The sequence below is a fragment of the Nocardia grenadensis NBRC 108939 genome, from assembly GCF_001613445.1.
GTDB lineage: Bacteria > Actinomycetota > Actinomycetes > Mycobacteriales > Mycobacteriaceae > Nocardia > Nocardia grenadensis.
On sequence record NZ_BDCJ01000006.1, the window covers coordinates 400,169 to 457,839 of the forward strand.

Consider the following 57,671-nt stretch of genomic DNA (forward strand, 5'->3'; position numbering starts at 1 on the left):
AAAAACCGCGGTGGAGAAGAATTTCGTCGCCCTGCACGACACCTTGGCACAGCTCGGTGACCTCGAACGGTTCCGCCGGCACACCGAGCAGATCCTGTTGTTGCACGAGACACTGCGCGACGCCCGGAAACGGTACGAACAGCAGTTGGATACCCGCGATTCGTTCGACTGGTTCGCTCAGCAGGCGCGTAACCTCGCCGATGCGGCGACAGCAGTTCTCCGGGAAGCCCCGGCCGCGGTTCTCGGGACAGTGCGCGCCGGGGGCCGGGTCGTGGAGAACATGCACGGTCTGCAGCCCGGTGCGCGGTTTCAGCCCCAGGCCGCCGTACAGCAGTTGCGGGCGAGCGAGGCGGAGATCCGACTCTGGGCGGATGCCCTCGTCGAATCGGGTGCCGAGCCGGAGAATCTGACCGCCGCGCAATGGGCCGCGCTCTCGCCCGATATCGCGGTGCTCGTGCGGGAGCTGCTGGAGATCCGGGCACTACTGGCCGAGACCGAGCGTGTCGAGGCGCACGCTACGGCGCTCGACGAACAGCGGGAGCTGCTGGACCTCGGGCTGACGGAGGCGACCGAAGCCGCGCAGGGTCGCGCGCCCGCGCCGCGTGTCGGACTGGGGCACAATCTGACGCAGCTCCGGTCCGACTACCGGGCGGTCGGGCGGAAGCGGGACTCGACGACGGAGGAGCGCGATACCGCGCGCAAGCTCGGCGACCTCATCGACTCCGCCGAACTCTCCTTGTCGAACGCGCATAAATACAGGTACAGCGCTCTCATCCGGTTCGCCGATTTGAAACGCGAGCTGGGCGTGCGGGTGCGGGGGCCGGAAGCGATACAGGAGCTGCGGGAGCAGCGTGCGGATGTGGCGGGTACCGATCCCGGCCGGGCCGCCGGATTGGCGGAGCTCATCGCGATCGCCGAGACCCATGAACGGCGACAGCGAGCTTTCGGGTGGCTGGATCTGCACGTCCTCGGCCTCGAAGAGCCGGCAGCCGAGCTTCGTGCCGCGCGCAACGAGCTCGCGCATTACCGCGGCCGTCTCGAAGAACTGTCCGCCGACGCCGGAGTCCGGCGCCCGGCGCAGGATCTCGATCCCCAGCTGCCGTGCGCGGCCCGGCAACTGCCGGACCGGACACCGGGACCGGGGAAAGGCGAGGCGGCCGCGCGAGCCGAGCAAATGGCTGTCGGCGCCGCGGCGGTCGGCGCTTTATCCGGCCGAGTCCGCGAGCTCGAACAACGACTGAGCGACGGATTGGCGCAGACGTCCGGGATCGAGCGGACCGGCGCCGAGCGGTTCAGCGCAGCCGCAGGTCGCACCGACGGTGTCCAGGCGGCACCCGTCGTTCCGCGGCGGCGGGAGATCGCGATCGCGGATGCCGAGGGTATGGGCGGGTACGAGCGTCCGCACAAGCTGCGAACCCTCGACGATCAGTGTGGTCGCGCGATGATGGCCGCCAACGCCGCCCGCACCGGACGAGACCCTGCGGCCGTCGAGCCCGCTGTTCCGGGCCAAGGCACGCTGACCAGCTATGTCGAGGCGAACAAAGCTCGCCCCGGACAACGGGTCAGAGCGCATCGGCTGCGCAATATGCGTGCGGCCTACGAGGGGCTGCTCACCTGGGTGTCCGAAACGGAAGGCCGGCAAGCCGGGAGCGGTAACGGCCTGTCGATGTTCGTGTTCATGGCGGCGACCGAGGGGCTCGGGCACGCTGTCGAATTGGTGGCGGTCGTGGCGAACGGCTCGATCCGAGTCGATCTCTGGGACGCGGGTCGCGACCGTATCATCCGGGATTTCGTACCCACCGACGAACCGGCCGCGCAGAAGATGACCGGTCTGTGGATGGATGCGCAGGGCTTCGCGGTCGCGGAGCCGGCGGGTGTGCGGCCGCGCCCGGAGCGCGACACCGATATCGCCGTCGCCACCTCCGATCCCGCAGCAGCGGCGCGCCGGGAGCTGGTGGCGCTGGCGCTGGACCGCGCGGGAATCGACGACGTCGAACACATGGTGCACCGCGACGGCGAGGTGCTGTCCCTGGAAGCCGCACGAGACCTGGGCGCCCGGAACGCACGGCTGTGGTACGGGGCCAACACCGACGAGCGTGCCGCGCTGGAGCAGGAGCATCCCGCGATCCTCGGCGAAGCCCCGGGCATCCCGCGCGCCACCCGGCACCAGCTGAACGAACTCGAATGGCAGCGCGAAGTCGATGAGCTGGAAAGCCGGGAAGGCACCCTCTCCGAGACCGACTACCAGCGGCTGCTGGAGCTGGAGAAGGTTGGTGATCTGCGAGACGAGGGCAGGAAACGCGCAGAGCAGATGGGCGTCCCTTTCCATCTGCTCTCGTTCCCCCGCGGCACGGGACTCGGCGGGGCCGCAGGCCGCCTGCTGTTCGAATACGGCGACGAGACCGCGCCCGAGAGCGAGATCTGGTACCCGGTGGTGCGCAGCAGCGTTCCCGCCGAGTTCGTCGAGGTGGTACGCGACGGTGCGAACTTCGCCGCGCTCGAACACCGCCCCAGCCGGCCGGTGACCGTACTCGTCATGCACTCCTACGGGGATGCCGAGACACGCAATGCCCGTGAGGCACTCGCCGGTGAAGATCTTGCGGCGCGTATCGCCGCGAATGCCGGGGCGCGTGAAGTGTGGTCTCCCCACGGCGGACAGCCACGTATCGAACTGGTCAGTCGTAGCAATACCAACCGTGGAACACAGATCTGGCAGGACGTGGCCGAACGCCTGCGCGCCAACGGACTGGACCTGATCCGGGTAACCCGCGACGAGTCCACCGAAGACGTCATCGGCCGGGCCCGGGATTGGGTGGCGGATCTGCCCGGCGCGCCCAGGCTGCACACCCGCTCGCTCACGCCCACGCAGTACTTCGGGATCGGCGCCGACCCGCACACGGCGCAACGGGTGGTCATGCTCGTGCGAGCGGAGGGGACGACTGAATCCCTACGCATCGGTCTGCGCGACGCGGTGGAGAAATACGCCGCCGAACACAGCGACACTCGATCGACCGCGGTGCTCTTGTGGCAGGGCGGCGACGCCCGGCAGTTGGCCGCGGCTCTTACGGAACTGGCCGCGAATCGCGAGGACGCCACCGCCGCGGCACGTAAGATCCCGGTCCTCGGCGATCGACCCGGCGACCGGATCCTGCGAGCCGCTGTGCAAGAAGGCCGACTCGAGCAAATTCGCGGCGCTTTCACGAACCTACCGCGCCGACCGTCCGAACCACCCGGCCAGTTGTCCACATTCGTAGGGCGCTTGAAGGATCCGCTGATCGCGAAGGCCAGCGCCCCCGCGCTGATCAGAAAGGCCGGAGCATGGTTGTACGGAAACCCGATGCAGACTCCGGCCGCTGGCTCCGAGACCGCTGTCGATCTTCGGGTAGTCGAACCCCGGTTGGGCGAGTTGGATACGTTGCGGCGGTTGTCTCGTGAGCAGCTGGCCGACACCCTCGCCGAACTGGAGTGGCGCTTCGCCGACCAGGCCACGACCGCCGCCGAGCTCGTGGCCGAAGATTCGGACAGCAGACGCGCGGTCGTCGAAGAGTTGATTCGGGCGAGGGAGAGCCTGGTCGAGGCGATCCGAGCCGACGACGAGCGATTTCGCCCCGATGACAATAGTTCGCTGCGGAGACACGCCCAGGAATTGGCGAGGGGGGCCGATGTTCCGGCGGACCACCGCGATGCGGCGGAGCTGTTCGTCTGGCTCTTCGACACCGTCATGTTCATCGACAGTGCAGTCCTGCTCGAATCCCGGATCCAGCAGATCGATGTGGTGGAAGCCACCGCCTTCTACGCTCGAGCGCTGGCCGCGCACGGGGAATTGTCGGCCGGGGCATACCAGCGATTGCGCGACCGGCTATCGGAACTCGAGACCAGCGCTGAGGCGATATACCTCAACGACGCCGAAAGGAGGCAGCGTCAGAACGGAAAAGACTCTGTTGCCGAGATACTGGCCGATCCCGGGAAACAATCGGTCGAGGAGGTTTTCGACGAACAGCTGAAGCGCGCGCGGGAGATCATCGCCGAGTTCGGTATCCTCGCCGGAGCGAATGTACCGGTGTTCGGTGGCGGGGCGCTGCATGAGCTGGGCGACGCCGACGCGGTGCGACGCAGGGAATTGCACGGAATGCCGGCCCTACGAGGTAGCGCGGCCGAACCGGACGAGCGCACCGCCCAGGCTCTAGGACTGCTTCGCGACCGGCGTGCCCTGCTGACGAAGAAGATGTCGTCCCTCTTCGGAGTTGCCCCGGCCCTACTCGACCAGGCTCGGGTGCGCGGGATCGACGAGGTGTTGACGCGTCGAGGTGTCCGTGACGATGAGCAGAGCCGGGCCGCATCGAGATGCCGCACGCTGGACATCGATATCGCCAGGGCGGAAGAGACGATTCGGGTCTCCACGCGCATGCGCGGTATCGACCGTCTGCGCGCGGCGCTGTATGAAGCGCAAACACACCTCCCCGTGGTGGAACGCCGCCTGGTCGGCCTACAGGCGGAGCACCGGGAACTGCTCGAGGACAACGGGTTCGGGTACGGAATGGGTATCGCCGAGCCCGAGGAAGTTCGGCGACAACTCCAGCGCGCGGAGCAGCGCAACGTGCATCGATACGAACAGCTGGCGTCGCGGCGTATCGAGAACGCGTTGCGTGAGCTGCTCGATCTCGCCGGTCAGCGGAAGCTGTGGCAATGGCGGATACAACGCCTGCGGGAGCTCGAGCATCGGCTCGACACGCTCGCTGCGGAGCGGGTGCGGGTGCTGGACGAACGTGAGGCCGTCGATGTGCGCATCGACGAACTGGCCGCCCCGGACATCGACTGGTTGGGCACCGGTGCACAGCGCTCCCCGCGGCTCCGACGCTTCCACGCCGCCGAGCGGGCCGAACTGGCATCGAGGGTCGGCGCGGAAGCGCTTGCCGACTACGGCGCCACCGCGACGGATCTGACCGCCGCGCAGATCACATTGCTCACCGGGGCGCGACCGGATCTCGTCGCCGATGTGTGGTTCCACGAAAGGGTCGCCCGCTTCCGGCGTCTGGAACAATTGATCGGCTTTGTCGCCGAGTCCAGCCGTCTCACAACACAACTCACGCGTATCGATGACGCCCTGGCGAAGGGCCTCGCCACCGGCGTCGAAGCCGTCATCACCGAAGAAGCTCTGCCGAGTCGCGCCGATTTCAGCGAAATCACCACCGGTACCGACGAGCATCTCTGGGGCGCACAGCAGAACTACTGCCTGGTGCAGGCGGGGACCGCAGTCTACGAGGCGGTGGGTGGCGCCGCATCGGAGAAGCTGCGCGGCCACGTGACAGGGGCCCAAGGGGTCCGCGCCCCGGAGGCGCCGGAACTGCTCGACGCCGACTTCCGCGAAGGCGGATACCGCGATATCCACGAGGCCGCCCGCCATGTGGAGGAGACCGGCGACGCAGTGGTGCTGGTGGTGTCCTACCGGGGCTTCACCGACGCCGCCCGACCGGGATCACACGCAGTAGGCCTGGTTTGGGAAGGCCGAACCGAGCCCCGGGCGGATGGCGGGACGGTTCCCGTGAAGGGTGCTGGTGAGGTTGTCGCGCTGGATGGGGGCAAGCGCATCCCATTCCCGACGTGGGCACTCGGGCAGAGAGGAATTCGCAGCGCGTCCGGGGTCGAGATCGAGCAGGGCGGCACGGCCCGACGCGCACTCGTCGACGGCAGGTCCCAGGCCATCGCCGGACTCGATTACGACAATGTCGCCATCGCAGGCCGACCGGCAGAGCCGGCCGAACGGGATGCCTTGGCAGCTGCGGGACGAGCAGAGGCCGAAGTGGCCCAGCCACCGGACCAGCAGCACGAGAACATCGGCGCCGAGCTGTCCGAGCGATTTCGCTCCGCCGATGTCGACGAGCCCGGGTGGCGGCTGCGGCGTGCGCAGGACGAGGTGGAGCTGGCGCGATCCCTCTATCACAGACCGGAGAGCAGGCAGGCCGCGGTCGCGAATCTGGTCGATCCGCGGCTGGGTCCGGAGGCGTGGGCGGTGCGGGGTACCGCCGCGCGGCCGGGGGATCCGGCGGGAGTCGCGGATGTACTGGACACTCTCGGCGGCAGCCGCAACGGATTCGCCGGCTATGCACGGCCGGTGCAGGGAGCCCTGCCCTTCGTCGATTTCACACGTCCACTCAAGGACGGACGGCGGCCATTGCCCGACGACGGGGTGTTGTTCGCCTCCGGCGGCGGCCCACCTCGGAAGAAGAAGCCCGCATCCGGGGAGCCCGACGAGCCCTCGAAATCCTTCCTGCGGTGGATCCGCCGGAAGAACCGACCCAAGAAATCGCCGCTCTTCAAGCGGTGGGCCGGTAGCACCACGGCGACGATCAGCGGTGAATCCTTGGCCGCCGTCATCCCGGTGTCGATGCTGCAGATGGGCGCATCGATCGATCTGGTCGGCGCGACATCGGCGGGAGTCTTCACGGCTGCGGCGGCAGGTTATTTCGTGGGTGGACCGGTCGCGGACAGGTTCGAGCCCCGCCGGATTCTGATGTCCACGTCGACAGGCACGGTCGCCGTCGGACTCAGCACCGGCATCTGGGTCGCGTCCGGTCAGCCCGGGACCGTGGAAGCCATGATGGCAGCGGCTGTGATCATCCCGTTCTTCAATTCCATAAGCAAGACGGTCAATGTCAAGTATTACAAGGCGTTGGATCCCCGGCCAGATTTCAAGGATGCGAATAGGTACATTCTGCTCGAGCGCTCGATGGCCGCCTCGACAGGTAAATCGGCCGGCCCCATACTCGGACGGGCTTCCATCGCTCTCCCGTTCGCGAATCTCGTTGTATCGCATCTTGTGAATCTGGGAATAATGCGAAAACTTCCCTCTATACCGATCGAGAAGAAGAATACGCCGAAGTGGTATGAGGGAGCGGTTGAACTATATCAAGACAAGTTCATGCGCAATTTCACTTTTGTGAGCTTCTTCGCAGTTGCCGTCGACGCGGCAGGCCGTCTGCAACTCAATAAGATCGCGAGCGAGGTACCTTCGCCGATCGCGGCAGGCCTGATGCTATCCGGGATGAGCCTCGGGATCGTGGCGTCGACATGGCCGCCGAAATGGGCCAACAGAATTCCGCTCAAAGTCACCTACCCTGCTTCGTTCATGTCGATGGCCGGCCTGATGTCGGTGTATGCGAGTACTTCGGACCCGGTGCTGGTCGGTTCGGCTGCTTTTGCGGCCGGCATCGTTCAGAATATGAACAACAAGAGGTTCGGTGAATATTGGAACAAGGCGATATCCCGCAGGGTCGAGGGCGGCGCGACATCGGTTTTCGAGCTCACCGGCGCGGCGGGTGGTGCGGTCGGTGCCCTGGGCGGTGCCGCTCTGCTGGGAGGTCTTGGTGACGCAGCAGGGCTGGTGAACGCCGCCGGATTCGGAGCACTCGCGGTCACCGGTTCGATACTCGGGTATCTATATCTGCACCGCAAGAATCGACACCCGGCCGTAGGTGACGGTTCGTCCGAACCTGCCGAAATCAGTACCCCCGACCTCGAACCCGCTGTGGTCAAGAATTGCGCCATCCAGCTCGCCCGCACGTTCCGTTCTCTCGGCCACCACACTTCTCCGGAACCAGATGAAACCGATCCGCGCTGGGATGCCGAGGACAACTGGAAAATTCTCGAATCCTATCTCGGCGCCCGGCTTCGGCCGTACCCGGCGAAGGGTGATGATGCCCTCGCCACCATCGTCGAAACGGTCCGGAATCCGAAGAGCGGGGTCGATACCGCCGCTGTCGTCGTGCAGAAGGGCGACCGGGCCCACGGGTTCCTGATCAGAAATGTGACCAAACAACCCGGCAAGCGACCCGAAGACCAACCCGAAGAACAAGTAGTCCTGGTATACGACACTCTCATCGAAGTCGATCCCGATAATCCCCTCCCCAGGGTGCGCGACTACGACGGCGACGAAAACGGTGAGAACAAATGGGAACCGGTCTATAAGGACCCCGACCGAGTTTTCTACGCCTACTACACCAGCAATAAGGGCGACCCCGTCTCGACCGAGCGTGGACGGCGTGCCCGCGCGCACACCCAGCACCCGCCGAAGATCCAGGGCCCACCCGCCGAGCAAGTCCCGGCGCACAAGTACCGGAAACCCACTACTGGGGTATCCGGCGAATCCACGGCAGCGCCCGCCGCGCCGGCTCCGGCCGACCGGGCGCCCGCCGGCCCCGTGGAGCCGGCCGCACCGAAGAGCGATCCGGGAAAACTGGACGAGGCGCTGGACACACCCGGCGGGAAGCTGGGCCGCTCAGAAGGTATCGCGCCCCAGTCGAATACATCTCGCCTCAGTCCCGAGTTGGCCTTCCATACCCCGCCCGGTGGCAATCCGAGCCCGAGACGGCTCCATGCCGTACCGAACGTCGCAGCCGAGACGAACGGCGACCGGCCGAGCTTCGGTTCCGACCTGAGCAGGATGCGGGCCGCGGCCGTGCAGCGGCGGGGCGAGCTCGCGGCGAGGCTGAAAGCGTCGGATATTCTGCACGCCGGTGGCCGCGCCCGGTGGGAGCAGCGGCGCCTCGAATTCGCGGAAACCGCCGCCGAAGAACTGGGCCTGCCGGTGGAGCACCTGACCCCGGAGTGGGTCGTCCGGCAGGACCGGAGATCGGATCTCGTAGTCGCTTCGGTGGCGATGATCGACCGGATGCTCGCCCGCGAGAACAGCTTCCGGCGGCTGGATTCCCAGGTCGAAGGCATCGAGGCGCTGGAGCGTGAACAGCGCGACGCGTACCGGCGGCGTGCGGAGGCCGCCCGGCGTTACGCGGAACTGCGCGAGGCGCATCTGGAGCGATTCGAGGGGGATCGCGAACAGCTGCCGGCCGAACCGCGGGAGTTGAGCGTGGTAGCTGCTTTGCGCGAGAAGGCATACCGGCCGGGAGCAGGTATCCAGACGCCCCGTTACCTCGGATTGCATGACCTTGTCACCGCTGCCCAGGACTTCCGGCGGGCCGACGACCAGGCGCGGATTCTCGACGCTATCGCGGCCCGGCTCGATGCCCGCGCGCGAGAGCACCACGCGATCCGTGCCGATATCGAGCAGACCAGGCAGGAGCTCGATCGGCTGGCCGCTCAGTGCGAAGTGGACCTGTCGGACGTGGGAATCACAGGTCGTTTCCGGGAAGGGCCCGACAGTCTGCGCAACAGACTCGATCGCCTGAAGGACAGCGGTCCGGTCTCGACGGATCGACTGCGGCGATTCGAGAAGATGATCGACGCCGCCATAAAGTTCAAGAACCTGATGCTGGCGGACGAACACGCTGATTTCGCCTGGGATCGCGTACGCGCGGAAGTCTCGGTCGCGGTCCGTGAATCGCTACCCTTCGCGCCGCCGCCCGGCGCCAGGGAACGGTCGGCCGGGCTCTGGGAAGGCCGGCACGAATTCGCGGACACCGCAGCATTTTTCGCCTCCAAGACCTCCGCCGAGCGGTGGGAGCTGGCCGAGGGGGGCCGTCCGGCCGCGGAGATCGATCTCGCCGGCATCCCTGCCCGCTGGCTCAACCGCATGAACCGCTACGAGATCGTGCACCGATTGGCCGCGCTGGAGCGGGTCGGCGATGCCGGGCGCACCGTCGCGCAGAAACGGCAGTGGCGGGAACTGTGGGAGCTCCGGGACGCATTGGTGCAGGCAGAGCGGGCGGCGGCCACAGTTCCCGGCGACCCGGTGCCCGTGCACCTACTGGACATCGACGGGCCCGTGGTCGCCTTCGAGGACCTGGATACCTCCGCCGTGTGGAAGGTACACGTCCTGGACCGGGACGAGTCGGCTTCGGCGCGGGGGATCACCGCCGTCACGCAGGGCCTCATCACCGGGGCGGGAAACCAGCGCACGCCCGAAGCGCAAGTGATGTGGGTCAGTACCGCGCACAGCCACCAGCAGGCCGCGAAACACCTTGTCGACGCCGTCAACGCCCGGGCCTCGACCCGGGACCACCTGCCGCGGGGCGGCTCGTTGCCGGCGGTGCATTTCATCCAGCACGGCGACACCACCGATATAGTGAATGCCGCGACCGCACCCGGTACAGCACTGCGGCGCGAACGAGTCGCCGCCGATGATCCGGACCGAGTACCAGCCCGCGACGGGGCCGGATACCGGCCCCCGAGCTTGTCCCGGGCGCCTTCGCCGTTGGCCGAGCACGACCTCGAGGGACTTCTGCCGCCGGACTGCACGAAGTACGTCATCGCCGAGTGGACCGACCAGGACCCGCGCTTGCTGGCCGGTATCAGCCGCACACCCGATCAACTCAGCGAGGCGCTGCAGGCGAGCTGGGGCGGCCCGGTCGCCGATGGCGCGCCCAGGAGCTACCGTCCGGACGACGAACTCTCTTCGTTCCTGGAGGTAAGGCCGAAGACAGCGACCGACAGAATCGCTCACGACCTGATGGAAATGGGTCGGGGCGCGCACGCGGCGGTGGTGGTCGAGTACGAGTCGGGCGGGCACGTCGACGAGTTGATCTACGTCGGCGGACTGAACTCGCGCGGTCGGCCGCGGCTCATCGAGCGCCGTTGGGTCCCGGGTGAGAGCACGGCGGCGACGCTGGAACGTCCCACCACACGGATGGTCGAGACCGAATACGAATGGGGGCAGCAGAAGCCGGGTGTGCTGCGCACTTACGCGATCCTCCGTAACCGCTTCCGAGCTCCGCTGGTCGAATACACGCCAGGCAATGGCACACCGGGCGATACGAAACCTCCGGTAGACCTCGAGATCGGCCGCGAGCAGCCCGGGAACGAATCGGTCGAGGGCGCTGCCGGACCACGTGGGGAGCTGGATCCGGATCGGGGTGGTGGGGAGGTGGATCCCGGTGGGTCCGAGGTTGTTCCCCGCCCGGATCCGGTCGCCAGTGCCGTGCAGCGTGCGCTGGACGAGGAGCTTGCCCGCGACCCGGAAGGCGAGCAGCTCACCGGTGAGGTCGCCTGGTTCCCGGAGCGGAACCTGCTGTTCGTGGTGGCGCGTCGTGACCAGCATGTGGCGGCACTGAATGAATTGCTCACCGAGCACGAGGAGTTCGCCGATGCACTGTGGCGGCCCGGGTTGGCGATTCGGTATGTGCGGGTCACTCCATGGCCGAACGGCGGCGTGGAGCTGAACCCCATCACCCGAGACGAGGCCGAGGGACCGTACCGCCGCGCGACGCCCGAGGAGGCCTTCGCGGCGTTGATCGGCGGGTATGTGGAGGCCCGGAAGAAGGGGACCACCGCGGATCCCCTGGACGAATGGTTGCTGCTGTTCGGTAACGATGCCTTCTACCAGAAGAAGGACATTGCGACCCGGTTCCGTAAAGGGGTGTACGACGCGCGTAAGCCGGAATTCGAAGCACTCCGCCACGATCCGAACGCGATCAATCATCGCAATGACGAGTCGGAGACCGACCTTCCGGATCAGGGCGACCTTGTCGTCGGTCGGCTTCGCGGCAACATCATGGGAATCGGTTACCGGATGGCGGAGGCAAATCCGATGGTGGGGCCGGGTCATCCCGCGGAGATCATGCAGCGGCTCTATCTGCGGCAGATACCACTACCCGAGGTGACGTCGCCGAGATTCCGGCACGACAAGGAGTACTCGCTCGACGTACCTGCCCTCGGTAGACCTACGGTCGCGATCAGTCACGCCTTCGGCGGCTACAACCTGCGTATTTCCAGAAGACATAATGCTCTGTCTGCGTTCCTGTCCCGTGAACTCGATATCGCCGACGACTGGCCCTTCGAGGTGATAGACAGGATCAGTGCGGCGCTTCGGGGCGGTACCAAGGACCTACCTGCGCGCCTCCGGGCGACCGAACCGCCACCGCGCGAGGTGCCCGCGCTGCCCGCGGCAGCGAGGCCGTCGCCGCTCGCCCCGACCGAATCAATCGGGAAAAACGCCTGTAGTCAGGTGATCGATCAGGAGATGAGGCGTTACCGCGACGGGTGGAATCAGGGCCGCAAGCTCAGTCACCATGTCGCTTCCTACTCCGGTATGGGGCATCTGCTGATCGTCGCCGCCGAGAAGGGCAAGCATCTGGCGGCACTCACCGAGCTGGCCCTGGACAGCGATCACTACCGTGACATGTTGTGGCGCAACGGGACCCACATCCAGTATCTGGAAGTGACCGTGCACCCGGACGGCACGACGGCTATCCGGTCGATCACCCGGGACGAGGCGGAGGGCCCGTATCGCCGGCCGACCTCGGACGAGGCCGTCGCCATGCTCAGAACGCAGTACCTGACGCTGAGCTGGACAGCACTGCAGAACGATGAGCCGCTGCCGCTCGAGTGGAAGAAGTGGCTGGGTCTGCTCGGTCCGGACGCGTTCTACACCCGAGCGGACGAGGTGAAGCGCAAGCAGAGCAGTGAGACGGAGTTCAACGAGAAGAAAGAGCGGCAGGAGGCGCTTCGCCAGGATCGGTGGGCGCTCAACCATCAGAACGCATCCTACGAGTCCGACCTGCCCTATTGGGACCAGGTCGTCGCGGGCGGGCTACGCGCCGATGTCCTCGAAATCGGGTACCGGATGGCACACGACAACCCCGAGCTGCGGCGGCCCGACCATCCCGCGGGCGTGCTCTACAGCATGGCGATTCGAGAACAGCCGTTGCCGTCGTGGTGGAACCGCTCGATCCCGCCGGAGGGGGTGGACGAGGGCGCAGGCCACGGAGCTCTGGGATATCTGGTCCCCGGCCTGGGTGCGGTGATCAAGATGGAGTTCGACACCGACCAGGAGTTGTTCCGGGTGGCGCGTCATCAGCCGTGGTCGCCACGGGGTGCCGCGGTGTCCAGCGCGGTGGCGCCGTGGTTCTCGGGCATGTACGACCCGAGCCCGGAGCATTTGGCGTACAGGATCGGGAAGGCACTGAAGAAGCCGCGAAAACGCGATCTGTCCTATGAGGGGTTCGGCGACATCGGTGCCGCGGAGGCGGTCGCGCGTCTGGTCGGCGTACCCATCACGTTCGACTATGCCGCGCTGGAGGAACGTCGCGACGTCACCGACCAGGAGTACGGGGAGCTGGTCGAGTGGTCGAACAGCGAATTCTCCGGTGTCGAGCGAGGCATCGAAAGTCTGCGGACACTACTGGGACGAGCCGCGATCGAGCTGGACGCGCACCGTTCCGGCGTGGCCTTCCCGGTCGCGGAAATGGTTCACACCGGACGGCAGCTCAACGCCATTGTGTGGCGGACGACCCATGAACTGTGGCATCAGTACGCAACCGGCTCAGATCCCCAGGACCCGCGGAAGCGGCCGCTGTTGGAGCTCGTGCCGGAGCTGGCCGCGGCGGCGAACGCCGTCCTGGAGCTCCTCGAAGCGCTGTCGGCGTATGTACCCGGAGCGAACCCGCCGGAGTGGCCGGAAAGCGAGCGACAGAGTTTCGTCACCGATCTCCAGCAGGTCGCCGAGCCGGTGGCCGAGATCTTTGCCCTGCCTGATCCCGTCGAGGTGGACCTCGCGTGGCGGGACCGCGCGCGTCCATGGGTGGAGGCGTTGTTCACGACGTTCGGCGGGCAGGGCGTCACGGGTCGGACCTGGGCGCGGGATGCGGATGCACAGTTTGTCGCCTACTGGAAACGCTCCACCGGGACCGATGAGATCGGCACGCTGCGTATGGAAGCGCGAGACTGCTTGGCGCGGGCGAGCAGCACAATCGGCCACCTGTCCCGAAACGGGACTCCGTCGCCGACGGATCCCAGATGGGCAATGCTGGCCGATGCCGTCACCGAACAGCCACCCTCCACGTGGAAAAAGGTGGTCGAAGACCTGCGCTTCTCCGATACCGCCGACGCCGCGCTGGTTTTGATTCAAGGGGCGAGCCGCCGCCACGCGATCCAACTCACCCGCGTCGACCGTGCTTCCGCGGGCGCCGTGATCGTCGTGTCCGACAGTCGAGTGCACGGCGTCTACGAGTTGGGTGCCTGGGAAGACCTGAAACTGGAGGACGGCGCACATCGGCGCGCACCCGCGCGCGCCGTGCTGTTCGATCTGAACGCCGAAGATCCGATGGCTCCGCACTTCGACGGGCTCACTCCATCGGATTCGCCGGGTGAGGCCAATCCTGTCGAAGGCCCGCTGACCGACGATCCGGTCGACCCGCCGGACGATGCGCAGGCCGGCGATCCGCCGAGTGCGGCACCGGACGCCCCCGGCCACGGACCGGCCCAGGGCTCCACCGGGCCACGCGAGGAGCTCGATCCGGCACGCCCCGGGGTGAATGTTCACGAGTCCCCGGAAATTGCATCGATCGGGCAGGCCGGTGCGTTCCGCCGTCCCGGACGGATGCTGCCCGCGTTCGGATTCGACGACGGCGCCCCCCACAAGCCGGCGCGGACGGTGCCGTTGGCCGGTGCGAGGTTTGTCGCCGATATCGCCCGTCGGCGGATGCATGACGAGCGTGCGGAGCTGTTCGCCACGAACCAGACGGTGGAGGCGCAAGGCCGACCTCGGGAGATCGACTCTGTCGAACAATTCTTCGAAGAGTTGGCCGCCGCGAGCCGGGAACATACCGCCGCGTTGCTGTGGTTCGGGTACTGGGACACACAGACCATGGACCTGAGCGGGTGGCGGGACCGCGATACCGCGGACAACGACCCATTCGCTCTTTCCCACCGGCGGCCCGATCCCGCGACCCAGGCGCAGCAGCGGGAATCGGCCCGGCGGTACCGGGAGGCGCGGGACCGATTGGCCGATGCCGACCGCGAGCTGACGCGTCTGCTGGAGGCAGGAGGAATCGACCCGCGGCAGAGCGACCTCGGCCGGCACGCGGACCTGGTCGGGGCACTGGAAACCTTGGCGGACCTGGTCGGTCCGGAATGGGTGCACAGACCCGACCGCCCGGACCTGGGCGCCGCCCCCGACGACCTGGCCGGCAGTGTGCGCGCACCGGTGCTGCGTTACCCGGGGCAAGCGTATCTGGCGTGGGAGTTGCGTCACCTCGGCCCGGGCGCGAGCGCACTGGTGTCGGAATCGTGGCGCGGGGGTGCGCAACGGTTTGTGTTGTCCAATATCGACGGCACGATCATGGAGATCGAAGGCAGCACGGGCAGGCTACGACAATTCGATCCGGAAGACGATTCCTGGTCGAAGGTGGAGGCTGTCTTCTTCGGGCCGGACAAACGTCCGGCGCATCCGATCGACGGGCAGGCGGAACGGGTCCCGCAATTCGATGCGGACGCAGCGCGGCAGCGCGGCGAGGAGTTCGCTCGGCTCTTCACCACTGCCGCCGCGCTGCGGCAGGAGGGACTGCCCGGCCTGGCCGCGCGCCGGTCGGCGGTGGTATTGGAGCAGTTCGTCGTCACCGCCGAATACCGGAAGGTGGCAGCAAAACTCGGTTTGGAGCCGGAAACGCTGAGCCGGCGGCAGCTGGACCGGATGGCACAGACCCCGCTGCCGCCCCCGGAAGAGCCGGATAGGTTCTACCTGCCGCGGCCGCCGGCTCGCGCCGAGGGGCTACCGGAGTTGCGCCGGCTCGCCGTTGACCTCGACCGGCTCGGCGGTCAGGTGCGGGAACTGGATGAGCAGATCGCGACCGGGTTCGCGGGATCGCCACAGTCCGACCGCGGCCACACCGACCCGGCCTGGTACCGCGGCCCGGCCGTGGTGGCGCTCGCCACCGCACTGACCGGCAATGCGGATATCCGTCCGCTCGAGATGGACAGTGGCGAACAGCCCAGCCCAGATTTCGCGGTCGCGGCCGCGCTCGGTTCCTTCCCGCGCACATTCACCGGCGGTACCGAGCAGATAACCCGGGTACTGAAGGCGTCTGGTGACGGTGCGGTGGTCGTGCTGTCCGGCGCCGAGCGCGAGCTGGGTGCGCTGGTCAATGTCCGTGGCCGGATAGTGGCAGTTGATTACAACGGCGTCGTGCTGAAAGAGATATTGCCTGCTATACCAGGCGATACCTCGGATGTAGCAGGTTTCGTCTTCACCGGGGCCGAAACCCCGCTGCACCCGATGGACGTGGACGTTCGTGCGCAGCTGGCGGACCTGACCACCGACTATGCCGCGGCACTGCGGGCGAACGATTCAACCTCGGTGGAGCGGGCCCGCCGCATCGCGAGCGCGTTGTGTTACGGCCCTGACCGCGTCGAGCCCGTGCAGTATTCCACCGGCTATCACCGGAACGACCACTCGCCGTTCGGGAACCTCGATATCACTGTGCTGCCGGAAGCGCTGGGGCGGCTGTCGGAACTGCTGCGAATCGTCGAGATCGATGGGTTCCGCAAAGTCTCCTTGGACGTCGACGGTATGCCCTGGGGGCGGATCGACGAGGTGCGTGAGCAGTTGCGGGCACTCGATCCGGCCCTGGCGCGGGTCGGCTGGAGTGGCTGGCGCCGGTCCGAGCTCGACGAGCTCGACCGGGCTGCGGGCGAGGCCGTACTGGTCCACGCCGATCTCGAAGTCGTGCGACGGACTGTGCGATGGACCGCCCAGGGCTGGGCGGAAGTCGACGACAGGGCGGGCGCCGTGACCGGTGATGTCGAGGCGGGCGATGATCCGGACCCGATCGGCAGGCTGGAGCGCGAACGCGATGAACTGATGAAACGACACGAGCTGACGCGCGCGGGATCACGGACGAGCCGCACCGATTCGCGGCAGCTGCTCGAACAGCTCACGCGTCGAGCAGAATTGATCGACGGACACCTGGACAGGCTGATCGTCGCCGTGGGGACCGACGCGGCACACCTGGACCAAGTGACATTGCCAGAGGGCGCCGCACAGAAACGTTTCGAACTCCGGCGTCATCAGGCCGAGCTGGCGCGGTTGGCGGAGGTGCTGCGGCAACTGCGGACGCTACGGCACGAACCGGAGCCGGAACCGGTCGAACCGCCGCGGCCGCTGGGCGCTGACGGGCCGTCCGTCCTGGACTTCGGGCTCATGGAGAAGCGCATCTCGCTGTTGCGCGCGCAGGCCCGCGAGCTGGCCGAAGAAGGGATGGACTACTATCGGCTGCGCCCGGATTCGGTGGAGCTGCGGGATGCGCGCCGGGAAGTGAATGAGCATTGGCGTGCCCTGGCCACGGGGTCGGAGCTGGATCCGGCGCAGTTGGCGGACGTGCCGCTGTCCGTCCTCGACGACCCCGCGGGGCTCTCGGCCGACGACCCGAGGAAGCCGCTGGTCGACCGGTTGGGTCCCGCGGACCGGGAGCGCGCGGTGTCGATCCGGAAGCGGGCGGCCGCGATCGTCCGGCTCACCGCTGCGATTACCGAAATCGACGACGCGTTAGGGGTTCTCGATGACGAGGCGACCCGCCGTCACCAGCAGCACCGGTGTCGCAGGCATGAACAGGGAACCTGGCTCACTGAACACGCCAAGCTCGTGCCCGGCCGGTCCGGCGAGAAGTCCACGCTGCTGATCGTGGCCACCGCCGGCCGGCACAAGCGGGCGCGACGTGAATTGATCGCCGAGCATCCGGAATTCCGCGGCGCCTTGGCGCGTTCGTCGCCCTACAAGGTCGGATACATCACTCTCCGTCCGCGCTCGAACGGAGAGGTCGACTTCGAGTTCGAAAGCCGGGAGTATCGGCCGCGCAACGCCGAGATAGGCGCTCGGTTGTTGATGGCGTATCCACAGGCTCTAACCGCGAGCCGGTCGGGTGGGCCGGTCGGTTTCGACACCTGGATGGAGTCGCTCGGCGGGTTCGACTCATCGACCGAGATCGAGCATCTGGAAGCGCGGATCGATATCACCGAGGACGTGGACGAGACCAGCGCGCGCGCCGTCGTGATCCGGATGCTCACCGAAGAGCACCATCCCCGGCCTCGATGGTGGGACAAGCCGCCGAATATCGGGGGCGCTACCACCTCGCACGAGATCGAAGTCGCGGGCGTCGTGATAGCGGTCCAGATGCGGGAGAATTACGAGGCCAACTGGCTGAACCGGTTCGAACTGGCCCATACCCACGGCGAGGCGGATACCGGTAACGCGGTGTCGTGGCTGTTCCCCGGAGGTCTGCGGGCCCGTTCGAAGGAGGCGCTGGCCAAGAAGGTCGCCCGAGCACTGACGGGCGGTCGGATCGACCCGGCCGATGCTTCTACGGGGCCGGGCACGCAGTCACGCGGGGCTGTGGGCGGAGGATCGGTGAATCCGCTACCACCCGGGATCGAACTGTTCTACCAGATCGACCCGAATCCGCTCGATCCTCACTTCCCTTACCGCCGGGGTGCGAGAGGGCGTGTCGGGCCGTCGCACCTGCAGTTCCACCACCATGATTCGGGTCGGCTGTGGGATGACCCCGCAGCGCAGTCGGTAGGGTCTACCGGGGTGCCGGCGGTGGAAACGGCGTCGTCGCCCACGCGGCCGTCGAGTAACGCGAACCGGGGTTCGGCAGCGGACCCGGTGGTGGTGGTCGCGCTCGATCCGAGCCGCCCGCTCACCGAGCGTATCGCCGAAGCCCGAGACAGGGTTCGCGGTGTGCTCGAGGGCTGGCCCGTCGCCGGCCACCCGGGCGCCGCGGAAAACATGGTCGAGGCGATGCTGCGTACGGCCCAGGGGCCCGCGGTCGTCGAGTCGACGCAGGGCGGCGTCGGTGACCAGCGCTGGATCGCGATCGCGGTGGTGGACGAGAGCCGGGTCCTGCCTGCTCGGGACGAACCCGGCGAAACCGGCCGGGTCACCGCCACCGATTCGGGCCGGATTATCGAACTGTGGGACGAGACCCCGCTGTCGAAGGGCGATTTCGAGCTGCTGAAGAGTGGGCGGCGCACCAGGCGGACCACTTTCTTCGCCGGCGAACAGCCCGGCGATCCTCCGCCGTCGGCGGACCGGCCCGAGTTCGAGTTCCCCTTCGCTCCGGGTGATATCGAGGCCACCGACGGCGTCGATACGGTCCGTAATGCCACGCGCGTACTGTTGACCGGCGCCGGATGGGATCCGGATCAGATCGCCGATCTCTTGTGGCCGGTGTCGGAGGTGGTCACCAACGCAGGTCTGCACACTGACGGAGAGGTCGTCGTCCGCGGCTACCTCGCGGAGGACCAGTTCGTACTGTCGGTGGAAGATCGATCCCGCGGGCTGCCCACGTGGCGGCTGGAAAGCAACGTGGACCCCGGAGAGGACGCGCCGCGTACAGCGGTCGACCCGGCCGGGGTAGATCGCTGGCTGGCGACTTTCCAGGGGCAGGGTTCGGTTGAGAACGACGATTCGATGCGCCACCGCGAGACCGGGGAGCATGGCCGCGGTGCGGTCATAATCGCCGAATATGTGACCGCTCTGCGCATCGCGCTCGCCCGCGACGCAGCGCCGGGCAAAACCGTCTCCATCATGGTCCAGCGTGAGACTGCCGAGGCTGTGCCGGTGCCCGTCCAGCGCTCCGGAGGGGAGCCGCGCGACCCGGATCCGACGAGTAATAGCAGTGCGGTACCGGCGGCGGAGCGGCGAGCGCGGCTCGAGCGTGACCGTGAACAGGCGCGGCAATTCCGTGATGAATTCGCCGAGGCCCGAGGAGTGCGCCCCGCCGAGCTGGAGAATGATCCCGCTCGGCCTGAGCTCCGTGTGCTGCGGCTGGAGGAATTGCGGCAAGAGCGAAACGCGGCGCGCGAACTTCTGGCGGGCCCGGCGAGGGATCCGGAGAGTCTTGACGCGGATCAGCTGGATGCTCTGGCCTTCGGGTCGGATTCCGATACGGCCGATCTCGCCGCCGATGTCCTGGAGCTCGACACGCTGGTGCGCTACGCCGACGAGGTCAACCGGTTGAATGCCGAGCTCGGGAAGATCGACGTGCCGGCTCCGGTCCTGGAGGGCCGGATCGTGACCGATCAGGCGGCGGATGTCGTCCCGGTGGTGGCGCAGGATACGAACCAGGGTGGCACGCTCGCCGACCGGATGCCCGACAGCGAGTTCGATGCCCTCCCGGTCGAACGCAAGCACGAAGTCGCTCTCGCCGAATTGGCCGGTTCGGCAGTGATGTTCGAAACCCGTGCGGAGGCTGTCGACTTCGCCCGGCAGTATTGGAGCGAGCCTTTCCCGGAACCGGTACGTAGATCCCTGGCCTGGATCAAGGACGAAGTCTCGGCGAGCCCGCTGGGGTATGTGGCGGCCGATGCCTACCTGACGGGCGCCGAAGAGCCGGGAGACGCGCCGACCGAAGTGGCAGAGCATGTTCGCCGGGCCGATGAGACGATGCACCACCACCGCTCCGATCGCGCTTTCTTCGTGACGATCCCGTACTTAGCGGACGGCAGCGACAGAACGGGAACGATCTTCAACCCGGGCTACTCGACCGCCGATATCGGCCATATACCTTCGCATCGGTTCGATTTCGTCGACCTGGGTGTCTTCCTGTCGCCCCCCCGAACCCGGATGTTGTGGGTCGAATCGGTCACCGGAATCCCCGAGCTCGCGCTCGGCCGGGCATTCGGCCGCGTGGTCACTCGTACCTTCACCGACGAAGACGGGGACCAGACCTTCGAGTACGGCTACCTACTCCCACAGACAGCGGAGATCGAACGGCCGGAGGGACTGCCGGCCCCGGGCACGCGGCCCCGATTGGACAGCGGTGATGCCCCGCCCATCACCGGCGACGGCACTACCCCGCGACTTACCGTTCGCGATCGGAATGCCCCCACCCCGACGCCGACCCGGCCGGCGGCAGATGAGAACGGAACGTCGCAACCGGTCGCCGCACGTGACCCTGGGACCGAGTCGGCGCGTGTTCACGACGACGGACATCCCTCGTCCGATACCGCAGTGCGCCGGGCCTCGTACCGCCCCCGGCCCGCTCCCGGCCACGCGGTCGATATCGAGGAGGCCCTCGATAAGCCTCGGCGTAGCCCCCACGACCCGCTGGCCTGGGCTCCATACATGGGCCGGGGTGTTCCGGATCAGGCACAGGCATTCCACCACGGCGACCGCCACGGTGACGATCCTCGACACGATGAGCAGGGCGGTTCTCGTGGCCATGACGGACGCGACAACGCGGGCAGGAAGCGGATGCCGGGGGCCGTTCCGAGGCCGGGCTTCCTATCCCGTGCTGCTGGGAAGTCCGAGCGCCCGCCGCGAGGAGGCGAGGCGGCGGCGTCGCCCCGCGGTGACGAGGCAGCGCTGGGATCCGAAGCCGGAGCGGTCGGGCAGCCCCGCCCATCCGAGCCGCAAATCGTGTCCACCCGGGAGCTGTTCAGCTCCAACAAGCCCTATCGGCGTTTGTTCATTTCGAACGGCATCACCGGGCTCGGTGACAGCATCCAGCAGTCCGCGCTGCCATTGCTGATTCTCCAGGAGACCGGTTCGCCGATGGCCGCCGGTGCCACCACCTTCGCGACCTTCCTCCCGAAAATTCTCTTCGAAGTCCCCGCGGGCTACCTCGCCGATTTCACCGACCGGCTGAAGATGATGCAGTGGGCGCAGGCCGTCGGTGCGGGCGGCGCGTTCCTCGCCATGGGCGGTGTCCTCTCCGGCGCAGTGGATCTGGCCCCGCTGCTCACGGCGACGACTTTGGTCGAGGGCACTGCCACGGTCTTCTATCTGCGCGCGCTCGGCGGTTCCGTGCTGGATCTCGTCACGCCCGAGCAGCGCCCCCGGGCGAACCGGATGTCCGCGGTGGAGGGGTACTTGGCCGGGACCGGTGGGCGGGCGTTGGGGCCGGTGCTGTTGAGCATCGACAAATCGGTGCCCGTGGGCGCGAACCTGTTGTCCTACCTGTTGAATATCGGGGCCCTCACCGGGATGCGGGAGCACTTCCCCGTGCACACGCCGCGGAAGCACCAGCCGCGGGAGGTTGCCCGCGAACTCAAAGCCGGCGGGCAGGCGGTGTGGCGGGATTCCTTCCTCCGCCCGTATACAGGCACGATCGTGTTCACCAACGCGGCCGTAGCGGCACTCAATCTGCGGGCGGCCACAGTCGTCGACGCGGCGGAGCTGCCCGGCTGGGCTGCCGGGCCGGTGCTCGCCGCGGGCGCACTGGGCGCGGTGGCCGGCGGGCTCCTACCGTCCCGGCTGATCGACAAGACCAAGGTGGACAACCTGTTCCTGGCAGGGCTCGCCGGATTCACCGCAGCAGCCGGGATACAGGCAGCCACCACCAATCCGTTCGTGGTGGCCGTCGGCACCTTCGGCTTCGGCATGGCCGGTGTGGCGATGAACGCCAGGGTGGTCGGTCATCAGCAGGAGTTCCTGCCGCGGGAACTGTACGGCCGCGCGGTCAGTGTGGGTAGCGCGATCACCTTGGCCGGTTCCGCCGGCGGTGCGCTGCTCGGTGGTGCGGTGCTGGACGCGCACGGCATCGATATCGCCGGCTGGATGCCCGCCGCAGTGGTGGGCGCGGCCGCCGGCGGTATGGCGGTGCGTGCCCTGGTCAAACGCTGGCGCACCATGTTCGGATTCGGCTGGCTGCGAGCGCTTGCCCGCGATGCCCTGGTGATCGAGCCGCCGTCGACCACGACCGGCCAGGTCGTGCCCACCACCCGTCCCGCCGTCGCCTGGCCCGCGCCCGACCCCGTCGGTGAGGTACTCTTCCGCACGATCCGTCTCGGTCGGGTGACCGGTAGCGACGATCTGGTCCTGCGCGCCGACCGCGCCGAAAGCGAGCTTCTCGAACGAATCGGCACAGAGACCGCGGTCCCGTTGCGGCTGCGCAGCGTCCAGCACACGATGTGGGCGTCCACCGACGGTCTCGCGTACCGCCTTTACTGGGGTGGCAGTTATTCTCCGCTCGCCGGCAGTTCTCCCATGGAAATGAACAGCGCGCGGCGATCCGAGGATGCCGACGCTGCCATCGAGGCGAGCCCGCGGGCGGGTGCCGCATCCGGCCCGGTGGCAGATCCTGTTCGTGAGTGGAAAGAGCGGACCGATGCCGACGGCCCGAACGACGGCGACCGGGTGCTGGCCGCGGGCCGGATCGTGCCCGAACTCGGCGAAGAAGTCTGCGACCTGGTAGCGAAATCGGCGACTCTTACCACCCGTATCACCGGCCTGCGTGCGGCCGGGTGGACGTTCGAATACGCCACGGCCGGAGCGGGCAGCTACGCGGACCGCGACGAGCGGAAGATCGCCGTGGACGGAAAGTACCGGAACGCGTACTTCGCCGAGAAGACGACCGCCACGATCGCCGAAGAGGTAGCCCTGGCGACCGCCGCCAGTCCGTTCCGGGACGCGGGATACCAGGGTGGTCCCGTGGAGGACTGGGTCGGAGGACTCGTCGTCGAACGTTTACGGGCCGAGTGCGAGGCGAAACTGTTCGCTGTGGAATGCATGTGGGAAGTCGAACGCAGCGGCGGTCCCTACATTCCGGCCGGCGGTAATTACTTCTCGAGGTACGAGGCGATCTACGAGGAGTACGCGGCGGGCAGCATCACCCGAGACGAGGCGCGCAACAAAGTCGCCCTCATGCGTGACTGGACTGATATCGGGCAGGGGACGACACAGTCCTATGAGGACTATTGGCGAACTCATTACACCCGGCGCCATCCCGAGGCAGCTCCGCCGCCGGCGCAGTTGATCGAGATCGCCCGGCACATTCTCGTCGAGAACAACAAGGCGTTCGAGCACGGCGCACGGCGATCCGGTACTCCTGCGGGCGGGCTATCGGAAAACGAGGCATCCCCCGTGGGAGGTCTGTTCGCGCCCGACGGTGGGTCCCGGCACACGTCTACCGCGCCTACCGGATCTGGTGTAGGAAGTGGGCCCGTCGATACGCTGCCTGGCCTAGAACTGTTCCACCACGTCGACTCGAACCCGCTCGACCCTCACTTCCCCTACCGGCGTGGAGGTCGCCGTATCCAGCCGCCGCACCTACAGTTCCACCATCACGGTGAGCGGGCGGACGAAAGCCGATTGTGGGACGACCCCCGGCAGCAGACCACCGGCACGGCGCGGAGTCGACCTCCGGCGAGCGGAAGCACCGATCCGAGAGGCGACGGCCCGAAGGACGACAAGCACCTGCCGGAAGCGGCGAAAGGGCCGCAATCCGGAGTCGGAGCCCGAGTCGGCGCGGGTGATGCGTCGCCCGCTGCCCAGCAGCCCTACCCGGGCGCCGAACCCCCCAGGCCAGGACCGGCCGGAGGTGCCACCGCGGGGCCCGGTCCGGTGGCCTTCCATCCCGGTGACGAGACCACCGGAGCCGGCCCGGCCGCCGGGCGGGCTCGGAACATCTTTGCCGGTGGACCCGGTTTCGCGGGGCTGGGCGGCCCGGCGATCTGGTTTCACCATTCCCCGGGCGATTCACATGCGGCGAGTGAGGGTGTGGAATCAGCGGACAGCCGTCCGAAATTGACCGGCAACGAAAACGGGGGCGATCCGTATATATGGCTGGAAGAAGTTCATGGCGCGCGCCAGGATGCCTGGGTCCGCGAACATAGCGACCGAACGGTCGCCGAGTTTGCATCCGGTCCGGAGTTCGCCGAAATGGAGCAGAGAATCCTCGATGTGGCGAGCGAGGGTCATGTCAATTCCAGGCCCGACCGTGGTGGTCAGGATTTCTGGCCGGAACGCCGCGGTGATCAGCTCTACAGGTTCCATGCCGATGCCGATTTCCCGAAGGGGCAGTGGCGACGCACCCGCTTCGCGGACTATATCGGCGGTGCCGCGACCTGGGAGGTGCTGATCGATGTGGCCACGCTCGGCCAGGACGAGAACGGAGCACCGTCTACGCCGGGTTCTCCGGGCTATCGTCCCAGTGATGTCAATTGGGTCTGGGGTCGTTCCAAGGTGCAGGACCTCGATCTTTCCGAGGGGCAGAGGCGGGGGCCGCGTCGAGCGTTGATCGCGCTGTCGATCGGCGGTGGCGACACCCATGAGTTGCACGAGTTCGACCTCGTGACGAAACAATTCGTTCGCCCCGAAGAAGGCGGTTTCCGCCTACCGAACGCGAAGACCCGGTTCGAATGGTTCGGCCCCGATCACATCGATGTGGCAACGGATTTCGGTCCGGGGACCATGAGCGGGTCCGGGAGTCCGATCGTCGTGAAACGCTGGTGGCGAGGGACCGCGCTACACGAAGCGGATACTTTGTTCGAAGGTTCCCCGGACGATGGGATCGTGAATGCGTCGGACAATATCCCCCGAGGTACGAATCCTCGTCAGGTGCAGCGGTTCATCGGGTTCTTCGATCGTGAAACCTACGTGGTGCACTCGGACGGATCGACTCAACGGCTCGATGTTCCCCACGATGCGGTCGTCAAATGGTTCGATAATCAGATGCTGGTGGAACTCACCAGGGACTGGTCTGTAGGTGGTCGCGAGTATCCGGCGGGGTCACTGCTGGCGACTGCTCTGGACGATTTCTTGGCCGGTGGGCGAGAGTTCGAGCCGTTGTTCACCCCCGAGGACACCGCACTGCTCGAATACGGGTGGACAGCCGGGCATCTGCTGGTGACCTCGCTGCACAACGTCCAAACCAAAATCGAGATTCTCACCCTGGGCTCCGACGGCCGCTGGACTCGCCGCCCGGTGGAGAACCTTCCCGAGAATGCCACTTCCAAGGTGATCGGATTGGACCCGCAGTCCGGTGACGATAATTTCTTGGTGTGGTCCACCGGTTTCACCACACCTCCCGTTGTGCACAGCGGATCGGCCGACGGAGTGCTGCGACTGATCGAACAGGAGCCGCCGGCTTTCGACGCCTCCGGTATCGTCACCGAACAGTTCTTCGCCGTGTCGGACGACGGGACTCGTATTCCGTACTCCGTGGTCCGCAAAGAGGGTGCAACCGGTCCTGCGATCATGCGCGTCTATGGCGGGTTCCAGATCTCACAGCTTCCCGAATACGACCCCGTTATGGGCAGGACGTGGCTCGAGGAGGGGAATATCCTCGTGCTGGCCAATACTCGCGGCGGCAGCGAGCTCGGCCCGAAACACCACAGCAGTTCCATCAAGGAAAATCGAGTAAAGGTTTATCAAGATGTCGCGGCGATAGCGGACGACCTTGTGCGGAACGGCGTCACCACCTACAAACAGTTGGGCGCTATCGGAAACAGTAACGGCGGCTTGGTTGTCGCTATGATGCTTGCCCGCTATCCGGAGAAGTTCGGCGCTCTGGTGGCCCAGATGCCCCTGGTGGATATGCTGCGATACATCTTCCTGGGCTCGGGCTTGAGTTGGATCTCCGAGTACGGCGACCCCAGAGATCCCGTTGAACGGGCGAACATCATCTCCGCGTATCACGAGATCGTTTTCGGCCCATGGCGTCCACCGATCTTGATCCGGTCCTCCGCCAAGGATCTCCGCACTCACCCCGGCCACGGTCGCAAACTGGCGGCACGCCTCGAGGAACTGGGTTATGAGGTGTGGTTCTACGAGAGCGAGGAAGGCGGGCACGAATTCGCGGGTGACACCAGGCAGACCGCATTCGAGATGGCGCTCACGATCCGATTCCTCAAAATGATGTTGGACCCCGGGAACTCCGGCGATACATCGCCTTTCCGGCGGTTCGAACCCGGCCGTGACGACGACACCGAAGAGGATGACAACCCGGGCGGCGGTACCGGGCCCCGACCTGATGTCGGACCCCGCACAGACGGCCCCACCGGCGCAGCGAAGGCCGACAGACCCGATGCCGACCCTCCCCGGCCCGCGAACGAACCCCCGGCCCCGACGGAGTCCTCCACATCCGTCGAGGAGCGACCAGCGCGGGAAGTGCTCGACGCCGGGGTGCAGAAGCAGCGTGGACGGTCCGGTCGGCTCGGGGCGCTGGAACGCGGTGCCCGCACTCGACCGTGGGGGCAACGTACGGGGAACCCGCAGCAGCTCGACCAGGCAGTTGCGCAGCTGTCGTCGCTTCTGGGGATCACGCCGGAGACCCTGGACAGGGAGCACCTGGAACAGGCCCTGTCGTTGGTGCGGCAGGAAACCGACCGCCTCGACGACGCCGGCTGGAGCCGTGTGGCGGCCGGACGGGCACCAGGGCTGTTGCCGGGTGTGCTCGGCCGATTCCTGACCGCTCTCCACGTCATGAAGACAACTGTTTCCGATGAGGCGCGCAGGCAGTTCGAAACGCGTTTGCTGATCGAAGATTTCGAAGATCAGGTAGCCGGTATCCTCGGCCGACCCGACGGCTCCCCGGTGTCGTGGCCCGCACCGGAGCAGCAGGCAGGCTTGATGCGGCTGGCGCAGCAGTCGGCGGATCCGACTCTCGGTGAACTGGTCGAGGCGACCGCTTTGTATCGGAATCTCGCGGACGGTCGGCCGGTATCCACGGGAGATCAGCTGCTGCGGCGGCACGGAACCGTCGTCGAAGGCTCCGGCAAGCTGACCGAATCGGCCGGCCGGGCGATGGTGGAGACGGTTCACGACCTGCTGACGCGATTCCCGATCGCGGTGGACGAACTCGTCGTCGCACATTACGACGACGAGAATTCACCGGACCCGGAATCCGTGTCGGCTGTCGCGAACGCGAATATTTTCGGTTCCGCGATCACCGGGACGCGGCTGATGCTGACAGTACCCGCCCAGCGGGGTGTGTCCGATGACGAGATTCGCCGAGCCGCCGTCGCCGGAATCGGCAAGGCACTGGTCATCGCCGGTCGCTGGCGCGCCGAGCGGCAGGCCCTGCCCGCATTGCGAGAGCACTACCGGAACGAGCACGGTAACCCGGATAGTGCGGAGTTCACGACCTGGTTGTACCGGCAGTTTCCCGAGCCGTGCTTCTACAAGGGTGTGTTCCTGCCGAATCCGGCCCTCGTCCGGTCGTTCGTCGGTGCGCGCAACGAAACGGCCGAACAGGGGATCGAATCCGGCGATCAGGCGACCGAGGGGAAGTCGGTTCTCTACGAGCTTCTGGTGAGACTGGCCGAGGAAACGAGCTCGGCCGACGGCAACACCGATCGGGCCCCGGCGAGCGAGCAGGAGCGGGCAGACCGTCGGTCGAAGCTCGAGGCGCTGCACCGGCTGGAAGCGCGAATCGGGCACCCGCTCCGTTTCGAGAGCCTCTTGATGGTCGAGGTCGATCTCGAGACCGTGCTGGAACTCGTCGACGAGGTCGTAGACCATTACGAAGAGATCGGCGGTACCGACCTCGTCGAACTGCGAGTGGCGCCGTACCGGGATCCGGCCTACGCGCTCGTATCCCCCGCGCGGGACGGATTGGTAATGACACTCGGCGAGCAGTGGGCGATCAACAGGGAGTATCTCGAAGTATCGTATCGAATCGCGGTCGACGACGGCTTCCATCCCCCGCTGCGCGGTTCGGCCTGGCGCGCCATCTTCGCCCATGAACTGGCCCATGCGGCACAGCGGTACTCGGCGAGAGCGCAGACACCGGACACCACCGCGCCGGTCGGCATCGAGGACCTGGGACGGTACCAGGAGAAAGAGTGGCAGGAGGTAGCCCCTCTGCTGGCCGAACTCTTCACCGGTACCGGCCCTCCCTGCGACGTTTCCCAGGTTCTGAAGCGGTTGCGGACGGTGCTGTGCGGGTACTGCTTCAACGCGGACGGCACGCTGAACTTCGGTGAAACGTTCGCCGAAGCCCGCGCGGCGGTACGGCACAGTCCGCACCCCCATCAAGCCGAGCGGATCATCCATGCACAACAGGTGAAATCGGCACTCGCGGAGACAGACCGCCGATATCGGCTCGCCGAGCGGAAGCCGACGATCACCCAGAGCCAGCGAGCCGTGGAACCACGGCAGGCCTTGTCCTCGCCGCAGCATGTCGAACGCCGGCGTATCGCCGAAACCCGCGAGAAACTCCGATCGGTACCCTCCGATGCGGTTCGCGCGGCAATCGACGGCGAAGTCGACGAGGGACCGATCCGGGCTACGCCACGAGACGAGTCCCTAGGCGGACCGGCGAACGGCGGCGCACCGGGGCCTGAAGTGCGGTTCGCCGGTGCCGTCGATTCAGCCGAACTTCTCGACGCGGGCCGACCACGCCGAGTTCGATCACTGACACACATCCCCTCCGACGCTCCGTTCGAGGTCCTGGCGTTCAACACGAATCCCTGGAACGGCCGGGGCTGGGGTTACCCGGAAGATTCGAATCGGCCACGCGACACGAGCGATTCGAGCGGACTCGACCCGAGTTCCCGGCCACCGGCTGAGCAGCGGGCACGGTTGTCGTCCGGTTCGGCGGACGCCGACGATGCCGGCGCCACGCGTGAGGGTGACCTCGCGGAGCAGTACGAATACCAGGGACCGCCCGCTGGGGATGGGGCGGCGGCATACTGGAACCGGATACCGGACATTCCGACTCCGTGGCGCCGGGGGCAGGATCACGGCCGGTCGACGCGCGCGTGACACCGCGAGCCGAGGGCCATCCGCTGCCGGGCGGGTCCGAGTACTGGGCGCCGGTGGATGCCGCGATCGATGAACTCATCGCGATCGATCCCGTGGCATTCGCCTATATGAAGAAGGTGAAGAAGCTTCGCAGACCCGAACCAGGGGAACGCTTCGGCGCCGATTGGGTCAGCGCCCGGGGGGTATGGTTCGAAAGCCTGCGTAAGGCGGCGGCCGAGAAAATCGAAGCGTTGGAAATCCCGGACAGGGACTTCCGCAAGATGAGCCGGCGCCAGTTCGCCACGATCGTCTCCGAGCTTTACTCCGTAATTGTCGACAAGGTACGCGAATCGGATTTCCGGGAGGAATTCACCGAGAAGGACTTTCTCGAGTTGGGTCGGGTTGTCAAACGGGCGCCGATCTACTCGGCGTTCGCACTGTTCGCCGTGACCGGATTGGCGGTCGACCAGCTGGTACACAACGGGAAGGTCAGCTGGCGCTCGCTGTTCTTCCGACAGCAGAAGTTGGCGGCCGACGGGACGACCGTCACCGTCTGGAAATTGCGAACGCTGCCGGAGAACGAGCCGCAGCGATCCACCGATCGCGAGGACATCAAGCGGCGGGCTTCGCGCTGGGCGAACATGCTGCGTGCGACATCGATGGACGAGATGCCACAGCTGCTGCTGATCCTGCTCGGTAGAATGCAGTACTTCTCGGGTCGTCCGCTGCTCGACGACGACTACGCCGAAATGCGCAACGTGCTGTCCGGCGAGGAGTACGCATTCTGGGCAGAGCATATGAAGGACGATCTGTGGTCGGCGCTCCATTTCCCCGGGTGCCGGGCCCTGTCGGGTTACGAGTATCTGCGGGCGCGGTACCTGGCCGCCTTCATCTGGTCGCGGATGGGCAGCCGGACGGTCGAGAAGTACATGATGAGGGTGGTCGACCGCTACATGTTCGCCACGTTCCTGCGGGCGGGCACGGAACTGGTATTGGGTACCGGCGTCGATACCGCAGACTGGGTCGCCCGCCTCCTTCCCGCCGGTATCGAAGCGCGGGTGCGCGATATCGCCTCCCCGATTCTCGGGCCGGCGGCGGGTCGCCTGGGGAGGCTGGTGCGCGGCTCTGCCGATCGGGTCGCGGAGTTCGTGTATCCGTCGGCCGGACAGAAACCCCAGGCCGGGGGGAGCGGGCGGCAGCATGCTGCGGAGATCGGCCGGGAACAGCCGGCTCAGGAAGGGGATGCCGCGTATACGCCGCCGGCGACGGAGTGGTCCGAGCATCCGGACAGCCAGTCCTGGCCGCGAGCAGTCCGGTGGGTGGCCAGGTATCACCGTCGCGGTGATATCCAGCTGCGGGTCACCGCCGGTTCGGGCGACGTATCGGTCGGTGCGGTCGCGGAGGGGCTGGGGGGCCGGGCGCAGCAGATCGAGGGGCTGGCGGATGCGGTGGCACGGTTGCGGGCGCACGGGCAAGCAGCCGACGCCGAGAGCTGGAGGCGGGGTGACCGCATTGCGGCGGTGGTGTTCGGGCCGGTGGATCCAGGGGCGCCCGCGGGTCCGGTTCGTGCCCGGCTGCTGGTTCGCTGGGTGCATCACGGGGAAAGGGTCGAGCTGCGAGATCTGGACGAAGGTCGCTACCTTCCGGATTTCGTCCCGTCGGAGGATGCCGAATGTGCCGGCATGTACGCGGTGTTCCTGGACAATCGCGGGTACCCGGTCGAAGGCGGGGTGCCGGATTCCGCCGGCCGGATAGCGTGGCAGCGAGAAGAGGCCCACGATCCGCCGGTCGGCTGCCTCCCCGGCGCGACCCCCCTGCGCGCCTGGCCCCGAATCGGCGCCGATTCCGGACAGCCACGAGGTGATCTCGCGTCGGAACCCGGTGGGGCGGTCCGTCCCGAGGAACCCGATGACTCGGATGAGGAGTCCGAGTTCTATATCGCCGGCGACGCACCACTGCGCGCACATCCGCTGCTCGCGAATCTGCTGCCCGCGGGCGAGTATCGGATCCGCGGGGGTGGTAGCGGTGTCGAGTTGCCGCGTGCGCAGGCGCTGGCGCTGCGGGAGGTCGTGACCCGGTTCGGTGAGGTCTTCGAGGGTGCCGGTAACAGGGTGCATGTACTCGGTGAATTCGCGTTGCGTGAGCCGAAACGCAACTCGACCTCCGCGGCGACCTCCGGCCTGAACTACCGGCTGTGGCCCCAGGAGCACCGAACTGTCCAGGCGATCACCGAAACGGCTATCCGGCTCGGCCGAAATGATCTGTTGCCCATGTTGCCGCAGATCTTGTATGTCGAATCAGCCGAGGACGATACTGTGCTGTTCGAGATCCACCGGAGCATACCGGGTGGTACGGTATCCGCCTTGTCCGGCGACCCCGCTGCCATGGTCGATGAATTGCGTGCCGTTCTGGCCGAGGTCCCGATCACTCGAACTCTGTTCCCCCTGCCGGAACAGTATCCCGAGTCGGGCGACTCGGCGGGCTTCTTCCGTATGCTCGTCGAGCATACGGAGGAGAAGTACCAGGAGCTCCGGCGGAATCCGTTGTACCGGAGGGTGTTCGATCACCTGGAGTTCCCGGCTTCGTTGACGGCCGCTCTCGCGGGCTCGGAATCAATGCTGATAGCTCAGCGATTCCAGCTTCTGCACGGTGACATCACCACCGGAAACGTCATCCGTCGCGACGGCGGCACGGTTGTCCTCATCGATTACGGTCTCGCTCTCTACGGCCCGCCGGACTACGAAGTGGCCGTCGCGCTGCAGCGCAACGCGGGCACCGACCCCGACACGCAACTGATCCCCACGCGACTGCGACCGTATGTGGACTTGCTCCAATTGCAACGAGTCATGGGCGATACGGTCCGCCTGGTGGATCTCCTCGACTCGGATGCACCCGACTCGGGCCAGGCACGGACACTTGCGGCCTTTGTTCAGCGCGCGCTTCCCACGGCTGCTGTTTCCTGGTACCCGGATTATCCGGCCCGATGGGTAGCGCGCTTCCTCAGCAAACTCTCAGCGCTGATAGGCGACAGGTTTGCCCCACCTCTCGGTGGCCCGCTCCCCGGTCGCACTATCGGCTCGGACGATTCCGCCGCCGGACCGGCATGATCGCCGGCGCGTTGGTTCGCGTACACGAGCATGACAAATGGGGACGGGGTCGAACCTGATCGCGTGCCGGCCCTCGCCGTCGAGATCCTTTCGGTGCAATCGGATCTCGTTCGCGCCGGGCGCCCGAATGGAAGATGCTCCGGCCGATCGTGATCATGCCCTGGTCGGCGGCCGGTGTATCGGGGAACCCGGCGGACGGCAACGCCGAGTTCGATGGGGGCGGGTTCGGTCGCTGACGGGCAGGTATGCGATTGGAGGACAGCGCCATCGAGGAATGCATCGTTGCCTGCGACGCCGTCGTCGGCGGCTCCACGTATTACGAGGACAGGTCGAGTTCCTCCGTCGTCGGCTTCCTACCACTGGTTTGCCCGGGGCCGAACGCATGGGTGACGATGAACAGGGCAACCTGTCCGGTTTTCCGATGTTGCCGAGATAGTCGAGGAGTCAGGACGTATGGAAGACAACACCCCTTCCGGGCCGCCGACACCGGACCCACTGCCCATGCCCGGTAACCCTTGGCCGGAGCTCAAACGGCGGGCCACCCGGTCGAAGGACCCGTTGATGTTCGAGCAGCAGGCTGCCTACGAACTGGCGAAAGCGGCGGCGGAGACCATCACACAGCTGCGAACGCTGCAGTGGGGAACCCGTAGTCTCATGAATCTGTCCCCGTTCTCCGATCTTCCCTCGGGTGAGGCTCTCGCCGCCAAGCTGTCCGACCGTGGTACGGAGATGTATCGAATAATTGATGCGCATCTGAGCATTCTGCAGGACATGATGGACACCTTCATCGCCGCCGGGAAGCATTACGACGCGGGCGAGCAGGAGAACGAGGCGCTTTTCGACAAGGTCGAGACACGCTTCATCGAAACCGATTATCCGACCTTCGATACCAAAGTGCCCGAGATAAAGGTCGACAAGGGCAAGATCTTCGGGGAAGTGGGGGACGTGTCGAAGCGGCTGCGGGAGAGTAACGATTTTCTACCATCGACTGTCTGGGGGGAGAGCAAGAGGCAGGAATGGAATCGGCTGTATCGGCTCGGCGATTATCTGAAGAGAAATTATTCCGCCAAGCTGGCTGCCGAAGCTTCCGGCATATGGAAGTGGATGGGGGATCGTATTCAGCCGACGTTCACCGAACTGCTCAACCGGGTGGATTCGGTGACCGCGGACCAGTGGTCGGGGCCGGGATCGGAAACTGCTGTCGCGGCGATCAAGCAGTACGCGGACGGAATAAAACCACTTCGTAAGAGTATGTATCTGGTCCAGGACAATTTGATCTATACAGCTGGCTGGCTGGGTAAGACCGCGGAGAACACGCCGCCGCAAGCAAAAAACCCGGCCGATAGCGACCCGAAACAGACGGATTGGCTTCCGCTCTATCAGGACCTTTTCGGAAACTACTACACCAAAGGCGTCGAGCGGTCGGCCGCTCGGGTACCACCTCTTGTCTATCCGGATGCGTCGTTCAAGGCCCTACCGCCGCTGGGGAAAGTCACGAAGAAGGGAAAAAAGGTCGACCATACGTCCACCACGGGTCGGAATACGCCCCAATTGGCGACCGGCGCTCCCGATTCCGGGGGTGCCGTTCCGGATCTCGCTTCCAGCTCGGCCCCCTATTCCGGTGGGGGTGCGCCGGGACAGCCGGGACCCATGCCGGGCTATCCGGGACCGGATCAGGCCGCGTCGCAGCGTGCCATAGATGCCGCCGCCGGTCGGCGGGATGCGGACTTGGCGGCCTACCAGCGAGACCAGCAGGCGGCAATGCGGCAGCAGGCAGCACTGCAGCGGCAAGCCGCCGACCGAGCCGAACAACAGGCCCTGCAGCAGGCGGCGCAGCAGCAGGCCGCACAGGCCGCACAGGCCGCTCAGCAGGCATTGCAGGCCGGGCAACAAGCTGCGCAACAGCAGGCGGCCGCCGAGCGCCTCGCGGGTTTGCCCGGTGTGCCGTCGGTGCCGGGCGCCGGCCTGGATCCGAAAAGTGGCGCACCGAAACTCGGTGGTGGAATCTCCGGTTCGGGAGCTCCTGGTACTCCGCTGAACAGGGATCTGTCTCAAGCGGCGAAGCTGTTTCCACGCGCGAGTAGCCCCGTCACCGCGGCCGGGGCACCGATGGCGATGAGCAGGGCGGGGATGGCGCCGATGGCCGGAGCCCCTGGATCACCGGGCGCGGCGGGTGCGGCCGGTAGAGGCGCCGGCGACGGCAACAATCAGCAGAGACGGCCGGCCTATCTCGAATCGGCCGATCACCTCGAGGAAGCGCTCGGTGAAGCGCCGCGTGTTGTCCGGCCGGTGGTCGAGAAATGAACCGTACGTGGCGTTTCACCGCCCTCGAGTTCGAGGCCCTGTGGTCTCGGTCGGGGCTGGACATTCCGCGTCCGTTCGTATTGGTCACCGACATCCCATACGAGGAGGACTACCAGCGCGAACTGCGGAGTATCCGGCAACGGTGGCGGTCCAACGACGATCCGGCGTTCGACCGGATCTGCCGGGATGTGAACGAGCCGGACCTCAGCCTCGTGGTACGGGGAATCGACGGCCGGGATCCGCGGAACGCGCGCGGCACCATCCGCATGCTGGGAGTCCGCCGGGAGGACCGCGGGTATCTGGTGGCCCAGTTGCCTGGTGAAACCGTCCACCACCCCGCCGGCTTCACCGTGACCGAATGCGATCCGCCTGCCCTGGCCGGTGCCGTAGTCGAATGTCTACCGAAAGTCGAGGCAGGGCGGCAGTCGCGGATCACCCTGCCGATGCCGCAGAGCGTCGATGAGATGGACCACAGCTACAGCGACTCGGGCGTGTGGGACTCTTTCGACGATGCAGGCCATGCCGCCGACCGGTTTCAGCGCGCGGTCCCATCGATGCTCGGGGCTATAGAGGTCTGCCAGGGGTTTTCACTCTACGGGCCGCGTGGCCGGGTGAGCTTCTGGTTGGAATGGCGTGACCTTCCCGACGATGGGAGATATGTGATCGGGTCGGCTCTCCCGCCTGTCGCCGAACCCGCGGATGCCAAACGTTTTACTGCCATGATCAATGTCGAGATCGCCGCCGTCATCCGGACCATCCGAGATGAGCGGTCGGGCGCCGGGCTCCCGGCATCGCCACAGTGACAGGGCGGCAACAGTGGCTGATCGTATTCGGCGAGCAGCGACAGTGATAGAACAGCTGGACGGTCCCCAGATTTGGCGGGTCCTGCCTTCTGGCCCCGATTAAGCTATCTGAGCAGCATGAACAGATAAGGGATGCCATGTGGTCCGTCACGTCGCGGAGCGGCTCGATCGAGATCGAGACAACCGAACAGGGATTGCCGATCGCTCTCACGATCGAGCGGGAGGAGCTGTCCCGGCCGCCCGGCGAGTTGGCTGCCGAGATCGTCAGACTGTGTAAGCGCTCGGCGAACCGGGCCGGCCTCGAACGCCGGGCGGAACTCGCGGCGGCGGGTCTGAGCAGTGAGATGCTCGCGTTGACCGGGCTGCCCAAACCGGAGGACGTCGCGCACCAGGAGTTGGTCGAGGAAGCCGAATACGATGTCGAACCGGAGAGTTGGATGAGGCCGGTATGAGCCGGGCGATGGACGAACTGGAGGCGCGGGCCGGCAACGCGCTGAACCGGTTACGTGACCTCACCGATCAGATGAAAGCGGTTCGGGTGCGGAAGGTCTCTCCGGACGGTGTGGTGACCGTGGAGGTCGACGGTAACGGGGCGATGTTGGATCTGGAATTGTCCGCGAGAACAGCGCAATTGTCGCCGAAGGAGTTCGAGCGGATTCTGGTGAGTACGGCAGCGGAGGCCGCGCGGTGCGCCTTCGCGGAGCGGGCCGAACTGGTCACCGCCTTCAATCGAGGAAATTCGGAGTGAACGGAGCGCATATGGGCGATCGAGGGCGGTTCCGGTTGTGCCTTGTGAAACACCGTTGTACGACGAACCGCATGCTGCGGTAGGTTCGCGTCGGTTCAATTAACTTCTGGCAGAGCAGGTTTGCGATGAATCATCTTTCAGTCACCTCTGACGCGATCCGCGGCTACGCGGATGCGTCGGCGACGATGGCCGCTGATGTGGTTGTTGCCGGCGCGACCAACCAGGCCGCCACGCTCGCTGCCGCGATACCGGTGTTCGGTGTGATCGGCCAGGATTTCCTGGCGGCTTTCGTGGTCGCTCAAGCCAACAACCTGTCCTCGGTCGCCGAACTGGCGTACGTGCACGGAATGACGGCGGTCGCCGCGCACGAGAGCGCGGCTCTCTACGACGCCACCGAGGCGGCCGCAGTGACCGATTTCGTTACGGTCAGCAAAGAGATATGACCCCACCGATCGACCAGTCGGTACTGGATCTGCTGCGTCAGAGCGCGGCCGGCCCCGCGCTCGATCGGCCGGTGAACGATGTCCTGAGAGATATGGGATTGCCTGCGCTGCCCGAGATCTCGGGTTTGCCGCCGCTACCGGAGATGCCGCCACTACCGGTCATCGATCTGTCCCTGCTCGCCAAACCGCTCACCGATCTCGCCGCCGGTTTCGGCACCGGGCAGCTGCCCTTCGCGAGCGGTGTCGGAGCCCCGGACACCGATCCCGCGCAGGTTCTTTCACAGGTGTCCACCGTGGTGCAGACGGCGATGACTGTCGGTTCCTCCGCGCTTCAGGTCGCGATGATGCTGTGGCAGGGGATGGGTGCCTCGGCCGCGGCGGACAAGGCAGGTCAGGCGGCCGCGGACGGAGCGGCCGTATCCGCGCAGAGCGCGCAGACCTCGCTCGGAGTCACGGCGGCGGCGGGCAGCGTATTCCAGGGCGCGACGCTGATGGCGGCGATCATCGCGAAATTCATGGCCTCGGTCACCGCGGCGGCACCGTTTCTCACCACCGGTGCCGGACAGGTTTTCTTGATGGCGATGACCACCGAGACGATGGCCGAGGCGCTGGCGGTTGTCGCCAAGACGCGGGGTGAACTCACCGTGCACAGCGGGGCCATGACCGCGACCGGAACCAAGATACCGGTCACCGGAGCGCCCAAGAATGTGGACCCGAGCCAGACCATCTCGCAATTGATGCAGCTCGTCCAACCGTTGACCCAACTGGCGACCACGGGCGGTCAGGCGCTGCAAGCCGCGCAGACCGCGTTGAATCCACCGAAGTCCACTGTCGAACGAGACAGGGAACCGGGCGGAGCGCGTCTCGAAGGTGGGGGCGCTGTGCCCGCGGGCGCGGTCGGCGGGATGGCCGCGGGGGCCGGTGGCCCCGCTCGTCAGCTGGCTTCGTGGTCCGGTGCCCGGCCGGGCGGATCCCTTGGACCGGCGGGTATGAGTGTGCCCGGCGCCGAGCCGGCGGCGTCCACCCCGGCCTCGGCCGTACGCGGCGCGAGCTCCGGCCCGAGCGTCATGCCGATGGGCGGTAACGCGGCCGCGGCCGCGGCGCGCTCGGGCGAACAATCGGCCGACGGACTGCGCGGGCTGCTGGTCACCGAGCAGCACGGCAACGAAGTAGTGGGCGATCTGGAAGGCGCGTCGCTGCCGGTGGTCGGCGCCGCCGAACAGGTATCGCAACGGCTGGATTCCGATTCGCCGGACAAGTCGCTCATCCTCTGACAGGAGCAGGTCATGGAAATCGAACCGACCCGGGCACACAGAGCGGCGGCCGCGTTGGACACTCTCGCGGCCCGGTTGGAGACCGACCTGGATCGGTTGATCCCCGCTCTCGCGGTCGATCCCGCGGGAACGGACGAAGTGTCGGTACGTGCGGCCGAAACCCTGCGCGGCGTCGCGTCCTCCTATGACGACGCCGCGACCGCCGGGGTGCTGGAGATCCGGAAGTTGGCCGCCGCCCTGCGTTCCCATACCGATGCGCTGGTTCGGATGGACGAAGAGAACGCCACCGACATCATGGCAGCGAGATAGCGGCGAGGCATACCAATGGTCGAACCACCGGTAATCGGATTCACCGGTGTCGTCTGGCCCGCCAGACCCACCGAACAGTTGTCCCGTGACCTGACCACGGGCCCCGGAGCCGCGCCGATGGCCGAGGCGAGTAGGGCATGGACGCAGCTGGCCGCGACATTCGGAGCCGCCGTCATCGAGTACGAGCAGATAATGATCGGACTTCGGGAGTCGTGGCGGTCACCGGAGAGCGAAGCGGTACTCGAGCGGATCACCGGGTTGCGTGATTGGCTCGTCGACGCGGCGGCGGCCGCGGGCCGCAACGCCGGACACGCCGGTGGTCATGCCGTCGCCTATGAGGTCGCCAGGCTCGCGATGCCGCATATCGCCGAGGTGGCCGCGTTGGAGGACCTGAAACAAAGCGTCGAGCATGCGGGCGCCGCGCTCGGCGCGCCTCTTGTCGCGGTGGCGGCGCAGGTGGACGGCGAACAGAGCCTCGCACGGGCGAACGCGGCACGGGTGATGCAGAGCTACGAGTCGGCCACGACCTCCCTGGCCGATCCCTGGACACAGCAGCGTCCGCCGGTCATCGCGACGAGTGCCGCGCTGGAAGCCGAACAGAGCACGGCGCGGGCGACTGCATCGGTCGTCGGGCCCGCCACCGCGGGCGGCCGATTCGCGGTCCTCCCGGGTCGTGCGGCCTCGCGCGCGAAAGTCGCGTACCGGGCTCGAACCGTCGCCCAGTCGGTATCCGCGCCGGAAGTCGTGCCGGCGAAATCGCTCGCGGCGTCGAGCGACAGCGCCGCGAGCCGGATGTCCCCGGGCGGTATGGGACCTGCGGCGGGTGCGCTCGGTGCCCTCGGTGACGGCGACCGTGTGGGCCGCGCCGGCGCCGCCGGCACCCCGCGGCCGGGTGCGGCACTGAACCTGGAGGCGGGGTTCGACGCGGCACCACCGGTTCTCGGCGCCGCCGAGCGTATGTCGGCGCCGCAAGCCGAGGCACGGCCGTGATACCGCCGGAATACTGGAGCCCGGTATGCCGACTGTGACCAATGACGGTCTGCTCGCTGTATCCGAACTGCTCGGTATCCAAGCCCTACCGTTTGTCCTCGGGGTGGGTCCGCGACAGGATACGGTCGAGGCGTGGCACGCGGCTCGGCAGGAGGCCTACGGCGAATTGCGTGCCGCCGGATTGATCGACACCTACGACGAGGTGGAAACAGAGCTGGCCACCGCGGTACGGGTGCTGGCGCAGCCGGACCGGGAGCTGGTAGCGCGGATCCACACCGAAACCGGCACGATCCGGGTATGCCTGGCACGTCGCGGATTCGAGCACGCGTGGGCCACTCGAAGCGGCTCCGTCTTCGATATCCGTACGGTCTGGGCGGATGAGAACGGGGCGGTGCTGGCCCGCCCGTTGCTGAAAGTTCTCGGGCCATGTAGTCCAGCGCCTGTCGCCGGATTCAGTGCCCTCGCCGATGAACTGTGCGTGCGGTTCGACGGAGCGAAGACCTCGAGCGACTTCGCCCAGGCGCTGTACACCTTGGGTGTCGCCGACCAAGGGGACGCGATCGAATTCGGGCTCGCCATGTCGACGTGTCACGCGCACGCCGAGATCGTCGCCTACGCCCATCGCGACGGGGTGACCACACAATCGTCCGGAGCGGTCGCGGTATACGACACCTCGCGAGGCCGAATCGTGGCCGGCCCCGGCACCGACACGGACCTGCGGGTCTGGTCCACCTTCACATCGGGTTCCGACCACCGGATCGGGCAGGCCGTCTCCGGGCTGATCGAATCGCTGCCCGGAGGAAGGTGGATGCCCTAGCTCGCACGTCGACGAGGGCCGGCCGTGCGCGAGCTTCTCGATATCAACTCGATACACCGTGAACAGAACTGACGAGGAAAGGTCTACAGAATGAGCGAATCAAGCAAGGTCAGTCTCGACGATGCCGCCGCCGCGGATGTGGTGAACGACTTCATGACAGCCGTCGGGGAAATCAAGAAGACTATTTCGAATATCGGCACCGATATCGAGGCCGCAAAGCCCGGTTGGCAGGGTGATGCCAGTACCGCGTGCGCCAAGAAGGCCGTCGAATGGCAGGACGAAGGTGATCGCCTGAACGCCAAACTCGATCATATGACGTCGCTGCTCTTCGAGGGCGGTAAGACCAAGAACGAGGTCGACGCCGGTAACGTCGACTCCTTCACCAATCTGGTCTAGTCGACCCCACCTCATCCCTGAAAGGACCGGATATGCTCTACGACCCCAAATACCTCATCCCGCTCATGGACCAGTTGGATCACCACCACAAGGCGCTGCAAACCCAGATTCGCCAGCTGGAGACCGCAGCTGACAAAATGATCAAGGTCGCGTGGGAAGACAATGATTCCGCCATAGGCTTCGCGAACGCGCACAAGAGCTGGGAAGGCGAATTCAGCGACACTGCCGAGATTCTCGAGGCGCTCCGTGACGCCTGCGACCGCGCGCTCGGCAACGCCCAGCATGCCGACAAGAAGGTCTACGACAGCTTCGCCGGGATGTAGCACCGGCCGGTGTGTTCTCCGCCACGGCCCGTTCACGATGTCGGTGAACGGGCCGTGGCGGCATGTTCAGTAGGTCGACCCCGGCTCGGCGCCCATAAAACTCATCTCCGCCGGGGTGGCGACCATATGGACGGTGGTCGTCTCCGTCGCGGTCCGGACGGTGACGAGGTTCGCGGTGTGGAGGTCCTCGACCAGCGTGATGTCACCGGTGAAGTTCCCGATGGCTTCGCTGCCGTGGGGACGTAGCAAGATCACGGTCGCGTCGGAGTGATGAGTGGACGGCGGGATACCGTCGTAGACGAATACCGTCGCCGACCGATACGAGCTGGCCTGTTGGGAGGCGGCGGACCAGGATGCCAGCGACAGCGCCTGCGGTGACCGGACCCGGTCCACCATGGACCGCCAGGCGTCGTGGCGATTGGTGTGCACCACCACGGTCTCACCCAGCGCGATCGCGCGCAGAATCACCTGTTTCGCGATGAGCAACTCGCCGACCACCTCCACTCGCCGGACGTATTGGCCGACCAGTGGCAGCGCGACGCCCTGTCCGGACGAATCGGCACCGATCACCTGCCCGCAGCCGATGATCGGGGTGAAGAGTTCGGCCAGCGAATCCGGTGTACCCAGGTAGCTTTCGATCGGTAGGCCCGGGCCGGTCGCGCTGATCGGGAGGCGGTCCAACAGCGCACGGCGATGCTTGCCGGCCATCGGTATCAGGCCGGGGACCGCGATGCGTGGCGGTTCCAGCCGGGCGTCGAATCGGACGACCGCGGAAACCGAGATACTCGCCGGGCCGGCCGTGCTCCGGTCGGTCGGGGCATCATCGGCGCGGCGCAGGCGCAGGGTGACCGTCGTCGTGAGGCTCGGCGTGGCCCAGACTTCGGCGAGCCCCCGCGGGCCGAGCGCTTCCGGGGTCATGCGATAGCTCGCGAAATGTATTCCGTTGTATTCGACGCTCGATGCTGTCTCGTTCAGCTGTGTGAGATCGGCGCCGTGGGTGAGTTGGTCCACAGTGGCGGTGATCTCGGCGGCGGACAGCACGGATACCGTGAGGTCTCTGGCCGCCAGACGGTTGGCCACGCGCCGGGTGGCGACGATGGCGGATCGCAGTGCTCCGGTGGAGCCGCCGCCGCGTCTGTTCACCGCGGGCGCGTTGGACAACGGATCCAGGCGTAACACGACCCAGGCTGTTCTATGCGCCACCGCGGGCAGTGGTCCGAGGATCTGTTCGTACACGACCGCCACCGGGCCCGCGTCCGACGTACGCGATCCGGTATTGATCACATCTATCGAATCCAGGTCGATATCGAATTGGTCGAGGCAGCGCGCGATTTCCGGCAGCGGCACCATATCGCCGGTATTCAGGCCGTTCGGGCTCAGCAGCGTCACTGTCTGTGGTTGCGCGTCGACGCGCAGCATGGTGAGCAGTCGTCCGCCGTCCCAGCGCATGCCGTAGCTACCGCCGTCGGGCACCGGTACATCGAACGGCGCGTGGTTCGCCTCGTCCGACGGGCGAAACAACGCATACCGGCGGAATGCGAATGCTTCACCGAGGAGAGCGGCCAGGCATATGCCCCGCAGGGGCACGAGCATAACCGCCACGACGAGTACGCCGGAGGCGACAGCGGCATAGACCGGCGCGCCGAAAGCGATAATGATCAGCGCGATCGCGCAGGCAAACAGCAGCACGGGAATCACACGGCGCAACGGAAGCGCCCGGAACAACCAATACTGAGGTGAACTCAGCGGTGGGGCCGAAACCCGTGCGGCCGGCTCGGCTGTCGTTGTCGCCATATCCTCATCATGGACTGATCTTCTATCGCTTCGCTACTGTAGTCGCGTGCGGCGGTGACCATGTTCGTGAATACGAGCGCCGAACGCCGACGCCACTTCTATATCCATGTCTTGTTCGGAGGTTTCGTGCCGGCCCAGTTGACAACGCGTGCCCAGGTCAACGGGTACCGGTTTCTGCTGCGTCGCTACGAGCACGCGATGGTGCGGCGGGACGTGCGCATGCTCCACGATCCGATGCGATCGCAATCCCGCTCGTTCATCGTGGGTGCGGTACTCGGAATCCTGGTCATCGCGGGAGCGGCGATCATGTCGTTCCTGCGACCACAGGGCGCGATCGGCGACTCGAAGATCGTGATGGCCAAAGAGACCGGTGCGCTGTACGCCATCGTCGACAACACGATGTATCCCGCGCTGAACCTGGCCTCGGCCCGGCTGATCACCCAGAGCAGCGAAGCGCCGGTCTCGGTGAAGGAATCCAAACTCGGTGATATGGCGCGCGGTCCGCTGGTCGGTATCCCCGGCGCGCCCGCGACGCTGCCCGGCTCGTCGGCCGGGGACCGGTCGTCATGGACGCTGTGTGACACCGTCGCGCTGTCCGCCGCGGGCAGCGCGGTCGAATCGACGGGGGCGGCGTCCGCAGTGCTCGCGGGCTCCCTGGCCACCGACACCGACGCCGCGGCGCGGCCGCTGGCTTCGGCGAAAGCGCTGCTGGTGGTCCGCGACGGCAAAACGTTCCTGTTGTTCGACGGTAAGCGGGCGGAAGTGGATCCCGCCAATTCGGTGATGGCTCAATCACTCGCACTACACGACCATCGGCCGCGGCCGATCAGCACGGGGCTGCTGAATTCGGCGGTCCAGGTGCCGGCCTTGAATCCGCCGCAGATCGAGCGCATCGGCGAAGCCGGGCCCGGCCGGTTGTCCGATGTGCCGGTCGGCGGTGTAGTCCGGGTGCGCGGGGTGGATGCCGACGAGCTGTACGTGGTACTGGCCGACGGTGTGCAGCGTGTATCCCCGTTCGCCGCCCAGGTGATCCGTAACGCGAATTCACAGGGCATGACCGAGATCACCACTGTCCCGCCGGACCGGTTGATCGGGATCCCGGTGCTGACCACACTCGCGGTCGAGCACTTCCCCCGGGAAACCCCCCAGATCGAAACGGCCGAGGAATCGCCGGTGGGTTGCATATCGTGGACCGGGGACGCCGAGACGTCGACGGTGACGATGCTCGCGGGCCGTGAACTGCCGTTGTCGGAATCATCCACACCGGTCGAACTCGCCACCGCGGACGGCACGGGTGATCGTTTGGACGGCTCCTATATCGCGCCGGGTACCGGCGAGTTCGTTCAGGCAGCGGCCATGGACTCGGGCAGCGCGCGCCGGGGCAGCCTCTTCTACATAGCCGACAACGGTATTCGCTACGGCATCCCCGATGCCCGGACGGCCGCCATCCTGGGCTTGGAGGAAAAGCCACGACCTGCGCCGTGGCCGATCATCGGTCAGCTCGTACCCGGCCCGACGCTCTCGGCCGGGGAGGCTCTGGTGAGCCATGACACGCTACCGATGGGGCACTGATCGGCCTCTGTCGTAGCGTGAATGATCTATCCCTTCACGCATTCAGCGCAATGTGGACAGGACGCTGGACAGCGCATTGCGCATATCATCGGCTTCGATGCGCATGAGTACCGATTCGTTGATATCGGTGAGGTCGAGGTTCTCGTCGTTGGCAAGCCGGAACTCACGTTCTTCTTCGGCCGTCTCGATCATATTCCGGATGAAGCGCCCGTTACCGGCCAAGTCGATACCGCGGCGCGGTTGGCCGTTCTGGTCGGTGCTCTCCTTGTCGTAGAGCTCCGCGCAGGCCTCGACGAGGAGGGCCAATGCCTCGTCGGTGATTTCCGAATCCCGTTTCCGGGCGATGAACTGCCCGATCTCACCGAGTTCGACCGGCGTGTAGGAATCGAACTTGACCCGTTTCGCGAACCGGGAGGCAAGACCGTCGTTGGCGGCGAGCAGCCGATCGATTTCGCCGTCGTAACCGGCGATGATGACCACCAGCCGGTCACGATCATCTTCCATCCGGGCGAGCAGGGTGTCCACCGCCTCGCGCCCGAACGCGTCCCCGCCCTGTAGCCCGGACTGGATCAAGGTGTACGCCTCGTCGATGAACAGCACGCCGTCCATGGCGCTGTCGATCAGATTGGAGGTCTTGATCGCGGTACTGCCCAGATGCTGACCGACGAAATCGGCGCGTTTCGCCTCGACAAGCGAGTCCGTCTTCAGCAGACCGAGCCCGCAATAGATCTTGGCCACCACCCGGGCGACGGTGGTCTTACCGGTGCCGGGTGGGCCCGTGAAGGCCAGATGCTGCCCGCGCGGCGCGCTGGCCATGCCCTTCTCCGCGCGTATCTTCGCCAATTGCGCGGTGGCCTGTAGTTTGGCGACCTGGGTCTTGACCGCGGCAAGTCCGATCTGCGCGTCGAGTTCGGCCCGTGCGTCCGCGAGGATCAGCTTGGCTTTGTCGTCGCGCTCCTCACGGCCCATCTGCTCGACAGAAGGAGCCGAGGAAGGGTCCCAGCGATCGGTGCGTGCATCGATCTGCTCCTGGGTGGTGACCGTGAGGCGGTACTTACGGTCGCGCATGGCGTTGGTGTTGGCCTCGAAATCCGGTGCCTCCGAGTACACCTTCTCGAAAATGGCCTGCGCCTCGGATTCTTTGCCGGTCTCACGCAGACACAGGCCGCGGCAGAAACGGGCCGTGAGCGCGGCCGCCGGGATCGGGCCGTGCTCGGCCTGTTCCATCCGGCGGATGGCCTCGCCGAACAACCCCAACTGCGCACATGCCGTACCGACCATCACGTGCGCCGCCGCGGCCATAAAGGGATCGTCCCATTCGGCGGAGCCCGCGAGTACCGTCATCACATCGGACCAGCGCTGGGTCTGGTAGTGCAGCGTCGCACGGACATAGGCGCAGATACGGTCGTCGATTTCGCGCTCGGGGTGCGAGAGTTGAGTTCTGCGATGCTCGGCGAGTTCGTCGAGTACCCGCTCGGCCTCGTCGTAGTCACCTTCGCCGATCAGTGCGGACGCCTGGGCCAACCAGATCTCGGTATAACTCGCCAGCGGATAGTCGATGTACTGGCCGATGACGAAGCGACCCGCCATTTCACGGGGCTGCAATCCGAGGCGGCGTTGTTCCCGGAACAGGGAAGTCGAACTCGTTTTGTACAAGTTGAACAAGACCTCGCTGGTTACCTCACCCGCCGCGGCACGGCCCAGCCAGGCGTCGCACATATCGGGATCCCACTCGGTCGCCCGAGTGAATGCCAATTTGGCATAGTCCAGGTCTCGGGCGGATTCCTGGCCCTCGACGGAGAGGCCCAACGACAATACGCCGGCATCGAAGGCGCGTTGTGCTTGGCGGTTGCCGGTCATGTAGGTAAGCCCCCATAGGCCACGAAAACTGCGGGTTCTCATCGAGCATACCGGCTGGGGTGGGTATAGATTGAGCGCGTCATCAAGTTCGACAGCGTGAACGTGTAGGGAGTCAGTCAGCTCGTGAGCGAGTCGTCGACCAGCGGCGTGCAGGCGGCTGATCCTGATCTGTGTCGAGTCTCGGTGATCGGTGGGAATACCCAGCTGGACCTGGGATTGCCTGCCACGATCCCGATCGCGTCCTTTATCGCGGACATCGTCGATCTCATCGAATCGCGAACCCCGGATCTCACCGAACACGAAGGCGGTGGGGCGCCCCCGCGGACCACACACTGGACACTGGCCAGAATCGGCCGGGACCCCATCTCACCGAACCAGACCTTGACCGACGCCGAGGTCTTCGATGGTGAACTGCTCGTACTACGTTCGGTGACCGCCAAGGAATCACCCGCGCTGTTCGACGATGTCATCGATGCGGTGTCGCGGTTGACCGCCGCGTCGTTTCGTAGTTGGACACCGGGCGCGGCACGCTGGATGGGTGTGGTCACCGCCTTGGGCGGACTGCTCGCGGCGCTCGGATTGCTGATGACCGCGAAGCAGAACGGTGCAAGCATCTACCTCGGCTTCATCACCGTGGGTACCGGACTCGCGGCCATGGCCGCGGCGGTGATCGCGGTCCGCAAGTACGGCGCCCTACTCGTCGCGGTGATGCTCTCGCTGTACACGCTGCTGTCGGGCGCCGCCGCGGCGGCGCTGTTCGTCCCGGGTGATCCCGGGAGTCCGCACCTCCTGCTGGGCTGCGTAACCGCCCTGGTGATCACCCTGGTGGCATACAGCGTCACCGGGGTCGGCGCCATGATGTGCGCGGTGGTCGTCACCGTCGCGGTGTGCGGCGGGTTCGCGGCCTTCGTCCGAATGGTGTGGGATATCGAGACACCGAAGATCGCCGCGGGTGCCCTGGTCGTAGCGTTGATCGTGATCACCATGGCGCCACGGATAGCGGTGGCGGCCGCGCGTCTTCCGGTGCCCCCGGTGCCGACCGCGGGCGGTGCGATCGACCCGGCCGATCACGAGCCGCGACCGACAATCGAGGATATCGGCGCCATCGGCGCCACCGCGCTGCCGTCGGCAGCCGGACTGGAGCGCCGGGCGACCGCCGCGAACCACTATCAGTCCGGTCTGCTGCTGGGCAGTGTCGTCACGTCGGTCCTCGGCGCGGTACTCGCGGCCGATCCGCTGGGCGCGGCGCGCTGGCAGGGCATCGCGCTCGCGGTCGTGATCGGGCTGATCCTGTGCCTGCGTGGACGATCGTTCGCGGATCTGCTCCAGGCGAGCATCTTGATCGGGGGCGGTGCGACAACATTGGTCGCCGTCTCGGTCGCTGTCGGGCTCGGACCGGCCGCCACCCCGGTGTCGGCGGCCTGCCTGCTGCTCGGCCTGTCTGTCGCGATGCTGTACTTCGGTGTGATCGCACCGCATATAGAGATGTCGCCGGTGGTACGCAGACTGGGTGAGATCCTCGAATATCTCCTGATCGTCACCATCATCCCGCTGGTGTTGTGGATCATGGACCTCTATTCCGCCGCAAGAAATCTATGACCGAGGCGAATTGATGAGCACTTCGTCGCGGCTGGCCGGGGTGGCGCTGATGGTCGGTCTCAGCACGATCGGGTTGCCCGCGCCCGCCTCCGCCGTCGCACCGCCCGGTATCGACGAGGGGGCCCTGGGCGCCGCGATGGCCATCGCGGCAGCGGCAGGGCCGCTCGAACCGACCGAACAGCGATCGGTCTGCGCCGAACCGACTCTCGCCGGTGCCCCACCCCGGGACCCGCCACCGTCGCAACGCCTCCTCGACCTGCCCGCGGCCTGGCAGTTCAGCCGAGGCGGGGGACAGAAGGTCGCGGTGATAGACACGGGGGTCAACAGGCATCCACGTCTGCCCGCCCTGCAGCCGGGCGGCGATTTCGTGTCGAATAGCGACGGTACTGCCGACTGCGATGGTCACGGCACCCTGGTCGCCGGTGTCATCGCCGCCGCGCCGAGTCCCGATGACGGATTCGCCGGAGTGGCCCCCGATGCGCAGATCCTGGCGATCCGCCAGCTCAGCCTGGCCTACGAAGCGAAGGACCGGCCCGGCGGCGACGTCGCGGGCCAGATCACTACGGCCGGGTACGGCACTGTGGCGACTCTGGCCGCGGCGGTTGTCCGTGCCGTCGACACGGGTGCCACCGTGATCAATATCTCCGAGGTCGCCTGCGCGCCGTCCGGGGCCGCTCCCGCCGACGCGGCGCTCGGCGCCGCCGTGAAATACGCCTACGACCGAAATGTGGTCGTGGTGGCTGCCGCCGGCAACGTGCAGCAGGGTGGGGCCTGCGAGCAGAACGAGGGTACGGACTGGGGTGCGGTGCGGACCGTGGTGAGTCCCGCCTGGTTCAGCCCGTATGTGCTCTCGGTCGCGTCGGTGGACGCCGATGGAAGGCCCTCGCCTTTCTCTATGCACGGCCCCTGGGTCGGCGTCGCCGCACCAGGCCACGGCATCGTCTCGCTGGACAGCAGGCCGGGCGGCACCGGTGTCGTCGATTCCGTGCAGACCGGCGAGGGCGTCGGGTCCATCGATGGGACAAGCTTCTCCTGTGCCTATGTCTCCGGGCTCGCCGCATTGGTGCGTGCCAGATTCCCCGAGCTCTCGGCTCAGCAGGTGATGGACCGGATCACCCGCACGGCGATGCAACCCGGGTCCGGTCGAGACGACCGGATCGGTGCGGGACTGATCGACCCGCTCGCCGCGCTCACGGCGCAGTTGCCCGCGCAGCCGATCGGTACGGGAGCCGATGTGCCGCGAGCGCTGCCCGCGCCGGCGCCCGCGCCGTATGTCGATCCGCTACCGCGCACAGTGGCGACCGTCGGCACGCTTACCTTGCTCTCCCTGCTGGGAGTCGGATACGCGTTGTCCGTCCCGTTCCGCAGACAACGCGGCAGCGCCGATCCAGCGGCGGACACCGGAGCCGGAGAAGGGCTGTAGGACATGGCTACCGAAGGATTTGTGCGACGGCCTCGGATCGCACCGCCCCGGCCCCCGGGCGGGGAAGTGGCACTCAGCGCCCCACCGGAGATACCCCGGCCGGTGCCGGCCGGGTTGTTGATGAAACTCATGCCGTTGGTCATGGTCGTCGCCGTCGTCGGCATGATCGCGATGATGGTCATGATGGGCCGGAACCTGCTGGCCAATCCCTTCATGATGATGTTCCCGCTGATGATGCTCATGTCCATGGTCGGCATGATGGCGGGTTACCGGGGCGGCGGTGGTACCAAGCAGGCCGCGGAACTCAATGAAGAACGTAAAGACTATTTCCGGTACCTCGACCAGGTACGCAAAGATGTGCGCAAGACCGGCGTTGCCCAGTTGGAAGCGTTGAGCTGGAGCCATCCCGAGCCGGCGGATCTGCAATCGATAGTCGGCAGCCGGCGGATGTGGGAACGACGGCCGAACGATCCCGATTTCGGTCATGTGCGAGTGGGGGTCGGCAGTCATCGGCTGGCGACCAAGCTGGCCCGGCCCGAAACCGGTCCGCTGGAGGACCTGGAGCCGGTGTCCACGGTCGCGCTGCGCCGGTTCGTCCGAACCCATTCGGTGGTGCACAATCTGCCCACCGCGATCTCGTTGCGGGCATTCCCCGCCGTCAATATCGAAGGCGATCCCGTGGCGGCCCGGATGCTGGTCCGGGCGATGCTGATGGAGTTCACCGCCCTGCACGGGCCGGACCACACCGCGGTGGCGATCATCTGCGCCGACCCGGACGGCGATACGTGGGCATGGGCGAAATGGCTGCCCCACCTGCAGCATCCCGTCGAACGAGACGAACTCGGTTCCCGGCGCATGATGTATCAGTCGCTGGCCGAACTCGAGACCGCCATGTCGGCCGAACTTCTCGAGCGCGGCCGCTTCATGCGCAACGCGCAGCCGACGGCGGGGCGTATCCACCTGTTGATCATCATCGACGACGGTTACGTCAGCGGCACCGAGCGGATCGTCAGCGACGCCGGACTGGACTCGGTCACCGTCGTCGACCTGTCCGCCCCGCAGACCGGGCTGGCTGTGCGCCGCGGACTGCAACTGGTCGTCGAGGGCGGGATGGTCGCGGCGAAATCCGCGGCGGGGACGGAGAAATTCGCGACCGCCGACTCGGTCGGCGTGGCGGAGGCAGTCGCACTGGCCCGCGCGATGGCGCGGTATCGGGTGGCGACAGCGGCGCAGATCGTCAGTCTCGGCGACGAGAATCGCTCTGTCGCCGACCTGATGTCGTTGCTGAAGGTGCCCGATGCCGCGCAGATAGATCCGGCGGTGGTCTGGCGTCCGCGCAGCGACCGTGAACGGCTCCGGGTACCGATCGGAGTGACCCCGGACGGTACCCCGGTCGAGTTGGATATCAAGGAGTCCGCCGAGAACGGTATGGGGCCGCACGGATTGTGTATCGGCGCCACCGGCTCCGGTAAGTCGGAGTTCCTACGGACGCTGGTTCTTTCGCTGGTGACCTCGCATTCGCCGGATCTGTTGAATCTGGTGCTCGTCGACTTCAAAGGTGGGGCGACCTTCCTCGGTCTCGACTCGCTGCCCCACGTCGCCGCGGTGATCACCAACCTCGAGGAAGAACTCTCGATGGTCGACCGTATGAAGGACGCGCTGTCCGGCGAAATGAACCGACGACAGGAACTGCTGCGTTCGGCGGGCAACTTCGCCAATGTCACCGAGTACGAGAAAGCGCGCGCCGCGGGCGCACGGCTCGACCCGTTACCGGCACTCTTCATCGTGGTCGACGAGTTCTCCGAACTGCTCTCCCAGAAACCGGATTTCGCCGACCTTTTCGTGATGATCGGCCGGCTCGGCCGCTCGCTGCGTGTGCACCTGTTACTCGCTTCGCAGCGATTGGAGGAGAACAAGCTGCGCGGACTGGACAGCCATCTGTCGTATCGGATCGGCCTGCGTACCTTCTCGGCCAACGAATCGCGCGCGGTGCTCGGTATCACCGATGCGTATCATCTGCCGAGTGTGCCCGGTTCGGCGTATCTGAAAAGCGACGCCGACGATCCGCTGCGGTTCAACGCGGCGTACGTGTCCGGCCCTTATGTTTCACCGCGGGGGAACCAGGACGCCGGCTGGCGTTCGCTCGGCGGCCGGTCTCCGGTGGTGTTCACCGCTCGGGAAGCCGAAGCCGGCTTCCTCGCCGCGCCGCGCGCCGGGGCCGACGCGACGCGCCCCGGACTGCCCGAGCTGCCGCCGCCGCCGGGCGCGGCCGACATGGCTGCTCCGGAAGCCGAACCGATCGGCACCCCGAGTGCCGGTGTACCTCCGGCGCTGCTTCAAGTGGTCGTGGGACGTCTCGTCGGGCACGGACGGCCGGCTCACGAAGTATGGCTGCCACCGCTCGATGAATCTCCGTCCGTCGATATGCTGCTTCCCGATCCGGACTGGAAGTCGCCGGTGAACCGCAGCGGACAGCTGTGGATGCCGATCGGCGTAATCGACAAGCCGTACGAACAACGGCGCGATGTCCTGGTTGTCGACCTTTCCGGAGCGCAGGGCAATCTCGCTGTGGTCGGCGGACCGCAATCCGGCAAGTCGACCACTCTGCGCACGGTAATCCTGGCGGCGGCAGCCACTCATACACCTGAGCAGATCCAGTTCTACTGTTTGGACTTCGGCGGGGGCACCCTGGCCAGTCTCGGGGATCTGCCACATGTCGGATCGGTGGCGAGCCGACTGGAAGTGGACCGAGTCCGCCGGACGGTCGCCGAAGTCGTCACGCTACTGCATCAGCGCGAAGACCGTTTCCGTGAGCTGGGTATCGAGTCGATCGTCGAGTTCCGCAGACGTAAAGCCCGGCTCGCCCAGCTTCCTGAGGCGGAACGGCGCGCCGACCCGCTGTCTGAGGATGCCTTCGGCGACGTATTCCTGGTAGTGGACGGTTGGCCGACCATCCGTGCCGAGTTCGACGCTCTCGAGCAGGCCTTCAACGCGCTGGCCGCCCAGGGTTTGTCCTACGGTATCCACCTCATGCTGTCGGCCGGCCGTTGGCCCGAGATCCGGCCCAACATCAAGGATCTCATCGGCACCAGACTGGAGTTGCGGCTGGGCGATCCGACCGATTCGGAGATGGATCGACGAACCGCGATGCTCGTCCCGATGAACCGTCCGGGCCGGGGTTTGACACCGGAAAGCCTGCACATGCTCGTGGCATTGCCGCGGCTGGATTCCAACTCCGATGCAGATACCCTGGCCGAGGGCGTCGCGGCGGCCAAACAAGAGCTCAATGTGCTCTACGCCGGCAGCCGAGCTCCCGAGGTGCGTATGCTCCCGCTGGAGATACCGCGTGAACAGGTGCTCGAGGCCGCCCGTCGGCACGGAATCGAGCTCGGTCCGACGCGCGTCGTGATCGGTATCGGCGAATCCGAATTGCGTCCTCTGGTTCTCGATTTCGCGGCCCAACCGCATTTGATGGCCTTCGCCGACACCGAATGTGGCAAGACGACGCTGTTGCGCAATATCGTGATGGGTGTGGCCGAGAACTCGAACGCCGATCAAGCGCGGGTGATTCTCATCGACTATCGGCGCACGATGCTCGGGGTCCTCGAAGGCGACCAGCTGGCCGGGTACTCGACCTCTTCCCAGACTTCGGTCGGCATGATCAAAGAGGTCGCGAGCTATCTGAATCGACGCATTCCCGGCTCCGATATCACCCCGAAGCAGTTGCGGGAACGCAGTTGGTGGAGTGGACCGGAGATCTATATCGTCGTCGACGACTACGACATGGTGGTCGCGGGTCAGAATCCGCTGGAACCACTATTGGAGTTCCTACCGCAGGCACGCGATATCGGGATGCATCTCATCGTCGCCCGGCGGTCCGGTGGGGCGGCTCGCGCGTTGTACGACAAGGTCCTCGGCAGGATGAAGGATATCTCGGTGGACGCTCTGCTGATGAGCGCGCCCAAGGACGAAGGAAGAATCCTGGGTGATATCCGCGCGGCGAAACTACCCCCCGGTCGGGGCACGCTGATCTCTCGTTCCCGCAGCGAACCCGAGTTGGTCCAGGTGGCCTACCTTCCGCCGGTGTAGTCGGCGCACCCGGCCGAGGACCGGTCGACCGGCGATGGATTCATCCCGATACGGGCAGAGTTATCGGAAAACCGGTCAGCGGTGTCGTCGAGAACAGTGCCTCCCGGCCGCCGCGATCGCCCTCGTCCCGCATCCAGCTGTTGACGTGGCGTTCGAACAGCGCACACGAGGGGCTTTGGCTGCCCGGTTCGGCGATCCGTGCCAACCGGAATCCGGCCCGCAGGTAATAGGCGTGCAGGTCGCTGTTGGTGGTCCAGGCGTCCAGCCGCACCCAATGGCGTCCGTGGGCACGGACGAGCGCGGCCGCATGGGCCAGCAGCTGCTGGCCGACCCCCTGCCCGGCATAGCGGAGATCCACGATCAGGTGGTGAACGATCAGCGAATCGCCGAGTTCCGCGGCCGTCCACAACTCCTGGTCCGCGCGCTCATTGATGGTGATCGTACCGGCGGGCCGGCCGTCCACCTCCGCGATCCAGGTTTCCCAGGCGGATACGGCCCTGCGTACCACGTGTGCGAAGTAGTCGATCGATAAGCCGCACGCCGCGGTAGACCATTGATCCGAGCCACGCGCGGCCAGCCAAGAGGAACGCTGTAGCCGCAGCCGGCAGATCAGTTCCAGGTCATCGGATGCGGCGGGCCGAATCTGCACCGTCATGAGCTAGAACCATATCTCGGACCGATCGGTCTCATCCAGCACGCCACGGATCACCGCTGTTCCGGCGGAATCGCCCAGTTCGTAGGCAAGTCGATTGCTGGTCGCGATGGAGCGATGGCGGGTCACCCGGGTGACCCGCCGGTGATTGGCGCCGACTCGCAGATGATCCAACAGGATGGTGCCGACGGCGACGCCGAGCACCGCGGCCTCCTCCGCGCTCGCCGGACGCGCGACAAGGGTGTCGCGGTGAGCGGTCTCGCCGTGACCGCGATCGGCGAGGCGGCGTGTAGTCCCTTCAGCGATATCGTGAGGTGAATCGATACCGGTCGCCTCGGCCAGATCTCGCGGATAGAAGCTCACCTCCCATGACCACGGCTCATTGTCGAGAAATTGCACGACGGTCCGAGCCAGCACCCAGGAGTCCACCGGGATGCCCAGCCACTGGGCGACACGCTGGTCGGCCGGCTCCATCCGCGCACTGAACTCTTTGGTCGGACGCCGGCCCGCGGCGCGCGCTATCTCCTCGAAGATATCGTGGCCGGCTCGTGGCCGATCCGGCCGGATATGGTCGGTGACCACCGATTCCAGCACTTCCCGGCTCCGTACGATGGTCCCCCGGGAGGTTGCTGTGTAGACGAGATTCTCGGCGACGAGTACCTGAATGGCATTACGCGCCGTGGTGAGCGAAACCTGCGTCTGCTCGGCCAGTTCGGAGTGACTGGGTAGCCGATCCCCGGGCTGCCATCTGCCTGCGCGTATCTCCTCGCGGAGGTGGTCCGCGATCCGCCGATACGTCGGACCGTCCGCCATCGTGCTCCTCGGGTGGTCTCCAGGTAACGAAGTGTACGCTTTTCGTGTCCGGGGGGGCCTGTATCGCTTGACAGTGGCCTTTCGCGGTTTATTGTAATCAATGTACTGACCCGGTGTTGTGCGGCGATGAACGGCGAGGCAACCGTGATAGGTTCGGATACAACAGTCGTAATGGCTCTTCCCGGCGCCCAGCGCGGCGCTGATCCCTTGGCGCAGAGCGGGTCTCCCGGTCTGCCGAATTCGGACCTACTGGTACGCGCCGCGCGCGGACACCGGGTCGTCGGGGGGCAGCTGCTCTGGTACGCCCGTGATCTAGCGGTACTCCACGAGCGCAGATTGGTGGGCCGCGGCGGTTCCATCGTCACCGATCCCGACCGGCTGGTCGAGATCGACCGGCGCCGGATGGAATTGGTTCTGGCGATCGATGATTGGGTGGGGCGCAATGTTCCGCAGCATCGGCTCGGTGTCACTCTGCACACCGAAACCGTCGGCGCGATCATCGATCGGCTCGCCGAATCAGCGGTTCGCGCGCATCACGCGCTGATGACCCTGGACGCGAATGACGAACTCCTGCACGGCGCCTGGCATCATCTGGCCGAACTGGCCGATGCCTATGACGCGCTGGTCGGCGATGTGCTGGCCGGAAGGCGCAGGTTGCCGGAGTGGTGACGCCCCGGGCCGGTCGCCGCCACGGCCGGTTCCGGGGTCCACTACGCGGTACCGGTTCCGCGCGCCGGGTTCATCCGCCCTGATGCGGCCGGTAGCTCTGCGTGAAATCGTCGGCCACGGTCGCCGCCAGCTCCACGTAGGCCCGCTTGGTCTCCTTCTTCAACCGTGGCAGGTCGATTTCGGCGCCCTCGGACATATGCGGGTCGAACGGGATCATGTGCACCGCCCGGCAGCGCGAGAGGAAATACTGCCGCAGCTGCTGCACATCGATATTCGGCGTACCGTCGCGCGGCGAGTTGATCACCACCACGGCGTTCTGCACCAGATGGTGGTAGCCGTGCAGCGACAACCAGTCGAGGGTGGCCGACGCGCTCTGCGCGCCGTCGATCGCGGTGGGAGAGATGAGCACCAGGGAATGCGCCAGTTGCAGTACACCCGCCATCGCCGAATGCATCAGACCGGTACCGCAGTCGGTGAGGATGATGTTGTAGAACCGCTGCAGGATTCGGGCCACCGCGCGGTACTCGTCCTCGTTGAAGGCCTCCGAGGCGGCCGGATCACGTTCGCTGGCAAGCACTTCCAGGCGGCTGGTCGCCTGCGAGGTATGCCGCCGGACATCGGAATAGCGTTCGATGGCCGGATCGAGCAGCAGATCCCGGACGGTTGACCGCGTCTGCAACGGGACGCGCTGCGACAGCGTGCCGAAGTCGGGGTTGGCGTCCACCGCGATCACCCGGTCTCCGCGGATCGAGGCGAAGGTCGAGCCCAGACCGATGGTGGTGGTCGTCTTACCGACACCGCCCTTGAGTGAGAGCACCGCGATCCGATAGTCCCCGCGCACCGGTTGGCGGATCCGCGCGACCAGCTCCTGCAGCCGCCGCTCCTCCGCTGACATACCGGGGTTGATCCGGCCGCCGGAGGCGTGGTGCACCACTTTGCGCCAGCCGTGGCCGGAGGCCTTCTTCGCCCGGCGCACCGAGACATCGTCGAGGGATGGCGCGCCCGGGCCCGGTGCGCCGAATTGCGCCGGGTTCTGCTGCCACTGCTGCGGCGGCGGCCCACCCTGCTGCTGCTGGGCCGACGGGTGCTGCCACTGCTGCGGGGGTGCGGGGTTGTACTGGGCCGGCCCGAGGCCCTGCGGGGGCGGTCCCGGGTTCTGCTGCCATTGCTGCCGCGGACCCTGAGCGGGGGGTGCCGGAGCCTGGGGTGCCGGTGGCTGAGGGAGGGGTTGCCGGGCAGGGCCCGGTTCCGGGGCCTGCCATCGGGGCGCCGCGGCAGGTGGGGTGGCCTCCGGGGCCTGCCACTGGGCACGGTTCGGTGCGCCGGGGCTCGGCCGCATCCGGTCGCCGGGGGCGCCGGCGTGCGGCGGGGGTGCGCTTTCGGGCGCGCGCGGCCCGCCGGCGGGCGCGGTCCCGGGTGCCGGCGGGGGGCTGCTCTCCGGAGCTCGGAAGGGGTCCGGAGCCGAGGTGGGTTCGGCTGCCGGGGCATGTTCCGGGGGCGTCGAAGCAGTGAAGGAATCGGGTGCCGTGAACGGGTCCGGTGATCTGGTGGGCTCCGGAACGGGGGTGGGGTCCGGAGCCGGGGAGGGTGCCGGGGGAGTGAAGGAATCGGGTTCCGTGAACGGCTGCGGGGCGGGTGTGAGCGCCGGCGAATCGGCCGGTTCGCCGGCTGCGGGTGCGTCCGACTCGACGGACGCCGAGAGCTCGCCCGGGCCGACGGTGCCCATATCGGCCGCGACCTCGGCGGGAGGCGGCGGCAGATCGGGCAGTCGCCGCAACGGCTGCTGCGGCGCCGGGCTCTCTTCCGCGCGTGGTGAGTCGCCGGGCGGATCGGGCAGCGGCGGTGGTGGTGGGAGGAACTGCGGGGGCGCGGGCGTCGCGGCGGACGGTCCGGCTGCGCCACCCACCCGGTCCTCCGTCGTGCCGGGCCGGGGGTCGGGCTCGGGCGCCTGCTGCGGCGGGATCGGGTGATGCGGGCGCAACCTGTCGAATTCCGGCGCCGGCTCGCCCGGCTGCCGTACCGGCAGCTCCGGCGGATCGGTCGCCGGCGCCCGGAAGGCATTCGGCGCGGCCGCCGTGGGCGCCGGCGCGCTGTCCGGACCCCACTGCTGCCCCGGACCGGGCGTCGGTGGAGCCGGCAGGTCGGGCCGGTCGGCGGGCGGATACGGCGCGGCCGTGCCCTGCCCGGGCGGCGGGAACGGATCGGCGCCCGAGTGGCGCGACGATTCGGTGTGCTCGGGCGGGGGGGTGGCCCACTCGTGCCGGCCGGTCGCCTCGGCCCAGTTGTTGCGTTGGGCGGGGCGGGGGCCGGTGCTGTTGGGGAGGAGCTCCCCGACGCGGTCCTCGAGCGACGGCTGATCCTTGTTCTTGTTCCGGAACCAGCCCTTTCCCTTTTTCTTGTCGCTCTCGGCGGAGCGGTCCTCGCCGCGGCCGCGGCGGGCGAAGAAGCCCTCCGCCGGTTCGGGGGTCTCGGGAATGACCTCGTCCTGGGGCAGATTCTGGACCGGCGGCGGCTCGTAGTTGCGGAAATTCCCCTCGCCGACCCCGGTGACC

General features: G+C 66.6%; 23 protein-coding genes (1 of these 23 cut by a window edge). 18 read left to right on the forward strand and 5 right to left on the reverse strand.

Going from position 1 to position 57,671, the window contains the following annotated elements:
• The 13 genes from NGR01S_RS08625 to NGR01S_RS08685 all read left to right on the forward strand — a co-directional run.
• Positions 1-29,155 carry the 3' portion of an MFS transporter gene (locus tag NGR01S_RS08625; RefSeq protein ID WP_063035621.1) on the forward strand. Its footprint begins 7,604 nt before the window's first position, so 29,155 of the gene's 36,759 nt are visible here — the last part of the coding sequence; its start codon lies beyond the left edge, outside the window; it ends in the stop codon at positions 29,153-29,155.
• Positions 29,152-32,241 carry a sugar transferase gene (locus NGR01S_RS08630; protein WP_157107170.1) on the forward strand — a complete coding sequence of 1,030 codons (3,090 nt, stop codon included), beginning with the start codon at positions 29,152-29,154 and terminating at the stop codon, positions 32,239-32,241. The genes NGR01S_RS08625 and NGR01S_RS08630 overlap by 4 nt, the downstream gene beginning before the upstream one ends.
• Before the next feature lie 453 nt (positions 32,242-32,694).
• Positions 32,695-34,545 (forward strand): hypothetical protein, encoded by a 1,851-nt coding sequence (locus NGR01S_RS08635; protein ID WP_063035623.1) that lies wholly within the window; start codon positions 32,695-32,697, stop codon positions 34,543-34,545.
• Entirely contained in the window at positions 34,542-35,348 is an 807-nt protein-coding gene (locus NGR01S_RS08640) for an ESX secretion-associated protein EspG (RefSeq protein WP_063035624.1), read from the forward strand. Before NGR01S_RS08635 ends, NGR01S_RS08640 begins: the two co-directional genes overlap by 4 nt.
• A 137-nt stretch (positions 35,349-35,485) precedes the next feature.
• Positions 35,486-35,800: a hypothetical protein gene (locus NGR01S_RS08645; protein WP_063035625.1), complete on the forward strand. Its 315-nt coding sequence runs from the start codon at positions 35,486-35,488 to the stop codon at positions 35,798-35,800.
• A complete protein-coding gene (locus NGR01S_RS08650) occupies positions 35,797-36,096 on the forward strand; it encodes a YbaB/EbfC family nucleoid-associated protein (protein ID WP_063035626.1) in 300 nt (99 codons plus the stop codon). Before NGR01S_RS08645 ends, NGR01S_RS08650 begins: the two co-directional genes overlap by 4 nt.
• A 125-nt stretch (positions 36,097-36,221) precedes the next feature.
• The gene (locus NGR01S_RS08655; protein WP_063035627.1) at positions 36,222-36,539 is read left to right on the forward strand and encodes a hypothetical protein; all 318 of its coding nucleotides are present in this window, start codon (positions 36,222-36,224) and stop codon (positions 36,537-36,539) included.
• Complete coding sequence (locus tag NGR01S_RS08660) at positions 36,536-37,813, forward strand: hypothetical protein (protein ID WP_063035628.1); 1,278 nt, start codon at positions 36,536-36,538, stop codon at positions 37,811-37,813. The genes NGR01S_RS08655 and NGR01S_RS08660 overlap by 4 nt, the downstream gene beginning before the upstream one ends.
• A gap of 12 nt (positions 37,814-37,825) precedes the next feature.
• Complete coding sequence (locus NGR01S_RS08665; RefSeq protein WP_063035629.1) at positions 37,826-38,122, forward strand: PE family protein; 297 nt, start codon at positions 37,826-37,828, stop codon at positions 38,120-38,122.
• 15 nt (positions 38,123-38,137) lie between these two features.
• Positions 38,138-39,112, forward strand: coding sequence for a PPE domain-containing protein (locus tag NGR01S_RS08670; protein WP_063035630.1), 975 nt, complete (start codon positions 38,138-38,140; stop codon positions 39,110-39,112).
• A gap of 25 nt (positions 39,113-39,137) precedes the next feature.
• Positions 39,138-39,929, forward strand: coding sequence for an ESX secretion-associated protein EspG (locus NGR01S_RS08675; protein ID WP_063035631.1), 792 nt, complete (start codon positions 39,138-39,140; stop codon positions 39,927-39,929).
• A gap of 90 nt (positions 39,930-40,019) precedes the next feature.
• Positions 40,020-40,325, forward strand: a complete 306-nt coding sequence (locus tag NGR01S_RS08680) for a WXG100 family type VII secretion target (protein WP_063035632.1) — start codon at positions 40,020-40,022, stop codon at positions 40,323-40,325.
• Between the two features lie 32 nt (positions 40,326-40,357).
• Positions 40,358-40,648 carry a hypothetical protein gene (locus tag NGR01S_RS08685; RefSeq protein ID WP_063035633.1) on the forward strand — a complete coding sequence of 97 codons (291 nt, stop codon included), beginning with the start codon at positions 40,358-40,360 and terminating at the stop codon, positions 40,646-40,648.
• A gap of 66 nt (positions 40,649-40,714) precedes the next feature.
• Here NGR01S_RS08685 and eccE read toward each other — a convergent pair whose 3' ends face one another.
• The gene (gene eccE / locus NGR01S_RS08690) at positions 40,715-42,442 is read right to left on the reverse strand and encodes a type VII secretion protein EccE (RefSeq protein ID WP_084480509.1); all 1,728 of its coding nucleotides are present in this window, start codon (positions 42,440-42,442) and stop codon (positions 40,715-40,717) included.
• Positions 42,443-42,502: 60 nt separating this feature from the next.
• On the opposite strand from eccE, the gene eccB reads away from it, so the two are divergent.
• Complete coding sequence (eccB, locus tag NGR01S_RS08695; protein WP_307718767.1) at positions 42,503-44,014, forward strand: type VII secretion protein EccB; 1,512 nt, start codon at positions 42,503-42,505, stop codon at positions 44,012-44,014.
• A 42-nt stretch (positions 44,015-44,056) separates the two neighbouring features.
• Here eccB and eccA read toward each other — a convergent pair whose 3' ends face one another.
• A complete protein-coding gene (eccA, locus tag NGR01S_RS08700) occupies positions 44,057-45,874 on the reverse strand; it encodes a type VII secretion AAA-ATPase EccA (protein WP_063035635.1) in 1,818 nt (605 codons plus the stop codon).
• A gap of 123 nt (positions 45,875-45,997) precedes the next feature.
• On the opposite strand from eccA, the gene eccD reads away from it, so the two are divergent.
• The 3 genes from eccD to eccCa are packed head-to-tail and all read left to right on the forward strand — an operon-like array spanning position 45,998 to position 52,985.
• Positions 45,998-47,473: a type VII secretion integral membrane protein EccD gene (gene eccD / locus NGR01S_RS08705; RefSeq protein WP_084480511.1), complete on the forward strand. Its 1,476-nt coding sequence runs from the start codon at positions 45,998-46,000 to the stop codon at positions 47,471-47,473.
• A 13-nt stretch (positions 47,474-47,486) separates the two neighbouring features.
• Positions 47,487-48,896, forward strand: coding sequence for a type VII secretion-associated serine protease mycosin (gene mycP / locus NGR01S_RS08710; protein WP_063035636.1), 1,410 nt, complete (start codon positions 47,487-47,489; stop codon positions 48,894-48,896).
• A gap of 3 nt (positions 48,897-48,899) precedes the next feature.
• On the forward strand, positions 48,900-52,985 hold the full coding sequence (gene eccCa / locus NGR01S_RS08715; protein WP_063035637.1) for a type VII secretion protein EccCa: 4,086 nt from the start codon (positions 48,900-48,902) through the stop codon (positions 52,983-52,985).
• 40 nt (positions 52,986-53,025) lie between these two features.
• Here eccCa and NGR01S_RS08720 read toward each other — a convergent pair whose 3' ends face one another.
• Positions 53,026-53,640, reverse strand: coding sequence for a GNAT family N-acetyltransferase (locus tag NGR01S_RS08720; RefSeq protein WP_084480513.1), 615 nt, complete (start codon positions 53,638-53,640; stop codon positions 53,026-53,028).
• Positions 53,641-53,643: 3 nt separating this feature from the next.
• Positions 53,644-54,450 (reverse strand): GntR family transcriptional regulator, encoded by an 807-nt coding sequence (locus NGR01S_RS08725; RefSeq protein WP_063035638.1) that lies wholly within the window; start codon positions 54,448-54,450, stop codon positions 53,644-53,646.
• Positions 54,451-54,621: 171 nt separating this feature from the next.
• Here NGR01S_RS08725 and NGR01S_RS08730 point away from each other — a divergent pair, with 171 nt between their 5' ends.
• A complete protein-coding gene (locus tag NGR01S_RS08730; protein ID WP_063035639.1) occupies positions 54,622-55,119 on the forward strand; it encodes a DUF4254 domain-containing protein in 498 nt (165 codons plus the stop codon).
• Between the two features lie 70 nt (positions 55,120-55,189).
• Here the strand turns inward: NGR01S_RS08730 and NGR01S_RS32380 are convergent, their stop codons facing one another.
• Entirely contained in the window at positions 55,190-56,845 is a 1,656-nt protein-coding gene (locus tag NGR01S_RS32380) for a MinD/ParA family ATP-binding protein (protein ID WP_084480548.1), read from the reverse strand.
• Between the last annotated feature and the right edge of the window lie 826 nt (positions 56,846-57,671).

Excerpts from the sequence above, each read along its gene's own strand:
- NGR01S_RS08635 (WP_063035623.1), top strand. The coding sequence starts at position 32,695 with ATGGAAGACAACACCCCTTCCGGGCCGCCGACACCGGACCCACTGCCC.
- NGR01S_RS08640 (WP_063035624.1), top strand. The coding sequence starts at position 34,542 with ATGAACCGTACGTGGCGTTTCACCGCCCTCGAGTTCGAGGCCCTGTGG.
- NGR01S_RS08645 (WP_063035625.1), top strand. The coding sequence starts at position 35,486 with ATGTGGTCCGTCACGTCGCGGAGCGGCTCGATCGAGATCGAGACAACC.
- NGR01S_RS08650 (WP_063035626.1), top strand. The coding sequence starts at position 35,797 with ATGAGCCGGGCGATGGACGAACTGGAGGCGCGGGCCGGCAACGCGCTG.
- NGR01S_RS08655 (WP_063035627.1), top strand. The coding sequence starts at position 36,222 with ATGAATCATCTTTCAGTCACCTCTGACGCGATCCGCGGCTACGCGGAT.
- NGR01S_RS08660 (WP_063035628.1), top strand. The coding sequence starts at position 36,536 with ATGACCCCACCGATCGACCAGTCGGTACTGGATCTGCTGCGTCAGAGC.
- NGR01S_RS08665 (WP_063035629.1), top strand. The coding sequence starts at position 37,826 with ATGGAAATCGAACCGACCCGGGCACACAGAGCGGCGGCCGCGTTGGAC.
- NGR01S_RS08670 (WP_063035630.1), top strand. The coding sequence starts at position 38,138 with ATGGTCGAACCACCGGTAATCGGATTCACCGGTGTCGTCTGGCCCGCC.
- NGR01S_RS08675 (WP_063035631.1), top strand. The coding sequence starts at position 39,138 with ATGCCGACTGTGACCAATGACGGTCTGCTCGCTGTATCCGAACTGCTC.
- NGR01S_RS08680 (WP_063035632.1), top strand. The coding sequence starts at position 40,020 with ATGAGCGAATCAAGCAAGGTCAGTCTCGACGATGCCGCCGCCGCGGAT.
- NGR01S_RS08685 (WP_063035633.1), top strand. The coding sequence starts at position 40,358 with ATGCTCTACGACCCCAAATACCTCATCCCGCTCATGGACCAGTTGGAT.
- eccE (WP_084480509.1), bottom strand. The coding sequence starts at position 42,442 with ATGGCGACAACGACAGCCGAGCCGGCCGCACGGGTTTCGGCCCCACCG.
- eccB (WP_307718767.1), top strand. The coding sequence starts at position 42,503 with ATGTTCGTGAATACGAGCGCCGAACGCCGACGCCACTTCTATATCCAT.
- eccA (WP_063035635.1), bottom strand. The coding sequence starts at position 45,874 with ATGACCGGCAACCGCCAAGCACAACGCGCCTTCGATGCCGGCGTATTG.
- mycP (WP_063035636.1), top strand. The coding sequence starts at position 47,487 with ATGAGCACTTCGTCGCGGCTGGCCGGGGTGGCGCTGATGGTCGGTCTC.
- eccCa (WP_063035637.1), top strand. The coding sequence starts at position 48,900 with ATGGCTACCGAAGGATTTGTGCGACGGCCTCGGATCGCACCGCCCCGG.
- NGR01S_RS08720 (WP_084480513.1), bottom strand. The coding sequence starts at position 53,640 with ATGACGGTGCAGATTCGGCCCGCCGCATCCGATGACCTGGAACTGATC.
- NGR01S_RS08725 (WP_063035638.1), bottom strand. The coding sequence starts at position 54,450 with ATGGCGGACGGTCCGACGTATCGGCGGATCGCGGACCACCTCCGCGAG.
- NGR01S_RS08730 (WP_063035639.1), top strand. The coding sequence starts at position 54,622 with ATGGCTCTTCCCGGCGCCCAGCGCGGCGCTGATCCCTTGGCGCAGAGC.
- NGR01S_RS32380 (WP_084480548.1), bottom strand. The coding sequence starts at position 56,845 with ATGGGCACCGTCGGCCCGGGCGAGCTCTCGGCGTCCGTCGAGTCGGAC.